The sequence below is a fragment of the Methylobacterium gregans genome (genome assembly GCF_022179245.1).
In the GTDB taxonomy this organism is placed as follows: Bacteria; Pseudomonadota; Alphaproteobacteria; order Rhizobiales; family Beijerinckiaceae; genus Methylobacterium; species Methylobacterium gregans.
In genome coordinates, this window is sequence record NZ_BPQM01000018.1 from 55788 (window position 1) to 101882 (window position 46095).

Consider the following 46095-nt stretch of genomic DNA (forward strand, 5'->3'; position numbering starts at 1 on the left):
GCATGAATTCATCAAAGATCTGATGTGTTCCCCGATCGCGCCGTATGAAGAAGCGATCGAGCAACTCGAACATCTGTTCGGGAATGAATGGGCGGGAAATCCGGGTGTCGCAGCGGTCGGGACGCTTCATGCCAATCGCGGCCTGTTCCACCACGCCGCGACGGAGCCGTTGTCGGATCCGGATCGAGAGCTGACGTCACTCCTCGTCCCCGTCGGTATCCGCTCCGCCGACAAGGCGGCGCTGTTGGGGCGTGGCGGCCACATCTTCCTGGTCGGGGGCACCAACAGATTGCTGGCGGAGTATGTGCGATCTGACGAAGATCCGGTGCCCAGAGGGATCGCGCAGGATTGGCTCGCTCTGATCGAGCGGCGCAAGACAGCCTGCGAAAGCCTGGGCGTCCGGTATGTCCAGGCGATCTTCCCGGAGAAGCTAACGATTCTGCCGCACTTCTTTCCAGAGCCGGTCCGCACGCCTGGCGTGATCCTCCGCGGTATCGAAGCAGGACTTGCTTGTCGGCCGGATCTGGCGGCGCGTTATGTATCCGCTCGACATGCCTTGAAGACCCAGCCCGACCCTGCGGCAACAGTGCTGAAGACCGATTCGCATTTCTCGCCTCTTGGATGCTGGGTGGTCTTCCGCGCCATCCTGGAGCATCTCGGCTTCGACCCGGGGCGGAGTCCGACCTTCGACACGACCCGAGCGGGTACGGGCGATCTCGCGACGCGCTTCTTCGGTATTCCGATCTTGGATACGCGAACGGAGGCTGACCTGCACGCCTTGGACGCGAACTTCCGGGCGCGGGCCGTACGCACCTTTCAACACACGCCGACGGGCCGTGTCGTGGGATCGGCGCAATCGTGGCAGAACCCCGATGCACCGATCGATGCCAGCATCCTCGTGTTCGGCAATTCGTATTGCGGAGCCGCGGAAGGGCACCAGGGACAGATGTCTTGGTGGTTTGCGCGCTGGTTTCGCACCTACCACTTCGTTTGGCGCGCGCACGTGCCGCCCGGCTTGGTGGAGAAGCTGAAGCCGGACATCGTCCTGTGTCACACCGTCGAGCGTTTCCTGATCGAGGTGCCCGAGACTTGACGATACGGCGTTTCGAATGACGACGATGATCCGACGACCGGAACACAGCCGTCTTGCGGATCGCGCTCGGGTCGGAGTGCCGCCATGGAAAAGGGCCCCGCACCTTCGCACGGAGCCCCTCGACACTCTGCCGATCGTGACCCGGTCACCCTGAGCCGAGGGCTGGAGTGAGTTCGCGGATCAGGTGTGGATGACCTTGCCGTAGGCGTCGAGCACGCTCTCGTGCATCATCTCGGAGAGCGTCGGATGCGGGAAGACCGTGTGCATCAGCTCTTCCTCGGTGCTCTCGAGCGTCATCGCCACGACGTAACCCTGGATCAGCTCGGTGACCTCGGCGCCGATCATGTGGGCGCCAAGAAGCTGGCCGGTCTTGGCGTCGAAGATCGTCTTGATCAGGCCGTCCGGCTCGCCGAGCGCGATCGCCTTGCCGTTGCCCGCGAAGGGAAAGCGGCCGACCTTGACCTGGAAGCCCTGTTCCTTGGCCTTCGCCTCGGTGAGGCCGACGCTGGCGATCTGCGGGTGGCAGTAGGTGCAGCCCGGGATCTTGCCCTTGTCCATCGGGTGCGTGTGCAGTCCCTTGATGGTCTCGACGCAGATGACGCCCTCGTGCTCGGCCTTGTGGGCGAGCATCGGAGGCCCGGCGACATCGCCGATGGCGTAGAGGCCGGGCACGTTGGTGCGGCCGAGCCCGTCCGTGACGATGGTGCCGCGGTCGGTCTTCACCCCGAGCTTCTCCAGCCCGAGATTCTCGATGTTGCCGACGACGCCGACCGCAGAGATCAGCTTCTCGGCAGAGATCTGCTGGCTCTTGCCGTCCGAACCCTCGATCGTTGCCGTGACGGCGTTGGCGCTCTTCTCGACCTTCGTCACCTTGGCGCCGGTCAGGATCTTGATCCCTTGCTTCTCGAAGCGCTTGCGGGCCATCCCGGCGATCTCGGCATCCTCGACCGGCAGGATCTGCGGCAGCAGCTCCACCACGGTCACCTCGGTGCCCATGGTGCGGTAGAACGAGGCGAACTCGATGCCGATCGCCCCGGAGCCCATCACGAGCAGGGACTTCGGCATCGCCTCGGGGACCATCGCCTCGTAGTAGGTCCAGATCTGCTTCTTGTCGGGCTCGATGCCGGGGATCGCGCGGGGCCGCGCGCCGGTCGCTAGGATGATGTGCTTGGCGCTATAGCTGCCGGCGCCCTTGGCACCCTTCGGGGCTTCCGCGCGCTTGGTCTCCTTCACGGTGACCTTGCCGGGCTCGTTGCCCTTGGCGACCGACTCGACCGTGGCCTCGCCCCAGATCACGTCGACTTTGTTCTTCTTGAGCAGCATGCCGACGCCGCCGTTGAGCCGGCCCGAGACGCCGCGCGAGCGCTTCACGATGGCCGAGGCGTCGAACGAGACCTCCTTGGCCGAGAGCCCGTAATCGGAGGCGTGCTGCATGTAGTGGTAGATCTCGGCTGAGCGCAGCAGCGCCTTGGTCGGGATGCAGCCCCAGTTCAGGCAGATGCCGCCGAGATGCTCGCGGTCGACGACCGCCGTCTTGAAGCCGAGCTGCGCCGCGCGGATCGCCGTGACGTAGCCGCCGGGTCCCGCGCCGATGACGAGGATGTCGTAGGTGTCGGACATGTCTCTCTTCCCCAGCGCGCTTTAGACCAGCATGCCCATCGGGTTCTCGATCAGGCCCTTGAAGGCCGCGACCAGCTCCGCACCGAGCGCCCCGTCGAGCACGCGGTGATCGCAGGAGAGCGTCGCGGTCATCACCTGGGCGACGGTCGGCTGGCCGTCCTTCACGACGACGCGCTTCTCGCCCGCGCCCACCGCCAGGATGCTGGATTGCGGCGGGTTGATCACCGCGGTGAACTGCTTGATCCCGAACATGCCGAGGTTCGACACCGAGGTGACGCCGCCCTGGTACTCCTCGGGCTTCAGCTTCTTGGCCCGGGCGCGGGCCGCGAAGTCCTTCATCTCGTTGGAGATGGTCGACAGCGTCTTCTCGTCCGCCCGGCGGATGACGGGCGTGAACAGGCCGCCATCGATGGCCACCGCCACGCCGACCTCGGCGTGCTTGAAGCGCAGAATCCGGTCCTCAGCCCAGACCGCGTTTGCGGCCGGCACGCGGGTGAGCGCGAGGCCCATCGCCTTGATGACGAAATCGTTCACCGAGAGCCTGAACAGCGGCTTGCCGTCCTTGTCCTTGCCTGAGGAGGCATTCAGCGTCTCGCGTAGCTTCATCAGCGCGTCGAGCTCGCAATCGACCGTGAGATAGAAGTGCGGGGCTACCTGCATCGCCTCGGTGAGGCGCTTGGCGATAGTCTTGCGCATGCCGTCGAGGGGCACTTCCTCGTAGGCGTCCTTCTGGAAGAAGCCCTTGACCTGCTCGAGGCTGAGCCCGGCCGGTGCGCCGCCGGCGGGGGCGGCCTTCGGAGCGGGCGCCGCGGCCTTCGGGGCTTCGGCGGCGGCCTGTGGGGCCGGAGCCGCCTTCGTCGCACCCGAGGCCTTCGCGTCCTGCACGTCGCGGGCGATGATGCGGCCGTGCGGGCCGGAGCCCTGCACGGCGGCGAGGTCGACGCCCTCCTGCTTGGCGATGCGGCGCGCCAGCGGCGAGGCGAAGACGCGGCCGCCCGAGGAGGCCGGAGCCGGGGCCCCACCCGCGGAGGGCTTGGCGGCGTCCGGCGCCTCGTTCACGCGGGCGTAGGACATGTGGCCGTCGCCCGCGGTGGTGTTCTGCCCGGCATCGGATTTCGGTGCCTCCGGGGCCGGCTTGGCCTCGGCCTTCGGCGCGGAGCCGCCGCCGGCCGCCGCCGCCGAGACGTCCTCGCCCTCGCCCGCGATGATGGCGATCAGGTCATTGACCGGCACGTCCGCCGTGCCCTCCGGCACCACGATCTTGGCGAGCACGCCCTCGTCGATGGCCTCGACCTCCATCGTGGCCTTGTCGGTCTCGATCTCGGCCAGCACGTCGCCGGACTTGACCGCGTCGCCCTCCTTCTTGAGCCACTTGGCGAGGTTGCCCTTCTCCATCGTAGGGGACAGGGCTGGCATCAGCACGTTGATGGGCATGGTCTCAGGTCTCGGTCGGTGACGGGGCGGCCGGGTCGTCGAAGGCGAACAGGTCGTCGAGCGGGAACGGGACGGCGTCGAAGGGCGGCAGGGCCACGGTCTCACCGCGCTGGACGGTGCCGTCGAGCCGCCACGCGCCCTCGGTCAGGGTGAAGGATTCGAGCAGACCTGCCGTCGGATCGAGCAGCCAGAGATGGCCGACGCTGGATTCCGCGTAGATGCGGCGCTTCGGCCCCCGGTCGATCCGGGTGGTCGACGGCGACAGGATCTCGCAGACCCAGTCCGGCGGGGTCTCGACGAAGGCCGTTTCGGGCTCGGTGGGCAGGCGGGACCGGCGCCAGCCGGCGATGTCCGGCACCACGACCTGTGTTCGAAGGTGGATCTCTGGCTCGACCATGAAGATCCAGCCTCCCGGGCCACCCCGTCCCCGCGAGAACGGGCGATCGAGTTCACCGGACAGCCGCACCGCGGCGGCCGCATGCCGCGGACGCGGGCGCGGATGCGTCTCCAGGACGCCGTCGATGATCTCGGCGACCAGATGCTCCGGCACCGCTTCGAGGTCGGCGTAGGTCGCGGGGCGGTGGGCGGGCGCTCCCATCGGGCGGCCGCCGCTAATTGAAGGCGCCGGGATCGAGGCTGTCCGCCTCGATCCCCGCGCGAATGCGCTCGAACGCCTCGTCTTCCGACATCTCGGTCTCCAGCGCGTAGGCGCGGGCGGCCTGCCGGGCGAGGTCGATGAGGAGGCGGCCCCAGGTCGCCGGATCGTCGAAGGAGCGCCGCAGGGCGACGCTCACCGCGCCGTCCACCACGATGGCGCGCAGGACCTCGACGCCGCCGTTCTCGGCGACGTCGGGGGGTACGGAGAGTTCCTCGAACGCTTGGCTCATGGCTGGCAGCCCTCTCGGTGTCGCCCCGCGCGGACTCGCGCGGGGGAGGAGCGGCGCGCGGGCCTACTTGTAGCAGACGCTCTTTGCGGCCTCGACGACTTCGGCCACGGAGGGGAGCGCAAGCTTCTCAAGGTTGGCCGCGTAGGGCATCGGCACGTCCTTGCCGGTGATGCGGATCACGGGCGCGTCGAGATAGTCGAAGGCGTCGACCATCAGGCGGGCCACGATCTCGGCGCCGACGCCGGATTGCGGGAAGCCCTCCTCGACCGTGATGCAGCGCCCGGTCTTCTTCACCGACTCGACCACCGTATCGGTGTCCATCGGCCGGATCGTGCGCAGGTCGATCACCTCGGCCTCGATGCCCTGCTCGGCCAGCGCCTGCGCGGCCTTCAGCGCGTAGGTCATGCCGATGGCGAAGGACACGATGGTGACGTCCGAGCCCTGGCGATGGATGCGCGCCTTGCCGATCGGCAGCACGAAGTCGTCGAGCTTCGGCACCGGGAAGGACTGGCCGTACAGGATCTCGTTCTCGAGGAAGATCACAGGGTTCGGGTCGCGGATCGCGGCCTTCAGGAGGCCCTTGGCGTCGGAGGCCGTGTAGGGCGCGATCACCTTGAGACCGGGCACGTTCGAGTACCAGGCGGAGTAATCGTGGCTGTGCTGGGCGGCCACGCGGGCGGCGGCGCCGTTGGGGCCGCGGAACACGATCGGACAGCCGAGCTGACCGCCCGACATGTAGAGGGTCTTGGCCGCCGAGTTGATGATCTGGTCGATCGCCTGCATGGCGAAGTTGAAGGTCATGAACTCGACGATCGGCTTCAGGCCAGCGAGCGCCGCGCCGACGCCGATGCCGGCGAAGCCGTGCTCGGTGATCGGCGTGTCGACCACGCGCCGCGCGCCAAACTCCTGCAGCAGGTTCTGCGTGACCTTGTAGGCGCCCTGGTACTCCGCGACCTCCTCGCCCATGATGAAGACGTCGCCGTCGCGGCGCATCTCCTCGGCCATGGCGTCACGGAGCGCCTCGCGCACCGTCATCGTCACCATCTCGGTGCCGGCCGGGAACTCCTCCATCACCGGCTCCTTGGCCTTGTTGGTGATGGTGGCGGGCGCCGCCGGCGCCCGCTGCGCGTCGTCGCCCGTCTTGGCGGCGGGGGCCGGCTTGTCGGCCTGTCCCTCGGCCTGCATGTCGGGCGTCGGCGCCGGCTGGCCGCCCTGGGCGGCGCCGTTGGGCTTGCCCTTGCCGCCGGAGGCGGCGGCCGCCGCGACGTCCTCGCCCTCGCCCGCGATGATCGCGATCGGCGTGTTCACGGCGACGTTCTCGGTGCCTTCCGCGATCAGGATCTTGGCGAGCACGCCCTCGTCGATGGCCTCGACCTCCATCGTGGCCTTGTCGGTCTCGATCTCGGCGAGGACGTCGCCGGATTTGACCGTGTCGCCCTCCTTCTTCAGCCACTTCGACAGCTTGCCCTCCTCCATCGTCGGAGAGAGGGCGGGCATCAGGATGTCGGTCGCCATGTTCTGCTCTGTCGTGGGGCGGCGGGGCGGCCAGGAAGCGGGCGGGCTATGGGTGCTGTGCGGTGGGAGCGCCCGTCAGGCGCTCGCCTCCAGCAGGATGTCGGTCCACAGCTCGGACGGATCCGGCTCGGGATCGTTGGTCGCGAACTCGGCCGCGTCGTTGACGATCTCGCGCACCTTGGCGTCGGTCGCCTTCAGCTCGGACTCGTCGACGCCGTGCAGCTCGATCAGGCGCTTGCGCACCATCTCGATCGGGTCGTGCTCGTCGCGCATCTTCGAGACCTCGTCCTTCGACCGATACTTGGCCGGGTCGGACATCGAGTGGCCGCGGTAGCGGTAGGTCTGCATCTCGAGGATGTACGGGCCCTGGCCCGAGCGGGCGTGCTCGATGGCGCGGGTCGCGGCCTCGCGCACGGTGCGCACGTCCATGCCGTCCACCTGCTCGCCCGGGATGCCGAAGGAGAGGCCGCGCTTCGAGAAGTCCGTCTGGGCCGAGGCGCGGGCGACCGAGGTGCCCATCGCGTAGCGGTTGTTCTCGATCACGTAGACGACCGGCAGCTTCCAGAGCGCCGCCATGTTGAAGCTCTCGTAGACCTGGCCCTGGTTGGCCGCGCCGTCGCCCATGTAGGTGAGGCTGACCTTGCCGTTCTCCCGGTAGGCATCCGCGAAGGCGAGGCCGGTGCCGAGAGAGACCTGGGCGCCTACGATGCCGTGGCCGCCGAAGAACTGCTTCTCGCGGCTGAACATGTGCATCGAGCCGCCCTTGCCGCGGCTATAGCCGCCGCGGCGGCCGGTGAGCTCGGCCATCACGCCGCGGCTCTCCATGCCGGTGGCCAGCATGTGGCCGTGGTCGCGGTAGCCGGTGATGACCTGATCGCCCTCGATCGAGGCCATCTGCATCCCGATGACGACGGCCTCCTGACCAATGTACAAGTGACAGAAGCCGCCGATCAGGCCCATACCGTAGAGCTGGCCGGCCTTCTCCTCGAAGCGACGGATCAGCAACATCTCGCGGTAGGCGTGGAGATCCTCGTCGCGGGTGAACTGCGGAGCATTGGGGGCGGGCCGATGCGCCGCTTCCGCGCCACCCTTGGCCGCCTCAGGCTTCGACTGCGCCGCATCCTTGGCGGCGTCCTTGCCGGCGTCCATGTTTCGCTCCCCGGAATATGACCGTTTCGGGGCTCGGTTTAGGCTAGGACGGCAGCGATTGCGAGTGGCGCTCCTCTGACAGCCATGCATGGATGTCAGGACGATACAACCTATGATTATTTACTGCGGCGTGATTACAACCACGTCGTTTGCGTGGACTCGCCCGAGTACGACGCGGGCGCGTTCCTCCAGCAGATCGCGGTCGATCTGCTCGCTGCGCAGCAGGGCGACCCGGTGCTCCCAGGTCGCGCGCTCGCTCTTAGCGGCGGCGAGGTCCTGAGCAAGCCCGTAGGCCTGGATCTTCAGGGCGCGCTTGGCTTCGAGGCCTCGGTTGCCGTTCTCCGCCTGCGTGACGAAGTAGCCCACCACGAGTGCCGACACGCTCCAGAGAGCGAGCGGGAGCACGACCATTCTGACGCGGCGACGGACGACCATGCGCCGACCATCCGCGCTCAAGGTTACGAATGCCCTAACGCCGGTCCCTTCGAACGAAGAAGCCCCCGGCGTCTGGCGACGCCGGGGGCCGGAAGCGGGGTGCGCGAACGCGCGGGACCGCGGAGCTTCAGCGGCCGAGCTGCTTGATCGCCTGGCGGCCGGCGTAGCGGCCCTGCGGACCGAGGCCTTCCTCGATGCGGATGAGCTGGTTGTACTTGGCCAGTCTGTCCGAGCGGGCCAGCGAGCCGGTCTTGATCTGCCCGCAATTCGTGGCGACCGCGAGGTCCGCGATGGTCGAATCCTCGGTCTCGCCCGAGCGGTGCGACATCACCGCGGTGTAGCCGGCGCGCTGGGCCATATCGACGGCGGCCAGCGTCTCGGTCAGCGAGCCGATCTGGTTGACCTTGATCAGGATCGAGTTGCCGGTGCCGCTCTCGATGCCCTGGGACAGGCGCTCGACGTTGGTGACGAACAGGTCGTCGCCAACGAGCTGACAACGGCCGCCGATCTTGTCGGTCAGCAGCTTCCAACCCTGCCAGTCGTCCTCGGACATGCCGTCCTCGATCGACAGGATCGGGTACTTGGCGACGAGCTCGGCAAGGTAATCCACCTGCTCCTCGATGGCGCGGGTGCGGCCCTCGCCCTCGTAATGATAGGCGCCGTCCTTGAAGAACTCGGTGGCGGCGCAGTCGAGCGCCAGCACCATGTCCTGACCGGGCTTCAGGCCGGCGGCCTGGATCGACTCCATCACGAAATCGAGGGCGGCTTCCGCCGAGGGTAGGTTCGGGGCGAAGCCGCCCTCATCGCCCACGTTGGTGTTGTGACCGGCCTTCTTCAGGGCGCTCTTGAGGGTGTGGAACACCTCGGCGCCCATGCGCACCGCCTCGGCGAGCGAGTCGGCGCCGACCGGCATGATCATGAATTCCTGGAAATCGATCGGGTTGTCGGCGTGCGCGCCGCCGTTGATGATGTTCATCATCGGCACCGGGAGCACCCGACCCTGCACGCCGCCGACATAGCGGTAGAGCGGCAGGCCGGAGGTTTCCGCCGCGGCCTTGGCCACCGCGAGCGAGACGCCTAGAATCGCGTTCGCGCCGAGCCGCGCCTTGTTCGGCGTGCCGTCGAGATGGATCATCGCCTCGTCGACGGCGACCTGATCCTCCGCGTCCATGCCGCCGATGGCGTCGAGGATCTCTGTCTGCACGGCCTGGACGGCGTTGAGCACGCCCTTGCCGCCGTAGCGGCTCTTGTCGCCGTCGCGCAGCTCCACCGCTTCGTGGGCGCCGGTCGAGGCGCCCGAAGGGACCGCGGCGCGGCCGAACGAGCCGTCCTCCAGCAGGACGTCGACCTCGACGGTCGGATTGCCCCGGCTGTCCAGGATCTCGCGGGCGGCGATATTGGTGATCGCGGTCATGGAAATCCCCTCACCTGTCTGCGCCGGCGCGTGACGGCGCCACGAATCGGCGACGGGCCCGCGGCGCGTGGTCGCCGGGCTTATTGTCCAACCTAAGCAGCCCGGCAAGCCGGACGGCGGATAACAGGTGGAGGCGCGTGCGGCGATCCGCGCGAAGCTGCCCTGACCTGGTGGCGGATGCAACCGCGCGGCCGTCGGTCTATAGCGCACTCATGACCGAAGACACGCTCCAGCTCGGGCAGGCCACGCCCCTGCCCGCCTCGCCCGAAGCGGCGCGCCTCGACCGCGTGCCGAACCCCCATCCCGACACCGACTACTGCGCGCGCTTCACGGCGCCGGAATTCACCTCGCTCTGCCCGGTGACCGGACAGCCCGACTTCGCGATCCTGGTGATCGACTACGTGCCAGACCGCTGGCTGGTCGAGTCCAAAGCGCTGAAGCTCTATCTCGGCTCGTTCCGCAATCACGGTGCCTTCCACGAGGATTGCACCGTGGCGATCGGCAAACGGCTCGCCGAGCTGCTGGAGCCCCGCTATCTGCGGATCGGTGGATTCTGGTACCCGCGCGGGGGCATCCCGATCGACGTGTTCTGGCAGACGGGCGAGCCGCCCAAGACCGTGTGGCTGCCCGATCCCGGCGTTCCGCCCTATCGCGGGCGCTGAGCGCATGAGAAAGGGCGCCCGGCTCTGCCGGGCGCCCTTCTCAATTCCGCTCGGCTGCGGATCAGTAGCCGTAACCGTAGCCGTAGCTCGGGCCGCCGTAACCGTAGGCCGGACGGCCGTAGTAACCATCCCGCGCGTAGGCATCGCGTGCAGCTCCCGCGGCGATAGCGCCGGCCGCCAGACCCGCGATCCCGAGACCCACGGCTGCGCCTGTGCCGATGCCGCGGCGGCGATGGCCGTAACCGTAGCCGGCGTGGGGGGCATAGCCGTGGCCGTAATAGCCGCGCGGGCGCGCATCGGCGGCGGTGGTCGCGAGGGTGCCGAGCGTCAGGGCGGCGGCGGAGACGATGGCGAACTTGCGCATGATATCCTTTCTCGATCAGCGATCGAATTCGGGGACTCAACGTCCGCCCGGCGCACGGGTTCCATCGGTTTCCGGGGTGGGAATACTGGCGCGTTGCTGCGATCCGACGCTGTACCGCAGCACGCAATGAAGATGAACGATTCCTGAACCGCGCAACCATCTTCTTCTGCCGCGATCGCAGGCTCTGAACGGCCGGCGCGGAATCGCTCGGTGTGCCGAATTCCGCGCGTGAACTCCGGGGATGGGCCGTCTAGGCTTCCGCCGCATTTCGGAGCCGGACGCATGGATAGCCTGTCCCTTATCCTCGAAACCTTCGCGCCGATCGACGGGCGCCGGATCCTCGACATCGGTTGCGGGTCCGGCGTCCTGGCCAAGGCGCTGTCGGCCCAGGGTGCCCGCGTGACCGGGATCGACCCGGGCGAGGCTGCGATCCGCGATGCCGGGCGATGCGCACCGACGGCCCGCTTCGAGCGGGCCTCCGCCGAGGCCCTGCCCTTCTCCGACGGCAGCTTCGACGGCGCGGTCATGCTCAACGCCCTCCACCATGTGCCCGAGCCCGGCGCGGCGCTCGCCGAGGCCGCGCGGGTCGTCGGCCCGAACCATTTGGTCGTGGTGGTGGAACCGCTGGCCGAGGGCAGCTTCTTCGCCGCGCTCCGGCCCATCGAGGACGAGACCGCGATCCGTGCGGCGGCGCAGGCGGCGATCGCGGCCGCCGTCGCGTCCGGCGCTCTCGCCTGCCTCCGCGATGTCACCTTCGAGCGCCACGAGACGTTCGCCGATCTCGGCGCCTTCCTGGGGCGCGTCACGGCCGTGGACCCGGCCCGCGAGGACGCGATCGCCGCCGACCCGGAGGGCATCCGCGCCGCCTTCGAGGCCGCCGCGGCGCGGGTCGAGGGCGGCTACAGCCTCACGCAGCCCCTGCGCGCCCACGTGCTTGTGGCGGCGCGCTGATCCGGACGTTCGTCAGGCGACTGGCCGTGCCTTCGCCAGACGGTCGAAGGCGACGAGTTCGTCGAGGAGCGCGGGCATATCCGTCAGCGCCACCATGTTGGGACCGTCCGAGGGGGCCCGGTCGGGATCGGGATGCGTCTCGATGAAGACCCCGGCGACGCCGACCGCGACCGCGGCGCGGGCCAGCACCGCGACGAACTCGCGCTGGCCGCCCGAGCTCGCCCCCTGCCCGCCCGGCTGCTGCACCGAGTGGGTGGCGTCGAACACCACGGGTGCACCGCCGGTGACGCGCGCCATGATCGGCAGGCTGCGCATGTCCGAGACGAGCGTGTTGTAGCCGAAGGAGGCTCCCCGCTCGGTGACGATGACGTTCGAATTGCCGGCCTCGGTCACCTTCGCGGCGACGTGGCGCATGTCCCAGGGGGCGAGGAACTGGCCCTTCTTGATGTTGACCGCGCGCCCCGTGCGCGCGGCCGCCAGCAGCAGGTCGGTCTGGCGGCAGAGGAAGGCCGGGATCTGCAGCACGTCCACCACCTCGGCCACCGGCGCGCATTGCTCGGCAGCGTGCACGTCGGTCAGCACCGGCAGCCCCAGCGTCTCGCGGATCTCGGCGAAGATCGGCAACGCGCCTTCGAGCCCCAGGCCCCGGGCTGCGGAGCCGGAGGTCCGGTTGGCCTTGTCGAAGGAGGCCTTGAAGACGAGGCCGAGGCCGCGCGCCTCCGCCATCGCCTTCAGCGCCGCGGCGATCTCCAGGGCGTGGTCCCGGCTCTCGAGCTGGCACGGGCCGGCGATGAGAGCGAGCGGCAGGTGGTTGCCGAAGGCGGCGCTGCCGACCTTCACGACGGCGGGAGTGTTCGTGGCTGAATCCGACATGGCGCCGGTCTAGCCGGGTGCGGGCGTCCACGGAAGGGCGGCCTTGCGCACCACTCCGCCCTTCCGCCGATGCGCATCGCGCCGCTCGACCACGCAGAGGCTGACAAAGCCGGCGAGACCGACGGCCCGCTCTCCGGTCTCGCAGCGGAGCGCCACGTTGCCGACGCGCGCCTGCATCGGCGCCTCGGCGAGCAGCGAGTCCTGGTGCAGGTTGAGCGCCGCCACCTGCGCGTCCCGGAGGCGGGCACGGCCCAGCGCCTCGGCCGCGAGGCCGACCAGCGTGAACCATCCGACCGGCGGCCGGCGCTCGACCGACCCGATCACGATGCGGGCGGGCGCCCGGCAGTCCAGGCTCATCCGGTCGGCATCGGCCGCCCGGAAGACCGCGCCGGGTTCCGCCCGGCCCGCGAGCGAGGCCCCGGTGACCCGGATCACCCGCGCCGTGAGCGCGTCGCACGAATCGGCCCGCGCCGGAACGGCGGCGAGGCAGGCGAGGGCGAAGAGGAGCGGGGCGGCGCGCATGGACGCGATCTAGCCCGCGCCCGACGTCGGTGAACAGGGGGCACGGACATGCGGAAGGCGCCGCCCGCTGCCGGACGGCGCCTTCCCACGATGACGAGGCGAGAGGAGCCTCAGCCCGCCTTGTTGAGCTGCACCGCGACGAAGCGGGTGACGCCCTTGCCGTTCTTGACCCGCATCAGCACCGCCTTGCGGCCGGAGCTCTCGGCAGAGCGGATCTGCGCGGCGACCTCGGAGGGCTTGCTGACGCTCTGGCCCCCGACATCGAGGATCAGGTCGCCCTGCTCGATGCCCTTGGCAGCAGCCGGCCCATCCGGATCGACCTCGACCACGGCGACGCCCTGGTCGGCGAGGCCGACCTCGGAGGCCGGGGCAAGGCTCAGGCCGAGCCGCGGCTGCCCGTTCGTCTCCGTATCGCCGCGGCTCGCCACCTTGCCGTCGGTCGGCAGAGAACCGAGGGTCACTGTCGCGGTGTCGGCCTTGCCGCCGCGCAGATAGGCGAGGTCGACCTTCGAGCCGGGCTTGAGGCCGGCGATCTTGCGCGAGAGCTCCTTCGCGTCGTTGATCGGATCGCCGTTGACCTTCTCGATCACGTCGCCGGACTTCAGGCCCGCCTTCGCGGCAGGAGTGCCGTCCTCGGCGTGGTCGACCAGGGCGCCCTTTGGCTTGGCGAGGCCCAACCCCTCGGCGATGTCCTGCGTCACCGGCTGGACCTGCACGCCGAGATAGCCGCGGGCGACCTTGCCGTCCGTGCGCAGCTGCTCCACCACGGCCTGCACGGTCTCGGACGGGATCGCGAAGGCGAGGCCGACGCTGCCGCCCGACGGCGAGGCGATCGCGGTGTTCACGCCCACCACCTCACCGTTGACGTTGAAGGTCGGACCGCCCGAGTTGCCCTTATTGATCGGCGCGTCGATCTGCAGGAAGTCGTCGTAGGGACCGGCGCCGATATCGCGGCCGCGGGCCGAGACGATGCCGGCCGTCACCGTGCCGCCGAGACCGAACGGATTGCCGATCGCCACCACCCAGTCGCCGACGCGGGGCGCGCCCTTGCCGAACTGGACGTAGGGGTAGCTGCCCGCTTCCTTGATCTTCAAGAGGGCGATGTCGGTCTTGGAATCCTTGCCGATGACCTTGGCGTCGAGCGTGCGACCGTCGTCGAGCGTGACCTGCACGGTCTTGCTATGGTCCACGACGTGGTTGTTGGTCACCACGTAGCCGTCGGCCGAGATGATGAAGCCCGAGCCTACGGCGCCGCGGCTGCCGCCGCGCTGCTGCTGGCCGCCCGGGGCTCCGTTCTGACCGAAGCGGCGGAAGAACTCGCGCAGCTGCGGCGGCACGTTTTGCATGTTGCGGCCGTTCTGGCCGGGGCCGTCGTCGTCGTCCGCGCTCGCCGTGTCGTCCAGCTTCACTTTCACCGAGACGACGCCGGGCTTCACCTTGTCGACGATGTTGGCGAACGAGCCGGGCGGGTGCTCGGGCGCCTCGATCGGGGTCTTGGGCAGGGCCTGTGCGTAGGCGGGCGTCGCCGCCGGCAGGTAGGCGCCGCCGATCGCGCCGCCCGTCACAAGTGCGGCTGCAGCCACCGAGGCGAGGGCGCGGCGGTGGGTACGGGTCTCGGTCATCGGGGTCTCCGGCAGGAAAGCTTTTCACCGCGCGGGCGGCGATGACGCCTTTCTAGCTCCCGGCCCCTGACCCGCCCGTGGCGGGCGCATTACGGTTTGGTCAGGTTCGGCACGGCCCGGTCGGCCCCGGGGCTTGGTTCCTGTGCCTCCGTCGCGCACACAGCGCGCGCACCATCGGGAGATGCGGAACCGTGGCCTGGATCATCCTCTTCGTCGCCGGCCTGCTGGAGACCGGCTGGGCGATCGGACTCAAGTACACGGAAGGCTTCACCAAGCTCGTGCCCTCGGTGCTGACGCTCGCCGCGATGGCGGCGAGCGTGGTCCTGCTCTCGATCGCGCTACGCACCCTGCCGGTCGGCACCGGCTACGCGGTCTGGACCGGCATCGGGGCGGTCGGCACCGCGATCCTCGGCATGGTGCTGTTCGGCGAGCCCGCGACCGCCGCCCGGATCGCCTGCATCGGGCTGATCGTGGCGGGGATCGCGGGGCTGAAGTTCGTGAGCTGACGTCTCACGCCTCCAGCCGACTCAGCGCCTCGCGGATCTTGGCCAGCCGCTCGCTCTCCGCGTCGCGGCGCTCGCGGTTCTCCTCGACGATCTCCTCCGGCGCGCGGGCGACGAAGTCGGCGTTGCCGAGCTTGGCGTCGATCTTGCGGATCTCGCCCTCGGCCTTGGCGGCCTCCTTGTGCAGGCGCGCGACCTCGGCGGCGAGGTCCACGATGCCCTCAAGCGGCAGGGCCGCGACGCTGCCGCGGACGAGGAGCTGCACGGCGTTCTTCGGGGCCCCCTCCGCGAAGCTGATCTCGGAAAGGCGGGCGAGCCGCACCAGCGTGTCGCGCCACGCCTCGATTCGGGCGCGCACCTCCGGGCTCGCACCGATGAGCACGAGCGGCACCTGGGCGGCGGCGGGCACGTTGGTCTCGGAACGGGCCGAGCGCACCTCCGTGACGAGATCGACCACGAAGCCGACCTCCGCCTCGGCCCCCGCGTCGGCGAGACCTTCGAGCGCCGGCCAGGGGGCCAGAGCGAGCAGGCCGCGCTCGGGGAGATCCGCGCCCTTGATCGCCCAGAGCTCCTCCGTGAGGAACGGCATGAACGGGTGCAGAAGCTTGGCGATCTGGTCGATCAGGAAGGCGATGCTCGCCTGCGTCTCGGCCTTCAGCGCCGGATCCACGCCCTCGCCCTGCAGCACCGGCTTGGCGAGTTCGAGATACCAGTCGCAGAAGATGTTCCAGACGAAGCGGTAGGCGGCAGTGGCCGCGTCGTTGAAGCGGTAGGCGTCGAGCGCGCCCGCCACCTCGGCGACCGCGCGGGCGGCCTCGCCGAGCGCCCAGCGGTTGACCGGCTGGCGCGCGTCCTCCGGCCGGAAGGCGGGGTCGAGCCGGCAGCCGTTGAGCTCGGCGAAGCGCGCGGCGTTCCAGAGCTTCGTCGCGAAGTTGCGGTAGCCCTCGACGCGGTTGACCGCGAGCTTGATGTCCCGGCCCTGCGCGGCCATCGCGGCGAGCGTGAAGCGCAGCGCGTCGGCCCCGTACTGGTCGATCAGCCCGAGCGGGTCGACCACGTTGCCCTTCGACTTCGACATCTTGGCGCCGGACGCGTCGCGCACCAGCGTGTGCAGGTAGACGGTCGCGAAGGGCACCCGGTCGGTGACGTGGAGCCCCAGCATCATCATGCGGGCGACCCAGAAGAACAGGATGTCCTTGCCGGTGACCAGCGTGCTGGTCGGGTAGAAGCGGGCGAGTTCGGGCGTGTTCTCCGGCCAGCCCAGCGTCGAGAACGGCCAGAGGCCGGAGGAGAACCACGTGTCGAGCACGTCCGGGTCGCGGGTGAGCGCGACCGGGCGGCCGCGCGCGGCCTCGGCCTTGGCCAGCGCCCCGGCCTCGTCCATCGCCACGTAGACGCCGCCTTCGTCGTCGTACCAGACCGGAATCTGGTGGCCCCACCAGAGCTGGCGCGAGATGCACCAGGGCTCGATGTTCTCGAGCCACTGGAAGAAGATCTTCTCGTAATTGTCAGGGACGAACTTCGTCTGCCCGTCGCGCACCGCCTGGAGCGCGCGCTCGGCCAGCGGCTTGACGTTCACGTACCACTGGTCGGTGAGATAGGGCTCGATGACGACGCCCGAGCGGTCGCCGTGCGGCACCGCGTGGGTGTTCGGCTCGATCTGCCGGAGCCGGCCGCGCTCCTCCATCAGCGCGACGACGCGCTTGCGCGCCTCGGCCCGGTCGAGGCCGTGGAGCGCCAGCGTCTCGGCCTCGGGCGCGGTGTCCGCCAGGAAGGCGGCGTTGCCGTCGATGAGGATGCGGGCCTCGGGGTCGAGCACGTTGATCAGCGCGCAGCCGTGGCGCTTGCCGACCTCGAAATCGTTGAAATCGTGCGCGGGCGTGATCTTCACCGCACCGGTGCCCTTCTCGGGATCCGAGTACTCATCGGCGACGATCGGGATCAGGCGTCCGACGAGCGGCAGGCGCACTTTCTTCCCGACGAGCGCGGTGTAGCGCGCGTCCTCCGGATGGACCGCGACCGCGGTGTCGCCGAGCATCGTCTCGGGACGGGTCGTGGCGACCGTGATGACCGCGCCGGTCTCGGCGCCGGTCTCGTCCACCACCGGGTAATCGAAATGCCAGAGGTTGCCCTTGGTCTCGACCTGCTGGACCTCGAGGTCCGAGATCGCGGTCTGGAACTTCGGGTCCCAGTTCACGAGGCGCTTGTCGCGGTAGATCAGGCCCTGCGCGTGCAGGTCGACGAAAACCTTGAGGACGGCGGCCGAGAGGCCCTCGTCCATGGTGAAGCGCTCGCGCGACCAGTCGCAGGAGGCGCCCAGCCGCTTCAACTGGTTGACGATGGCGCCGCCCGATTCCGCCTTCCAGGCCCAGACCCGCTCCAGGAAGGCCTCGCGGCCGAGGCTGCGGCGGTCCGGCTCGCCGTCGGCCGCGAGCTTGCGCTCGACGACCATCTGGGTGGCGATGCCGGCGTGATCGGTGCCCGGCTGCCAGAGCACGTCCTTGCCCCGCATCCGCTCGAAGCGGCAGAGCACGTCCTGCAGCGTGTTGTTGAGGGCATGCCCCATATGGAGCGTGCCCGTCACGTTCGGCGGCGGGATGACGATGCAGTAGGGCTCGGCCCCGGCGCGTTCGGGCCGGCCGGCGCGGAAGGCGCCCTCCGCCTCCCAGGCGCCGGAGACGCGCGCCTCGACGGCGGCGGGGTCGAAGGTCTTGTCCATCATGGGTGTACGGGCCGATCGCGGGCGTGTCTGGAAGCTGCCCGCTTTCAACCCGTCGCGAGCGTTCCGTCAACACGGCACGCCCATCCGAGGCGGGATCAGCGCCCGCGAGAGACCCGCTCGATCTCGGCGCGGACCAGCCGCTCGACCATCACCGGCAGATTGTCGTCGAGCCACGCCTTCAGCATCGGCCGGAGCATCTCGGCAACGAGGTCGTCGAGGGTCCGGGCGTTGCGCGACAGGACCGTGTGGGCGAGCGCGTTGAAGGCGCTGTTCACGCTGGCATCGGTCGCGGCCGAGATCAGCGACTCGGCGGGTGCCGGTTCGGGCGCGCGCGCCTGAGGCGGTGGGGGAAGCGGCGCGGGGGGAGGCTCGGGCTCGGGATCCGGCTCGACGCTGATCGCGTCGAAATCGAGCTCCTCGACGCCGAAATCGAGCGGGTCGGGATCGAGCGGCGCGGGCTTCGGTGCTGGGGCGGGCTCAGCGAACTCGGCGAGGTCGAGCACGTCGTCCGGCTCGGGCAACGGCACGGGCTTCGAGGCGGTCTCGGCGGGCTTGGCCGCCTGATCATCGGCGATGATCCGGCGGATCGAGGCGAGGATCTCCTCCATCGAAGGCTCGTGCGCCTTCTCCGCCGTCTTGTCCTGAATCTTGGGGCTCGCTGCACTCATCCGGACGGCGCTCGGGAGGGTGTTCTGACGCCGATCCATATCGGCCGGCGCCAGTATTTCACGCTTCGCTAACCGAACAAGCGCGTCCGGAGCACAGTCCAATGGGAAATGCGACCGTTTCCCGCGCTCAGCGCCCGTCCGGCGTGCCGACGCCGTACCAGAGATCCTTGACCTGATCGAAATGCGTCTTCGGGCTGTACAGCGCCACCGGCACCGCGGTGTAGCGCGCGGTCAGGCGGCCGATCGACTGCACGACGCCGTAGGAGAAGATCACGCGGTCGCGCTGGGCCACGATCAGGTTCACGCGGGCGTTGAGCAGTTCCTGCTGCGCGTTCAGCACGTCGAGGGTGGTGCGCTGGCCGACCCGGGCCTCCTCGCGCACGCCGTTCAGCGCCACCTCGTTGGCCTGGACCTGGGCCTGCGAGGCGATCACGCGGGCCTTGGCCGCCTCCAGGTTGCCCCAGAAGCTCACGATCTGCGCCCGGATCTGGTCCCGCACGAACTCGGCCTGAATACGCGTCTGGCCGACCGTCTCCTTGGCCTGCCGAATCTGGGCGTATTCCTGGCCGCCCTGGTAGATCGGGATGGTCAGGCGCCCGAGGATCGATGCGGCCACGCCCTGTGTGTTGGGCAACTGCTGGTCGTAGAACTGATTCACCGTCCCCTGGACGCTGAGCTGCGGGGCGAGAGCGCCCTCCAGCACCTTCACCTGCGCTTCTGAGGCGTCGACCGCGTGGAGCGCGGAGAGGATCTGCGGGTGCTCCTTCAGGCCGACCGCGATGGCCGCGTCGAGGCTCGCCGGCACGTAGCGGTCGAGCGGGCGGCCGGGCGCGAGCTGGCGCGGCTCGACGCCGATTACCTGCCGGTAGACGCCGATGCTGGTGCGCAGCTGCGACTCCGCGGCGCTCACCTCGGCGCGCGCGCCGGCGAGGCGCGCCTCGGCCTGGGCGACGTCGGTGCGGGTCACTTCGCCGACATTGAAGCGGTCGCGGGTCTGGCGGAGCTGCTCCTCCAGCACCTCGACGTTGTTGCGGCGCAGCTCCAGCGTGGCGGTGTCCGAGAGCACGTTCATGTAGGCCTGTACGGCGCTGTACAGGGTGCTGAGCTCGGTGAAGCGCAGGGTCTCGCGCTGGCTGTAGACGCCGGACTCGGCGCGCCGGGTGTTGTTGTCGGTCTGGAACCCGTTGAACAGGTTCTGGTTGATGGTGATGCCGGCCGTGGCGGGTTTGGTCAGGATGCCGATGCTCTGTCCGCCGCCGCCGGTGAGGGACTGAGCGCTGAGGTTGTTACCCTCCGTCTGCGTCACGCCGGCCTGGACGTTGATATTGACGCTCGGCCGATAGCCGGATTGGGCGATGGCGACGTCCTCGTCGCGCACCCGAGTGAGGGCACGGCTGGCATTGAGCTGCGGGTTGCCCGCATAGGCCCTGGCGAGCGCGCTCTCCAGCGACTCCGCCGAGGCCGATCCGATGCCAACCGCTCCCACCGACAAGCCGGCGGTGACGGCGAGGCCGGCCAGCCGGAACGCGGCACGCGTCTCAGGTGTACGTCTTCTCACGTCGAACAGCCCTTGCGGTTTCTCGATTGTCTCGGATGTCCGCCAACACGCGACGGCTGCGCGGTACACTGCGCACACCCGATCAAGCCCGCCCTGGCTTGACCTTAATCGATGCTTGGCCACGAGGCCCAGACTGTCGGAGGTCGCACACCTGAATCTTGTCCGGGTGGCGTATAAAGGCGACAGTCCTTCGACCTAGTCAGAAGGCGAAGCCCGCCTCTTCGGCGAAGGCGGCGAGCGCCGGCAGGGCCGCGTCGAAGATCGGACGCGAACCGAAAGCGTCACCGGCGCGGACGAACAGCGTCGCCTTCGCGGCCCGCTCGGGCCCGAAGACGCAGACGAGGCGACCTCCGTCGGCGAGCTGGTCGAGTAGGGTCTGCGGCCGGACCTCGATCCGCCCGTTGATCAGTACGGCATCGTACGGGGCACCCGCGGGGTGGCCCGCCTCGAGGGGACCCTCCACCACTTGGGCCTCACCGGCGAGGCGCTCGCGCGCGCCGGCCGCGAGCCCGGCCACCGGCTCCAGAACGGTCGCGGCGGCGCCGAGGCGGGCCATGATCGCGGCGGCATAGCCGTAGCCGCCCGCCACATCGAGCGCCCGGGCTCCGGGCTTGAGGGCGAGCGCCTGGATCATCCGGGCGAGCACCATCGGGGCCGGCAGGCAGCGGGCGTCGGCGGCCGAACCGCCGAAGCGCAGCGTCTGATCGATATAGGCGAAGCCCTCGCGTCCCTGCGGCACGAAACGCTCGCGCGGGACCAAATCGAAGGCGTCCAGCACCGCGTTGTCGTTCACGTCGAACGTCCGCAGCTGGCAGTCGACCATCAGGCGTCGCGCCTGCGCGTAATCGAGCATGGGATCGTCTTTCCTCGACCCGGGGCGATGGCGTCGCGCCGGAGCTGCACGGCGCAGCTTCCAGAGCACCGGGCTTTTCATGGATCGGAGTACGAAACGCAAGATTAACCGCCGTGGTTAAGCGGAGCCTCCACCCGATTGGCGGCGCCGTCCCGAAAAACGTGCGCGCCCTTCAACCAGGTGTTGTTGTCGCTGTGCCGGCTGGCGTTCCGACCAGGCGACGGCCTACGCTTGCCGCGACGGTCCGATTCGCGACGTGAGGCCGTCCCAGAGAAGACGACCCATCGGGAGGAACGCATGACACATACACGGCCGGGTTTCGGCCGGGCGCTGGCCGCCGCCCTCGTCGCCGCCCCGCTCGCCGCGGGCCCGGCAGCCGCGCAGGCCATCTCGGACGGGGCCGTGCGCATCGGCATCCTCAACGACCAGTCCGGTGTCTACGCCGAGTTCGGCGGCCGCTCGTCGATCGAGGCGGCCCGCATGGCGGTCGAGGATTTCGGCGGCTCCGTGAACGGCGCTCCGATCGAGCTCGTCTCGGCGGATCACCAGAACAAGGCCGACATCGCCTCCGGCATCGCCCGGCAATGGTACGACCGCGACAAGGTCGACGCCATCATGGAACTGACCACCTCGTCGGTGGCGCTCGCCGTGCAGGGCCTCTCGAAGGAGAAGAAGAAGATCACCATCACGACGGGGGCGGCCAGCAGCGACCTCACCGGCAAGCAGTGCTCTCCCTACGGCTATCACTGGGCCTACGACACGCGGGCGCTCGCGGTCGGCACCGGCGGCGCGCTGGTGCAACAGGGCGGCAATACCTGGTTCATGCTCACCGCCGACTACGCCTTCGGCCATTCGCTGGAGGCCGAGGTCACCCGCTACGTGACCTCTAAGGGCGGCAAGATCGTGGGCGGCGTGCGCCATCCGTTGGCCGCGCAGGACTACTCCTCGTTCCTGCTCCAGGCGCAGGGCTCGGGCGCGAAGGTGATCGGGCTGGCCAATGCCGGCCTCGACACTTCGAACGCCATCAAGCAGGCGGCCGAGTACGGTATCACGCAGGGCGGCCAGCGCCTCGCCGCTCTGCTGTTCACGCTCGCCGAGGTGCACGGCCTCGGACTGCAGGTCGCTCAGGGGCTGACCCTCACCGAGGGCTGGTACTGGGACCTGAACGACGAGACCCGCGCCTTCGGGAGCCGCTTCATGAAGCGCACCGGCAAGATGCCCAACATGGTCCATACCGGGACCTACTCGGCGGTGCTGCAATACCTCAAGGCCGTGAAGGCCGCGGGCACCGACGAGACCGAGGCGGTCAACGCGAAGCTGCACGCGATGCCGGTGGAGGACGTGTTCGCGAAGGGCGGCACGGTGCTGCCGAACGGCCGCATGGTGCACGACATGTACCTGTTCGAGGTGAAGAAGCCCGCTGACTCGAAGGGGCCGTGGGACCTCTACCGGCTGCTCGCCACGATCCCGGGTGCCGATGCCTACGCCAAACTGGAGGAGAGCGGCTGCCAGCTGACCGCCGCGCGCACCCCCTGATCGCCACCTGGGAGTTGTGCAAGGCTCGGTTTTTTCAACCGAGCCTTGCCGTATGTGAATGCGGCCGGGTGCGGCGCACCTAGACTTGCGGCCAGTCGGGCGAGTTATCCCCCCTCTCGTCCGGCCGGCGCCGCCGACCGAATCTTTCCTCCCGATCGCTTTCGTGTCGGCGGCGCCCCCCTTTGCCAGGCCCTGCATGGGGCGCCGCTTCGGCCGCGTCACGCCTCGGCGGTATCGCCGTCGATCCCCTCCCGCTCCGGATTGATCTGCGCCAGCGCACGCTTGGCCGCCTCCAGGGGGTGCTCCGATTCGATCCGCACCGACTTCAGGTCCGGGCTCTTGTAGACGGTCACGATCGTGTCCATCACCTCGGTGAGCGTCGTGCGCTTGTCCTCCGGAGCGGCGATCAGGAGTTGCAAGCCCCAGGCGCCGTAGAGATCGACCAGCGCCTGGCTGTTGCGCACGTCGAGCTTGGAGAAGGCCTCGTCGAGCAGGCAGAGGCCGAGGCCCGGATTCTCGTCGCCCGGCCGGTCGCCCGGGTAGTAGGCGCTGGCCAGCGAGGCGGCGATCGCCACGTAGAACGGCGCCTGCGCCTCGCCGCCGGAGCCGCGCAGAGCCCGGCTCGACATGGTGGTGCGCGAGCCGTCACGGCCCTTCATGCCGATCTCGTAGACGAAGTAGTTGCGGTAATCAGCGAGCCGGGCCGCGTCCTCGGCGCCGCCGATCAGCGCCTGGATCTCCTCGAGCGCCGCCGCCATCGCGCCGCCCTCCTCCGAGACGAGGAGCGCCTGGGCGGCGTCGGCCGAGCGCGCGACCTCGGTGGCGAGCGCGTGCACCGCGGCGTAGCGCCGGTCGACCGCCGCCTCGAAGGCGTAGGTCTGGCCGGTGAAGCTGCGCGACGACAGGCGCTCGTTCAGCGCGTCGAGCCGGGCCTGGACGCGCTCGAACTTGTCGGCAAGCCGCGTCAGCAGATCCTCGGTCATCAGGCGGCGCATCTCGCCCTCGGCCCGCTCGGCCTGGGCGCGGTAGCGGCGCAGCTCGTGGCCGGCGACCGCGTCGTGCTCGCGCTTGGCGAAGTCGTAGCCGAGGCTCGCCGGGGCCTCGCCCTGGCCGAGCGGGTTCGCGATGCGCCACTGGGCGCAGTACTCGGTGAGGTCGCGCTCGGCGGCCCGCCCCTGGGCGCGCGCGGTCTCGGCGGCCTCGCGGGCGAGGGTGCGCTCGGTCGCGGCCCGCGCGCTCATCGCCTTGCCGTCGAGCCCGGCGAGTTCCCGGCGCACCGCCGCGACCGCGGAGAAGTCCGGTGCGGTCTCGCGCAGCAGGCGCACCCGCATGGCGTCGCCCGTTCCCAGGCGGCCGATCGCGCCGCGGCGCGCGGCGAGCGCGGCGCGCGCCGCCTCGCGGGCCGAACCTTGACGCGCCTTCAGCGCCGCTTCGTCGGCGAGCAGGCGGTCGAGCTTCGGCTCCAGCTCCTCCGAGAGTTCGCGCAGATAGGCGACGCGCTCGCCGTTGAGCGCCTTGATCTCGGCCTCGATCCCGCCCGCATCCTGCTTGGAGAGGTTCTCGCGCTCGGTCGCGAGCGTCTTGCGGCGCCCCTCCAGCCCGTCGACCTCGGCACGGAGCGCGTCGACATCCTCGAGCCCGCGCTCGATCCGGGCGCGGATGGCGGCCGCCGTGCGGGCTGCCTCGCGCAGGACCACGGCCTCGTTGCGCAGGCGCCGGGCCTCGGCCACCGCGGCCTCGTGCTGGCGCCGGCTGTCGGCGGTGGGCCCGCGCTGGCCGCGGGTCATCAGGAGATCGACCGAGCGCGTCACCGTGTAGGCCATGCCGGCCGTGGTGCGGCCGGAGGGCGCCACCGCGCGGCTGAGATGCTTCAGCTCGGCGTCGTTCTTGGCGAGATCGTAGCCGCCGAGGCGCACGCCGAGGAACGCTTCCGCGTGCGGATCCTGCGTCTCGATCACCGCCATCGGCCCGTCATCGTAGCGGCGGGGGCGCTGGCGGGCGGTGTCGGTGGTCTTGACCAGGATGCAGCGGCTGAAGCGGTCGCGATTCTGCTGAAGCACGCCGAAGGCGTCGTCGAGAAGGTGCGGCTCCACCACCAGCGCCTCGCGGGCGCGGCCGAGCAGGCCTTCGAGCGCCTGTCCCCAGACCGGATCCACGATCTCGGCGAGCTCGCAGATCGGGGTCGCATCGATGCCGCGGCGGGCAAGCTCGTTGCGGAACGCCACCGTATCGGAGGACAGGCGCGCGGCGGAGCCCGAGACCGGCGTCGGGGCTGTGCGCTCGGCCTCGGCTTCCTTGGCGCGGGCGCGCAGGCCCGTATCCTCGGCGGCGCGCTCCAGCACCTCCTCGAAGGGACCGAGGCGGCCGAGGCGCTCGACCAGCGTCGCGAGTGGGCCGTCGCCGCGCAGGAGATCGGGCAGCGGCGCTTCCTTGCGCAGGCCCGAGCGGGCGCAGGCCTCGGCCAGGGAGGCGGCGTCGGGCGCCCCCGGCCGGAGAAGCGCCGCGACCGGCTGGAGCTTGCCCATCTGCAGGACGAGCCCGACGAGGTCGGTGACCCGGAGCGTGAGATCGCGCCGGTCGCGGTCCAGCATGGAGAGGCCGAGATTCGAGGCGGCCAGCCGGCCTTCTGCCGCTTGAGCGGCGACCATGGCCTTCTTCTCCGCGATCTCGGCATCGATGTCGCGCACGTAGCCGCGGCTCGACGCGACGCTCTCGCGGGCGATGCGGAGCGCGTCCGCGCCCTCCGAGAGGCGGGTGCGGATGGCCAGCAGGTCGACGCAGCGGCGGCGCAGCTCGACGCTGGCCGCGCGCGCTTCGTGGATCACCGCGGCCAGGACCGCGTCGCCCCAAGCCTCGTAGCGCCCGAGCAGGCGGCGCAGGCGGCCGAGTTTCAGCTCGAGCTCGGCGATCGTGTCGAGGAGTGCCCGCCAGTTCTCGACGGACTGGCGCACGCGGGCGACGTCGAGAGGCTCGGCGTCGAGCACGAAGGCGCGCACGAAGGCGCTGGTGTCGAAGATCGGCTTGAAGGCGACCGCGTTGGCGAAGCTGCGCAGGAAGTGGCGCGGGTCCGGCACCGGCGCGCCCTCGCGCAGTGTCGCCAGCAGCTCGGCGGTGAAGCGCTCGCCGGATGAGCGGAACTCCTCGAAGCTCTCGGAGCGGCGGCGCAGGTCCGCGGCGATCTCGCTCCACGGGGCGGTGTAGCTGCCCTCCCCGTTCTGGCGGGCGTAGTCGCCGATCTCGAAGCGGTGGCCGGTCGCGATGAAGCGCGACAGCACGCTCTCGCGGCTCTCCGAGGCGCGCGCGGCGAGCGCCAGCCCGACCGAGACGACCCGGCCCGTCTGCTCATTCTCGAAGACGAGGACCAGAACCGTCTCGCAGGCCTCGCGGGTCGGGCGACCGCCCTCGGCCGGGTCGCTGATCCAGCCGAGGCAATAGTCGCGCACAGTGCGCGCGCTGCGGCCCGAGGCCGAGGCGTTGAGCGCGAGCCGGCTCGCGTTGTTGCCGGCCAGCACCGTGCCGACCGCGTCGAAGATCGTGGATTTGCCGGCCCCCGTCGGACCGACGAGCGCGGTCGCGCCCCGCACGCGGATCTGCTCGCGGCGGATGAGGTACCAGTTCGAGATCGCGATATCGGTGAGGCGGTACACCCGGTCGTGCCATAGCGGGGGTTGCGGAAGCGTGGCGCCCTGTGCGGGCAGATCGCGGCGGATGCAAGCCGCGGGGGCGTTACTCTCCACCGTCGCCCGCGCCGTCCGCCGCGTTGGCCCAGGCCTCGATCCGCTCCAGCCAGCCGTCCGAGGCCAGCACCAAGATGCCCGGCAGCACCATGACGGGCGTCACCCGCTCGGCGCGGTCGCGCTCGCCGAGCCGCACGCCGCCGCGGCGGGCGAACAGGCGGAGGGTCTCGATCAGACGGGCCTCGTCCGGAGGATCGGAGCGGGCGGCCGTGCGGATCGACTCGACGAGGTCGTCGGTGGTGATCTCGACGATGCCGTCCGTCGAGATGCGGTGGTCGCGTACGCCCTCCTCGTAGGCGAGTCGCAGGGCCAGCAGCACCAGCGTCTCGTCCTTGCGCAGTCGCTCGGAGACGATGTCGTGGCGCGCCGCATCGATCGGCAGGGTCAGCGAGACCATCTGGTCCCGGTGCGAGACCGCCATCTGGTAGCCGAGGCAGGCGAAGTAGTCGGTGAAGAAGGGCTGGTAATGCCGCGCCAGCTCGAAGGAGCGGCCGATGCCGGGCGTGCTCGAGTAGATCACCTGAGCCTTCAGGAGTACCTGGAGCGCGCGCGACAGCTCCTCGGCATCCGGCGCGCGGCTGCCGGGCGGGGGCGGCTCGTCGCCGTCGATGATGGCGCGGAAGGGTTCGAGCATGGTCGGATCGGCCGGGGTCCTGCGGTGTCTCGGTCGGCGCGCTCCCTCTCCCACAGGCCGGGCCTCGGGGACACCCCTGCCATCGCGGGGGCGGCGCTCGTCCCCCGAACCTGCTACGCCCACGCCCATGACCGACCCGGCCGACACCCTCCAGGCGCTCCGCCGCGGCGATCTCGCGGGCGCGCGCGCCCTGCGTCTGCCACCGGGTTTGACCGGTTTTCCGCCGGAGATCTTCGGCCTCGCCGACACGCTGGAACTGCTCGACATCGGCGGCAGCGCGCTCACGGACCTGCCGCACGATCTCCCGCGCCTCAGGCACCTGCGGGTGCTGTTCTGCTCCGGCGGCCGGTTCGCGCGCCTGCCGCCGGTGCTGGGCGCCTGCCCGGCGCTCGAACAGATCGGATGCCGTGGTTCGGGCGTGCGCGAGGTGCCGGCCGAGGCGCTGCCGTCGCGCCTGCGCTGGCTCACGCTGACAGACAACGCCATCGCGACCCTGCCCGACGCGCTCGGCGAGCGGCCGATGCTCCAGAAGCTGATGCTCTCCGGGAACCGCCTCGGCGCCCTGCCCGCCAGCCTCGCGGGCGCGCCGAACCTCGAACTGCTCCGCATTGCGGCGAACCACTTCGCGGAGATCCCGGATTGGCTCCCCGCGCTGCCCCGGCTCGCCTGGCTCGCCGGCGCCGGCAACCCGTTCGAGCCGCCGCTGCCGTCTGCACCGATCCCCGACGTTCCATGGGGAGACCTCGAACCCGGCGCGCTCCTCGGCGAGGGCGCTTCAGGCCGGATCCATGCCGCACGCTGGCGCCGCGCTGACGGCCCGTGTGAGGTCGCCCTGAAGCTGTTCAAGGGCGCGATGACGAGCGATGGGCTGCCCGAGCGCGAGATGGCCGCCTGCCTCGCGGCCGGCGGCCATCCGAATCTCACCGGCGGCCTGGGCCGGCTCGTCGGCCACCCGGACGGCGCGGACGGGCTGCTGATGCCGCTCCTGCCCGCGGGATGGCGGGCGCTCGCCGGCCCGCCGAGCCTCGCGAGCTGCAGCCGGGACGTCTACGATCCGGATCTCCGCCTCGCGCCCGCGGCGGGCCTTCGCCTCGCGCGCGCCGCCGCCGCGGGGGCGGCGCACCTCCACGCGCGGGGGCTGATGCACGGCGACCTCTACGCCCACAACCTGCTCTGGGACGGGACCTCGGGCGCGGCCGTTCTCAGCGATTTCGGCGCGGCCTGCGCGCTACCGGAAGGAAAGGTCGGCGACGCCTTCCGGCGCATCGAGGTGCGGGCCTGGGGCCTGCTGCTCGGCGAGATCCTGGATCGGTGCGATCCGGTGCCGGCGGAGATGGCGACGTTGCGCGCGCTGGAACGGACCTGCGTTCAGCCGGACGTGGGCGCGAGGCCACTGATGGTGGAGGTGGTCGCTGTCCTTGACCGGATCGGGCCGCCGGATCTCGGCTGACCGACTCCCCTCAGCGCCGCGCGCAGAGGGCGAGCGCCGGGCCGTTGACGTGGTCCGACTCGTCGAAATCGATCGTCACGGTGAAGCCGCGGTCGCGGAAATAGGCGAGCAGGCTGTCGCGCTCCAGCCAGACCGCGTGGCTCTCCCCGCCCCCACTGAAGCCCTGCCAGGACTTGGCGATGTCCGGGTAGAGGCGCCGCGCCCCGCGATAGGGCGTGCCGTCGATAGGCAGGGGCGGCCAGAACAGCGCGCGGTCGCCGCGGGTCCCCACGATGTCGGCCTGATGGACATGCGTCCAGAGGAAGACCCGGTCGGTGCGGGCCGTGATCAGGTCGAGCAAGCGCAGCGGCTCGGCCATGTGGTAGAGCACGCCGCAGGCGATCACTGCGTCGTAACGCCCGCAGCTCTCCAGATAGGGCAGGAAGCTGCCGAGCTTGAACCGGGTCCGGGTGAGGCCGAACAGCTCCTTCACGCAGAGACATTTCAGGAAGGCCCGGGGGTTTGCCTCGACGGACGTGACCGAGCGCGCGCCGAGACCTTCCAACAGCGTCGCGTGCGCGCCCTCCAGGGGGCCGAGCTCCAATACGTCGAGATCCGCGAACGGGCCGATCAGCGTGTTCGCCCAGTGCAGCCGGTGGTCGGCGAAGAGCTCGGCATGGCCGGGCTCGGCCACGAGATCGCCCGGCATCCGCGAGGACCACTCGCCCTGGAACAGATCAACGATGTTCTGGTCGGACGGGCCGACATCCAGAAGCTTGGATTCGATAGCCATCATGGTTCCCGCGGACCGCCGGCACGCCGGCTGCCCGTCGTCTAGAGACGAACGCGACGGAGGGCCAGCGGGCGGCGCGGTCCGGCGGCTCAGGAGGCCGCGGGGTGCCGGCTGCCGAGATCGCAGCGCTGCGGGCCGCTGCCGTCGAGATAGGTCGGCCGCACCAGCCCGCCCCTTGCCTCGCAGTGGCGACGGAACTCGCCTTCCGGCCGGTGGAAGGTCCAGATCATCACCATCGGCAGCACCATCACGAGGCAGATGCTGCCGATCACCAGGGCCGCCGCCAGCGCGCTGCCGCGCATCGGCTCCGGCGGCACGGGCCGCTCGGGCGGCAGCGGCGCCAGGAAGGCCAGCGTCAGCCCGAACCAGTCGAGGGCGCTCATCCGCCGCTCCGCTCAGCTAGGAGGCGCCCGCGGATCGGCCCGGGCGTCTCCGCACTCTACGCCCGGTCGGGCCGCCTTGCGAGGCGCGTTCGGCGCGCGGGATGGTCGCGCCTCAGGCGCGGCCGCCGGCCTCCGCCCGGCCCTCGCCGGCCCCGTGCTCCGGGGCGCCGCCCCGGGTGCGCCAGAGGCTGTAGGCGATGCCGCCCACCAGCAGGACCAGCGTGACGACGAGCGAGACCCAGGCCGGGACGTGGACCAGCTCGAAGGTGTCGGCCACCACGATCTTAGCGCCGATGAAGATCAGGATCAGGGCGAGCGCCGCCTTGAGATAGGCGAAGCGGTCCACCATCGCGGCGAGCGCGAAGTAGAGCGCGCGGAGCCCCAGGATGGCGAAGATGTTCGAGGTGTAGACGATGTAGGTGTCGGTGGTGATGGCGAAGATCGCCGGCACGCTGTCCACGGCGAAGAGCACGTCGGCGGCGTTCACCAGAACCAGCGCGAAGGCCATCGGCGTCAGGAAGGTCGCGAGCTTGCCCGTCTTCGGATCGGTCTTGCGCACCAAGAAGCGCTGGCCGTGCAGCTCCGGCGTCACCCGCAGCCAGCGCTGGAGGAAGCGCACCATGGCGCTGTCGCGGATGTCGCCCTCCTCCTGCTCGCGGGAGAACAGCATCTTGGCGCCGGCATAGATCAGGAAGGCGGCGAAGATCGACAGAACCCAGTGGGCCTCGTTCACCAGGGCGGCGCCGAGCCCGATCATCAGGCCGCGCAGCAGGACCGCGGCGAGGATGCCCCAGACCAGCACCCGGTGCTGGGCCGCCCGGGGAATGCCGAGTGCGGTGAGGATCACCGCGATCACGAAGACGTTGTCCATCGACAGCGACTTCTCGATCACGAGACCGGTGACGTATTCCTGGGCCGCCTGGGGGCCGATGTACCACCAGATCCAGCCGCCGAAGGCGAGGCCGAGGCCGAAATAGAAAGCGGTGAGGAGAAGGCTCTCCTTCACGCCGATCTCGTGGTTCTTGTCCCGGTGCAGCAGGCCGAGGTCGAAGGCGAGGAGGCCGGCGACGAGGGCGTGGAAGCCGATCCACATCCAGATCGGCTTGCCGAGCCACGCGTAGGTGAGAACGTCCATCATGGGGGGCGCGATGCTCCTGGCGAGAGGGCATCGGCTCCGACATCACGGGAGCATGAGGACGCATCCCGCCAGAGGGGCCCGCAGCCGATCGCCGCGAGGTGGGGCGCCCAGCCGGGTGATTCAAGACACACCCGCGCTTGACAGGCGGGCGCTCGGGCGCCTCTTCCCGGGCGCATGTCCAGGCAGACGAACAGACACGATCTGGCCGTTGTCGGCGGCGGCCCGGCGGGGCTCGCCGCGGCCGAGCGGCTGGCCGAGGCCGGTCACGCGGTCACCGTCTACGAGCGCATGCCGTCGGTGGCGCGCCGCCTGCTGATCGCGGGCCGGGGCGGGCTCAACCTGACCCACAGCGAGGCGCTGCCCGATTTCCTGGCCCGCTACCACCCGGCCGGCAGCCTCGCGCCCGCCATCCGGGCCTTCCCGCCCGAGGCGCTGCGCGCGTGGTGCGAGGGGCTGGGGCAGCCGACCTTCGTGGGGTCGAGCGGGCGCGTCTTTCCGCGGGCCTTCAAGGCCTCGCCGCTGCTGAGGGCCTGGCTCGGTCGGCTCGACACGCTCGGCGTCCGCATCCGCACCCGGCACCGGCTGACCGCCATCGAGGGCCGGACGCTCATCCTCGACACGCCCGAGGGCACGCTGCGGCACACACCCGCCGCGGCGCTCGTGGCGCTCGGCGGCGCGAGTTGGCCGCGGCTTGGCTCGGACGGGTCCTGGGTCGCGGTGATGGAAGGGCTCGGTGCCGCGGTCGCACCGTTGCGCCCGGCCAATGTCGGATTCCGGGTGGGGTGGTCCGAGGTGTTCCGGACCCGCTTCGCGGGCGAGCCGGTCAAGCGCGTGGGCCTGTCCGCGGGTGGGCAGCGGGTGCTCGGCGAGATGGTTGTGACCCAGACCGGCCTGGAGGGCGGCGCGGTCTACGCGCTCGGGCGCGTCCTGCGGGAGGCGGCGGAGGCGGAAGGGGCGGCGATCCTCACCCTCGACCTGCGGCCGGACCTCGCGGAGGCGGCGCTGGCGGCGCGGCTCGGTCGCTCGCGGCCCGGCGAATCGGCGGCGAGCCGCCTGCGCAAGGCGGCCGGTCTCGCGCCCGTCTCGGCGGGGCTCCTGCGCGAATCCCTCGGCGGACCGCTGCCCACCGAGCCGGGTGCGCTGGCCGCCCGGATCAAGGCCGCGCGCCTCGCCCTCGACGGGCCGGAGGCGATCGAGCGGGCGATCTCGACGGCGGGCGGGCTGCGGGGCGTCGACGCGCGCTTCATGCTACCGGGGCGGCCCGGCCTGTTCGCGGCGGGCGAGATGCTCGACTGGGAGGCGCCGACCGGCGGCTACCTGCTGCAGGGTGCCTTCGCCACCGGCCGGGCGGCGGCGGAGGGGATGCTCGACTGGCTCGGGAATGCTCCGGAGGATAGAGACGCGGCATGATCCCCTGGGTGCACATCGACACGGGCACGATCCCGAACGGCGGCGGCACCCTGCGGCTGATGCGGCGGGGACAGGAATTCTCGATCCAGCTCGGCCAGAACGAGCTGATGAACAGCCGCCTCAGCGGCTCCGAGGAGGCGCTGGCCGAACTGGCCTGCGGGCGGATCGCGGCGCGCCCCGCGCCCCGCATCCTCATCGGCGGCCTCGGCATGGGCTTCACCCTGCGGGCCGCGCTCGGCCACCTGCCGGAGCGGGCGCTCGTGGAGGTGGCCGAGCTGGTGCCCGCCGTCGCCGCCTGGGCGCGGGGGCCGCTCGCCGAGGTGTTCGGCGGCATCCTCGACGATCCGCGGGTGCGGCTCCTCCAGGCGGACGTCGCCGCCCCGATCGCCGCCGCACGGGCGGCCTACGACGCGATCCTGCTCGACGTCGACAACGGGCCGGACGGCCTGACCCATCCGGGCAACGACCGCCTCTACGACCATGCCGGCCTGGGCCGCGCCCGCGCCGCCCTGCGGCCGGGAGGCGTTCTCGCCGTCTGGTCGGCGCATCCGGACGCGGCCTTCACCCGGCGGCTGCGGGATGCGGGCTTCGGCGTCGAGGAGGTGCCGGTGCGGGCCAACGGCCGGCGCGGCGGGGCGCGGCACCGGATCTGGCTGGCGGCGCGGCCGGGCGGGCCGCGCTGACGGACGTGCCGCCCCGGCATCGGGGTCACGGGCCTGAGGTGAAACCCGGCCGACCGGAGGGGCCGTCCGCCCCGGAAGGTGGGATTCAGAGCCGCCCGCAGATCCCCACCATGCCGGCGGCCTCGCTTGGGCAGGTCGCGCCGGGGGCGCCCTCCCCGCCCGTGAAGGCCGGAGTGCCGGTCTTCAGGCAGTAGGCGGAGACGAAGACCTCCCCGCGCTCGCACGAGACGGTGCAGCCGCCCGCGCCGCATGCATCGGCCCGCACCGCGCGTAGCGGCGCGCTCGCGGCCTGCCCCGCCGGCCCGGGTGCGCCGGCCGTGCCCGTGAGGCCCCGTGGCCCGGGCTCGCCCTTAGGACCCGGTTCACCTCTGGGACCTGCATCACCCTTCGGGCCGGGCTCTCCCTTCGGCCCTGTAAGGCCCGCCTGACCCTGAGGACCGGGCGGCCCCACGGGGCCGGCCGGGCCGGTATCGCCCTTGTCGCCCTTTGGCCCCTGTTCGCCCGGCTGCCCCTGCGATCCGGCCTGCCCGGCCGGCCCCGGATCGCCCTTCGGGCCGGCCTGGCCCTCCGGCGCGCAGTTGGCGATCACCGCCTCGCGCTCGTCCTCGTCGCTCTTCAGGCTGACCACGCAGGTACCGGGCCGGTAGGGAAGCTTGAAGACGAAGCGGCCGCGCCGATCGGCCTGGAGTGATATGTCCTCGTCCATCACCACGATCGCGTTCGGCTTGCGCACCGAGCCGGAGATGCGCAGGTCCCCGGCCTCGATGCGGGCGTCGTAGACCATGATCGGCTGGCTCGGCGGGCGCGGCGCCGGGCGGGCCGGACGTGCGGATGGTCCGGGTTGCCGGGCCGCCTCCTGCGCCTGGACCGCGCCGGTCGCGAGGAACAGCCCCGCCAGCAGGACGAGCGCGCGCGTCGGACCCAGGCCAGAACCCATCTGTCGTTTCCCCCGGCCGGTCGATCCGGCGGCGGGACATTGGCGGAGCGGTCGCGCTCCGGTCAACCCGGAATGGCGAGGCTCGCCATCCCCGCAATCCACAGCTGTCCACAGCAACCCACAGGCTAAGTCCCTGATGCCGGGAGCACGTTCCCGCGGATGCGAACGTGGTGCCGTTATGTTCTTGATTTGTTCTGAGCTCGCGGGATTCCTGAGGGTCGGTCGGAGCCGACAGGATGGAGCCCCAGTGTGACGCATCGGACGATGACCCGGACGCCTCGGCAGACCCGGTCGCGGTCCTCGAACGGATCGCCGGCCTGCGCGCCCGGATCGCCTCGCCGGACACAACGCCCGGCCCCGTCCTGCCGCTCGGCGTGCCGGGGATCGACGGGCGCCTCCCGGGCGGTCTCGGGCTGGGCCTGCCGCACGAGGTCGCCCCTGAGGCTGCCGGCGACGAGGCCGCGGCCCTCGGCTTCGTCCTGGCCCTGGTGGCCCGGCGGCTGGCAGGGGGGCCGGGCGAGGCGCTCCTCGTCCTCGCGCCGGGATATCCCCTCCCCTACGGCCACGGACTCGCCGGGCTCGGGCTCGATCCCGGGCGCCTGCTCATCCTGGAGGCCGGGAGCGAGGCGGATGTTTTCCGCGCCCTCGAGGCGGCGCTGCAATCCCGCGCCCTGCGGGCCGTCGCCGGACTGGTGAGCGAGGGCCTGCCCCTCATCGCGGGGCGGCGCCTCCAGCGCGTCGGCGGCGATGCCCTGCTGCTGGTCCTGCGGCCGCCCGGCGCCGACCGGCCGAACGGGGCCGCGACGCGCTGGCGGATCGCCGCGGCGCCCGCTCTCCGCGACCGGTTCGGGCGCGCGTTCGGGGCCTGCTGGGAGGCCCGTCTCGACCGCTGCCGCAACGGCCGCACCGGCACCTGGATCGTGGAGTGGGACCCTGCCGCGCATCGTTTCGGTCTGGCTGAGGGACTGGCCCGTCACGCGCCTGCGGCGGGCGGGCTGCATTCCTGACGACGGTCTGCCGCTCGTCCTGGCCGCCGCCGGGTCCGGAGGTCTGCGCCTTACCGCCCTCGACGGGGCCGCGCGGGCGCTGGGCCTGAGCCCGGGCGAGGCCCTCGGTCGTGTGCGGGCGCGGGTCGGCGTCCCCCTGCGGGTGATGCCCGACGATCCGGCGGCGGACGCGGCCGCCCTCGCGCGCCTCTGCGTCTGGGCGCAGCGCTACACCCCGCGGCTGGCCCCTTTCGGCCCGGCCGAGGCCTGCCACGGCCTGCATCTCGACGTGACCGGCGCCTGCCATCTGCACGGCGGCGAGGGGGGCCTCCTCGCCGACCTCGCCCGGCGCCTGGCCGAGGCCGGGATCCCGGCGCGCCTGGTCCTCGCCGACAGTCCGGGCGCGGGGTTCGCGCTCGCCCGCTACGGAGCCGAGGACATGGCCCTCGTGCCGGCGGGCGGGGCTGCGGCGGCGCTGGCGCCCCTGCCGGTCGAGGCCCTGCGCTGCGCGCCCGCCACCGCGGTCGCCCTGAAGCGGCTCGGTCTGAAGCGGGTCGGCGCGCTGATCGGGGCACCGCGGGCGCCGCTCGCCCGCCGGTTCGGCCTGGACCTGGTCCAGCGGCTCGATCAGGCGCTCGGCGACCGGCCCGAGCCGCTGGCGGCCCTCGCCGAGCCCGCCCGTTACGGCGCGGGCCGCGGCTTTCTCGATCCGATCCTGCACCAGGAAGCGGTTGTCGCGGCCGCCCGTGCCCTGATGGCGCGGATCGCCCCGGCGCTGGAGGCCGACGGCCTCGGCGCCCGCCTCCTTCGCCTGACACTGCACCGGGTCGACGGCGTGATGCGGGCGCTCGATCTCGCCCTGTCGCGCCCGAGCCGCTGCCCGGACGCCTTCGCGGCGCTGCTGCGCCTGCGGCTCGACCGGCTGGGATCCGGCCTCGATGCCGGTTTCGGCTTCGAGAGCCTGAGCCTCGACGTGGTCGCGGCCGAGCGGATGCCGGACCGGCAGGCGGATCTCGGCGCCGCCTCCCCTGTGCAGGACATCGCCGATCTCGCCGACCGCCTGCGCCAGCGCCTCGGCCGGCCTCTGATCCGCCTGACGCCTCGGGCGAGCCACCTGCCCGAGCGGGCCGACCGGATCGCGCCCTGGTCGCCCCACGCGCCGGAGATGGCCGACTGGACACCGCCCGCGCTGCCCGCGCTGCCCGCGCGCCCGCTCGTGCTGCTCACCCGCAGCGAGCCGGCCGAGGACGTGCTGGCTCTCGTGCCCGAAGGGCCGCCCCGCCGCTTCCGCTGGCGCGCCCGCCGCTACCTGGTCGCCCACGCGGAGGGACCGGAGCGGATCGGCCCGGAATGGTGGCGCACCGATCCAGCGGACATGCCGGAGCGCGACTACTACGTGGTCGAGTGCGAGACCGGGCACCGGCTCTGGCTCTACCGCAGCGGCCCGCACGCGCCCGGCCAACCGGCGGCGTGGTTCGTGCACGGGCTGTTCGCCTGAGGAGAGCCGCCGGATCGCACCTGCGAAAAGACACTTGCGCCGGGCCGAAAGCGAACATAAAGATATCTTTATGTCTCTCGAACGCGTCCCGGCGCCCGCAGCAGTCTCGTTCCCCCACGCGCTCGGCGTGCTCCGCGCCGCGGCCGAGGAGACGCGCCTGCGCATCCTGGCGCTGCTGGCGGAGGGCGAGCTCTCGGTCTCCGACCTCACCGACATCCTGGGCCAGTCGCAGCCGCGCATCTCGCGCCACCTCAAGCTGCTGGTCGAGGCGGGTCTGGTCGAGCGCCACCGCGAGGGCGCCTGGGCTTTCTTCCGGCTCTGCGAGACCCGCGCCGGCCTCGTCGATCCGCTGATCGCCGGGCTCGAGCGCGCCGGCCCGCCCCTCTCCGAGGACCGTGCCCGGCTCGACGCCGTCCGGGCGCAGCGCGCCGAGGCGGCCCAGAGCTTCTTCGCCCGGCTCGCGCCGAAGTGGGACGAGCTGCGCTCGCTCCACGTGCCCGAGGCGACCGTCGAGGCGGCGGTGCTCGACACGCTGGGCCCGCGCCCGATCCGCAACCTGATCGATCTCGGCACCGGCACCGGCCGGATGCTCGGCCTGCTCGCGCCCCGGGCCGAGCGCGCCACGGGGCTCGATTCGAGCCACGCCATGCTGTCGGTGGCCCGCGCCAACCTGGAGCGCTCGGGGCTCGCCCGGGTCGATCTGCGCCAGGGCGACATCCACGCGCCGCCCTTCGCCCGGGCCAGCTTCGACCTCGTGGTGGTGCATCAGGTGCTGCACTACCTCGACGACCCGGCGCGGGCGCTGCGCGAGGCCGCCCGCCTCGTGGCGCCGGGCGGCCGCCTTCTCGTCGTCGATTTCGCGCCGCACGATCTCGAATTCCTGCGCGAGTCGCAGGCCCACCGGCGCCTCGGCTTCGCGGCCGATCAGGTCGCCGGCTGGCTCGCAGAGGTGGGCTTGAGCGGGATCGCGACCCGCGATCTCGCCCCGGCCGAGCAGGGCCAACTCACCGTCACGCTGTGGCTCGCGCAATCCGTCCGCGAGGACGATGCGCGCGAGCCGGCCGGGACGGCGCCCGCCCTCGCCCGCGCCGTCGCCTGAACCCCTTTTCGACACACGTCCGAACCGACGACATAGAGGACGCCCTTGATGCCCACCGCCTCCCACCATCGCGCCAGCCGCGACGGCTACCGCCCGATCCGCGTCTCCATCGAATTCTTCCCGCCGAAGACCGAGGAGATGGAGAAGATCCTCTGGTCCTCGATCGAGCGGCTCGCCCCGCTCCAGCCGAAATTCGTCTCGGTGACCTACGGGGCCGGCGGCTCGACCCGAGAGCGCACCCACAACACGGTCGCCCGCATGGTGCGCGAGACCGACCTGAAGCCCGCCGCCCATCTCACCTGCGTCGATGCGACGAAAGAGGAGGTCGACGCCGTGGTGCAGTCCTACTGGGATGCGGGCGTGCGCCACATCGTGGCGCTCCGCGGCGACCCGGCCGAGGGCGTCGGCCACGCCTACCGGCCCCATCCCGGCGGCTACGCCACGACGGCCGAGCTCGTCGCCGGCATCAAGCGCATCGGCGACTTCCAGGTCTCGGTCTCGGCCTATCCGGAGAAGCACCCGGAGGCCGCGAGCCTCGACGCCGACATCGACGCCCTGAAGGCCAAGGTCGATGCCGGGGCCGACCAAGCGATCACTCAGTTCTTCTTCGAGAACGAGATCTACCTGCGCTACCGCGACAAGGTGCGGGCGGCCGGGATCGAGATCCCGCTCCTGCCGGGCATCCTGCCGGTGCAGAACTTCAAGGCGGCAGCGAACTTCGCCCGCCGCGCCGGCGCCTCGGTGCCCTACTGGCTCGCCGCCCGCTTCGAGGGGCTGGAGACCGACGTCGAGACCCGGCGCCTCGTCGCGGCGGCGGTTGCGGCCGAGCAAGTCATCGACCTCGTGGACGAGGGCGTGCAGGACTTCCACTTCTACTCGATGAACCGCTCCGACCTCGTCTACGCGATCTGCCACCTGCTGGGCCTGCGGGCGCAGGCGCCGAAGGTGGCGGCCGCGAAGGCAGCCTGACCGCGCCCGATCCCCGCTCCTGACTTCATCCTCGGTTCGGTGCATATCCGCGCCGGACGATCGAGAAAGCTGACATGACCGACTTCGCTCCCGTCGACGGCACCGAGATCGAGCGCGCGCTGCGCCAGCGTGCGTCCGAAAAAATCCTCGTCCTCGACGGGGCGATGGGGACGGTGATCCAGCGGCTCGGCCTGACCGAGGCGGATTTCCGGGCCGAGCGCTTCAAGGACCACGCGCACGACCAGAAGGGCAACAACGACCTCCTGATCCTGACGCAGCCCGACGCGATCCGGCAGATCCATCTCGATTACTTCCTCGCGGGTGCCGACGTCTGCGAGACCAACACCTTCTCGGGCACCACGATCGCCCAGGCCGATTACGGCATGGAATCGATCATCCACGAGCTGAACGCGCAGGGTGCGCGCCTCGCCCGCGAGGCCGCCAAGCTCGCGGAGGAACAGGACGGCCGCCGCCGGTTCGTGGCCGGCGCCATCGGCCCGACGAACCGCACGCTCTCGATCTCGCCGGACGTCAACAATCCCGGCTACCGGGCCGTGACCTTCGATCAGGTCAAGCAGGCCTATGTCGAGCAGGTGCGCGGCCTGATCGACGGCGGCGCCGAGCTGATCCTGATCGAGACAATCTTCGACACGCTGAACGCCAAGGCGGCGGTCGCCGCCGCGTGGCAGGTCTTCGACGAGACCGGTATCCGGCTGCCGATCCAGATCTCCGGCACCATCACGGACCTGTCCGGCCGCACCCTGTCGGGCCAGACGCCCGCCGCCTTCTGGAACTCGCTCCGCCACGCCGATCCGCTGACCTTCGGCCTGAACTGCGCGCTCGGCGCGAAGGAGATGCGCGGCCACATCGCCGAACTCAGCCGAGTCTGCGACACGCTGGTCTGCGCCTACCCGAATGCCGGCCTGCCGAACGAGTTCGGCCTCTACGACGAGAGCCCGGAGGCGATGGGTAAGCTGGTCGGCGAGTTCGCCGAGAGCGGCCTCGTCAACATGGTGGGCGGCTGCTGCGGCACGACGCCGGACCATATCCGCGCCATCGCGGAAGCCGTCGCCGGCAAGACCCCGCGAAAGATCCCCGAGATCCCGCGCCTGATGCGCCTGTCGGGCCTGGAGCCCTTCGTGCTCACGAAGGAGATTCCCTTCGTGAACGTCGGCGAGCGCACGAACGTCACGGGCTCGGCCAAGTTCCGCAAGCTCATCACCAACGGCGACTACGCGGCGGCCCTCGACGTCGCCCGCGATCAGGTCGCCGCCGGCGCCCAGGTCATCGACGTCAACATGGACGAGGGTCTGCTCGACAGCCAGAAGGCGATGGTCGAGTTCCTCAACCTCGTCGCCGCCGAGCCCGACATCGCCCGGGTGCCGGTGATGGTCGATTCCTCGAAATTCGAGGTGATCGAGGCCGGCCTGAAATGCATCCAGGGCAAGCCGATCGTGAACTCGATCTCCATGAAGGAGGGCGAGGAAAAGTTCATCGAGACCGCCAAGGTCTGCCGCTCCTACGGCGCGGCGGTGGTGGTGATGGCCTTCGACGAGCAGGGGCAGGCCGATTCCTACGAGCGCAAGGTCGAGATCTGCACCAAGGCCTACAAGATCCTGACCGAGCAGGTCGGCTTCCCGCCGGAAGACATCATCTTCGACCCGAACATCTTCGCGGTCGCCACCGGCATCGAGGAGCACAACCCCTACGGCGTCGCCTTCATCGAGGCGACCCGCACCATCCGCGAGACGCTGCCCCACGCCCACATCTCGGGCGGCGTCTCGAACCTCTCCTTCGCCTTCCGCGGCAACGAGCCGGTGCGCGAGGCGATGCACGCGGTCTTCCTCTACCACTGCATTGCCGCCGGCATGGACATGGGCATCGTCAATGCCGGCCAGCTCGCGGTCTACGACGAGATCCCGGCGGAGCTGCGCGAGCTCTGCGAGGACGTCGTGCTCAACCGGCGCGAGGATTCGACCGAGCGCTTGCTGGAGGCGGCCGAGCGGTTCAAGACCGGCGCCTCGGCCCAGGCCAAGACCGCCGACCTCTCCTGGCGCGAGGCGTCGGTCGAGAAGCGCATCGAGCACGCGCTGGTCAACGGCATCACCGAGTACATCGTCGCGGACACGGAGGAGGCGCGCAAACAGGCCGAGCGCCCGCTCCACGTCATCGAGGGCCCGCTGATGGCCGGCATGAACGTGGTCGGCGACCTGTTCGGCTCGGGCAAGATGTTCCTGCCGCAGGTGGTGAAGTCGGCCCGCGTGATGAAGCAGGCGGTGGCCTATCTCGAACCCTTCATGGAGGAGGAGAAGAAGGCCAACGGCGGCACCGGCCAGCGCCAGGCCGCCGGCAAGGTGCTGATGGCGACCGTGAAGGGCGACGTCCACGACATCGGCAAGAACATCGTCGGCGTCGTGCTGGCCTGCAACAACTACGAGATCATCGATCTCGGCGTGATGGTGCCGGCCGCCAAGATCCTGGAGACGGCCAAGCGCGAGAAGGTCGACATCGTCGGCCTCTCGGGGCTGATCACGCCGTCCCTCGACGAGATGGTCCACGTCGCTGCCGAGATGGAGCGCGAGGGGATGGAGGTGCCGCTGCTCATCGGCGGCGCCACGACGAGCCGCGTCCACACCGCCGTGAAGATCCACCCGGCCTATAACCAGGGCCAGGCGGTCTACGTCACCGATGCGAGCCGCGCGGTCGGCGTCGTCTCCAGCCTGATCTCGCGGGAGACGCGCGGCGCGACGATCGACAAGGTGCGGGCCGAGTACGCCAAGGTGGCCGACGCCCATCGCCGCTCGGAGGCCGACAAGCAGCGGCTGCCGCTGTCCAAGGCGCGGGCCAACGCCTTCAAGGTGGATTGGTCGGGCTACGCACCGAAGAAGCCGAGCTTCACCGGCACCCGCGTGTACGGCTCCTACGAGGTGGCGGATCTCGTCCCCTACATCGACTGGACGCCGTTCCTGCAGACCTACGAGTTCAAGGGCCGCTTCCCCGCGATCCTCGACGACCCCGAGCAGGGTCCGGCCGCCCGCGCCCTGTTCGAGGACGCGCAAGCGATGCTGAAGCAGATCGTCGAGGAGCGCTGGTTCAACCCGAAGGCGGTGATCGGCTTCTGGCCGGCCAACAGCGTCGGCGACGACATCGCGCTCTACACGGGCGAGAGCCGGCAGGAGAGGCTCGCCACCTTCCACGGCCTGCGCCAGCAGCTCTCCAAGCGCGACGGGCGGCCCAACACCTGCCTGTCGGACTTCGTTGCGCCGGAAGGGACCGGCATCGCCGACTATGTCGGCGGCTTCGTGGTCACGGCGGGCCTGGAAGAGGTGCGCATCGCCGAGCGTTTCGAGCGCGCGAACGACGATTACCGCTCGATCCTCGTGAAGGCGCTCGCGGACCGTATCGCGGAAGCCTTCGCCGAGCGCATGCACGAGCGGGTGCGCAAGGAGTTCTGGGGCTACGCGCCCGAGGAGAACTTCACCGCCGACGACCTCGTGCACGAGAAGTACGACGGCATCCGCCCCGCCCCGGGCTACCCGGCCCAGCCCGACCATACGGAAAAGGTCACGCTGTTCGACCTCCTCAAGGCCGAGAGCCGCATCGGCGTGAAGCTCACCGAGTCCTACGCGATGTGGCCGGGCTCGTCCGTGTCGGGCCTCTACATCGCCCATCCGGAGGCGCATTACTTCGGCGTCGCCAAGGTGGAGCGCGATCAGGTCGAGGACTACGCCGCCCGCAAGGGCATGGACGTGGCGCAAGTCGAGCGCTGGCTCGGCCCGATCCTGAACTACGACCCCACCCGCTACCTCGCGGCCGCGGAGTAGCCCTCCGTCTCGCAACCTCCGATATCTCAGCCCGCGGTATCGGAGGCTGTTCGACCTTGTGATCCACCCCCTGTGTCCTGCGGACGCTTGACCGGGCAAGCGGAGCCGTTTCAATGCGCCTATCCCTGGGCGCGTGAAGGAGTGGCGACGACGATGCGACGGTTCGCAGGCGTGCTCGCCCTGGCGCTCTCCCTCGGGGGCTGCACCGGCTTCGCCTACATCTCGAAGACCTATGTCAGCCTCACCCCGCAGGTGGTGACGATCGGCTGCAAGGATCCCTACGAGGTCTACGACCAGCGGCAGAGCCGCAGCATGCTGATCGTCTCGAACACCCTGCGCGAGGTCACCGGTTGCAGCGTCGGAGCGGCTTTCGCCGGACGCGACCCGGCCGAGACGCGGGTCGAGCGCTTCCGGCTCGCGGCCCGCACTTACCTCGACGAGACGGTGCGGGAGGATTGCAAGATCATCGGCGAGCGGGTGTTCAACGACCTACAGACCGAGTTCCGGTACAGTTGCGCCGCACCGATCGAGCCGCGCGGCACCGCCGTGCCGCGGCTGCCGGGCCGGATCAATCCGGGGCTCGGCCCGCGCTGAGGATTCACGCATCCGAGGGCGGCGAGGTGAAGGTCCGCTCGGCGGCGTCGCCCGCGGCGGCGAGCAGGGCCCGGGCGAAGGCGCGGGCCTCGGCCCGGTCGAGCGTGATGATCGCGGTGGCGGGCGCGCCCCCGAGATCGCTGAGCCCGAGTTCGAGCCGCACGCCCGCCTCGACCGGCGTGGCGGCGAGGCTCCAGCCGCCCGTCTCGCTGCCCTGACCCGGCTCGCGCATCCCGTCCGCACCTTCGTCTTTCAAATGAGGCCGCCCGCCTCAATGGCCGATCGAATCCGGCCTGACCAGGGGGCGGGCGATTGACCTGCGGCGGCGACGGTGCTTCTCCGGCGCAGGCGCGCGGCCCCGTGCGGCGCGCGCACAAGAACAACGACAGGGAAAAGAACATGTCCGAGATCTGGTTCCGCACCGGCGAGGCCACGGTGCTCGCCGCCGAGGGGCAGTACACCGACGCGATGCCCGAGGTGCTGATCGGCTCGGTCCGCGGCCCCGTCGGCCAGGCCTTCGCCTCGATGATGGGGCAGGTCCAGGGCCACACCCGCATGTTCGTGGTGCGCGACCTCAACCAGCTCGTGCGCCCGGCCACCATGATGACCACCAAGGTCACGATCCACACGGCCGAGTATGCCGAGTTGCTCGGCGGCGTCGTTCAGGCCGCCACCGGCGACGCGATCATCGACTGCGTGATCGAGGGCGTGCTGCCGAAGGACGGGCTCGACGAGCTCTGCATGATCATCATGATCTGGCTCGACGAGCGCTGCGCGGCCGATCCGAACGTCGACCGCAAGGATCTCTACCGCACCAACTACGAGGCGACGAAGCTCGCCATCGCCCGCGCGCTGAAGGGCGAGCCGACGATCGACGAGCTCATCGCCAACCGCAAGACGGTGAAGCACTACGCGCTCGAGGACGTGATCGAGTACTGATCGTGACGGCCGTGCGCGCCTTTGCGGTGCGCGCGGCTGCGGTTGCGGCCGTGTCGAGGCCGGATCACCCTGGCGGGATGCGCCCGACCGAGCAGAGGGTGCGGAAGCTGCTGCTCGCTGGGTCGGTGTAGCAGCTCGCCGACCAGCCGTTCTGCTGGATGAACGACTTGCGCCGCTCGGCCAGGGACGTCGCGTGCGCGCGGGCGATGATCGGGGCGACCGTCGCGGCCGGCTCGCCGACGAGGATCTGGGACGCGACCGCGAGGTCGTTGAAGAAGGCCGCCGAGGGCTGCGCCTCCGCGGAGCTCGCCTGCACGATCGGCTCGGCCCGGCAGGTCACGTCGACCTTGATCGCGCCCGGCACCCGGATGTCGATGCTGGGCCCCGAGCGCCGCCCCACCTTGCCGCCGATCGACTCGGCGATCTGGCGGGCGAGCCCGTCGCAGGTGTCGGCCTGCGCCGATCCGACGGAGAGGAGCAGACAGACGAGGGCGCGGCGCAGCATGCCGCAGGGATGCCGCAGGGTGGTTCCCGTGTCGAGCCCCGCAAAAGGCTTTCCGGTGCGCGCGCCGGTTCGATATGCCCAACGTCAACACTCGGTCGACCCGCGCATGCCCCCTGCCCCCGCCAACCTGCTCGCCGACCTGCCCGTCGCCTCGCCGGACGAGGACGTCTCGGAGATCCTGACCCGGCCGGACCTGCGGGTCGAGCGGATCGTCTCGACCGGACAGGCGAGTCCGCCGGGCTTCTGGTACGACCAACCCTGGGACGAGTGGGTGCTCGTGCTGGCCGGCGCCGCCCGCCTGCAAATCGCGGACGCGGCGGTCGAGCGGTCGCTCGGTCCGGGAGACCACCTGCTGCTGCCGGCCGGGACCCGTCACCGGGTCGCGTGGACGAGCCCCGACGCCCCGACCGTCTGGCTGGCGGTGCATTGCCCGCCGCGGGACGGATCCTCCTGACGCGCGCCTCAGCGCGCCTGCAGCGCGGCCTTCACCTTGGCGGGCTTGAATGGATCGGAGCGCAGGCGGGCGCCCGTCGCCTCGAAGATCGCGGTGTTCGGGAAGCCGCAGCCTCGTCGGATCAGTGGAAGTCGCGGCTGCGGAACGCGCGCCGGTCGACCGGCGCGCCGAAATCGTTCGTCTCCGGGCCGAGGCGCACGCCGCCCTCCCGCAGATGCCGGAGCTCGCCCGTGAGATCGCGGAAACGCTCGGCGATCAGGTGGACCACCGCGCCGGACCGCTGGACACGGCCCTGCACGGCCAGGAAGCGGGCCGTCATCGCGACGTGGCGGTTCGCCTCGAACACGCTCTTCCAGACGATGACGTTGGCGATGCCGGTCTCGTCCTCCAGCGTCAGGAACACCACGCCCTTGGCGGTGCCCGGCCGCTGCCGGGTCAGGACCAGACCCGCGACGCTGAGGCGGGCATCCCGGGCGAGGGTCGGGTCGAGATGGTCGCGGGTGGGCACGACGCCGATCCGGGCGAGCCGCGTCCGGAAGAAGGCGACCGGATGTCCGGTGAGCGAGAGGCCGGTCGCGGTGTAGTCCTCGGCGACGGCCTCGGATGGCGGCATCGTCGGCAGATCGACGCTCGGCTCGTGGCGGAACAGCCCGTCATCGGCATGGAGCGCGAAGAGGGGCAGCGGCGCCTCCAGGAGCTGCGCCCGCCGGCCCTCGGCCGTGGCCGCACCGCCGGCCCGTCCCCGGTCGAGCGTGCGCACGGCCCAGAGCGCGGCGCGCCGGTCGAGGCCGAGCGAGCGGAACGCGTTCGCTTCGGCGAGCCGTTCGAGCGCGGCGCGGGGCAAGCCGAGCGCCGCCTGAAGACCCTCGATACTGGCGTAGCCGTTGGCGCGCAGCGTCACGAGGCGGTGCATCGGGGCTTCCGGCAGGCCGCTGACGAGGCGCAGGCCGAGCCGGACGGCGAGGCGCCGCGGCGCTCCCGGCGGAGCCTCGCTGGCCGGTTCCAGCGTGCAGTCCCAGGCGCTGGCATTGACGTCCACGCCCCGGACCTCGACGCCGTGGGCGCGGGCGTCGCGCACGAGCTGCGCGGGCTGGTAGAAGCCCATCGGCTGTGCGTTGAGGATCGCGGCCAGGAAGACGTCGGGGTGGCGGCATTTCAGCCAGGCCGAGGCGTAGACGAGGAGGGCGAAGCTCGCCGCGTGGCTCTCCGGAAAGCCGTAGGTCGAAAAGCCCCGGATCTGCGCGAAACAGCGCTCGGCGAAGGCGCGGTCGTAGCCGCGGGCCGTCATGCCGCCGACGAACTTCGCCTCGTAGCTCCCGATCGTGCCGACATGCCGGAAGGTCGCCATGGCGCGGCGCAGGCCGTCGGCCTCGGCCGGCGAGAATCCCGCTGCCGTGATGGCGATCTGCATGGCGTGCTCCTGGAAGAGTGGGACACCGTAGGTTCGGTGCAGGAGCGCGAAGAGCTCGTCCTTCGGCCCGTGGTCGGGGTGCGGCTCCGGGTAGGTGACGGGCTCCTCGTTGTTGCGGCGGCGCAGATAGGGATGGACCATGTCGCCATCGTTCGGCCGGGGCCGAACGATGGCGACCTGCACCACGAGGTCGTAGAACTCCCGCGGCCGCAGGCGCGGCAGCATCGCCATCTGGGCCCGGCTCTCGACCTGGAACACGCCGACGGAATCGGCGCGCGCCAGCATCGCGTA

41 protein-coding genes (1 of these 41 cut by a window edge) are annotated in these 46095 nt (G+C 70.8%); 16 read left to right on the forward strand and 25 right to left on the reverse strand.

Going from position 1 to position 46095, the window contains the following annotated elements:
- Nucleotides 1-1093: the 3' portion of an alginate O-acetyltransferase AlgX-related protein gene (locus MFF54_RS04225; protein ID WP_238301385.1), read on the forward strand. The gene continues 485 nt to the left of window position 1, outside the view; the window shows 1093 of its 1578 coding nt (coding positions 486-1578); the start codon falls outside the window, past its left edge; the stop codon is at nucleotides 1091-1093.
- 180 nt (nucleotides 1094-1273) lie between these two features.
- Here MFF54_RS04225 and lpdA read toward each other — a convergent pair whose 3' ends face one another.
- The 8 genes from lpdA to eno all read right to left on the reverse strand — a co-directional run bounded on the left by lpdA (nucleotide 1274) and on the right by eno (nucleotide 9547).
- Nucleotides 1274-2713: a dihydrolipoyl dehydrogenase gene (lpdA, locus tag MFF54_RS04230; protein WP_238301386.1), complete on the reverse strand. Its 1440-nt coding sequence runs from the start codon at nucleotides 2711-2713 to the stop codon at nucleotides 1274-1276.
- Between the two features lie 21 nt (nucleotides 2714-2734).
- Nucleotides 2735-4147: a pyruvate dehydrogenase complex dihydrolipoamide acetyltransferase gene (locus MFF54_RS04235; protein ID WP_238301387.1), complete on the reverse strand. Its 1413-nt coding sequence runs from the start codon at nucleotides 4145-4147 to the stop codon at nucleotides 2735-2737.
- Between the two features lie 4 nt (nucleotides 4148-4151).
- Entirely contained in the window at nucleotides 4152-4745 is a 594-nt protein-coding gene (locus MFF54_RS04240) for a Uma2 family endonuclease (protein ID WP_238301388.1), read from the reverse strand.
- 13 nt (nucleotides 4746-4758) lie between these two features.
- Nucleotides 4759-5034 carry a DUF5076 domain-containing protein gene (locus tag MFF54_RS04245; protein ID WP_238301389.1) on the reverse strand — a complete coding sequence of 92 codons (276 nt, stop codon included), beginning with the start codon at nucleotides 5032-5034 and terminating at the stop codon, nucleotides 4759-4761.
- A 63-nt stretch (nucleotides 5035-5097) separates the two neighbouring features.
- Nucleotides 5098-6549, reverse strand: coding sequence for a pyruvate dehydrogenase complex E1 component subunit beta (locus tag MFF54_RS04250; protein WP_238301390.1), 1452 nt, complete (start codon nucleotides 6547-6549; stop codon nucleotides 5098-5100).
- A 75-nt stretch (nucleotides 6550-6624) separates the two neighbouring features.
- Nucleotides 6625-7698 carry a pyruvate dehydrogenase (acetyl-transferring) E1 component subunit alpha gene (gene pdhA, locus MFF54_RS04255; RefSeq protein ID WP_238301391.1) on the reverse strand — a complete coding sequence of 358 codons (1074 nt, stop codon included), beginning with the start codon at nucleotides 7696-7698 and terminating at the stop codon, nucleotides 6625-6627.
- Between the two features lie 120 nt (nucleotides 7699-7818).
- Entirely contained in the window at nucleotides 7819-8133 is a 315-nt protein-coding gene (locus MFF54_RS04260; protein WP_238301392.1) for an FtsB family cell division protein, read from the reverse strand.
- A gap of 127 nt (nucleotides 8134-8260) precedes the next feature.
- On the reverse strand, nucleotides 8261-9547 hold the full coding sequence (gene eno, locus MFF54_RS04265; protein WP_238301393.1) for a phosphopyruvate hydratase: 1287 nt from the start codon (nucleotides 9545-9547) through the stop codon (nucleotides 8261-8263).
- 212 nt (nucleotides 9548-9759) lie between these two features.
- Between eno and queF the strand changes: the two genes are divergently transcribed.
- Nucleotides 9760-10209: a preQ(1) synthase gene (gene queF / locus MFF54_RS04270; RefSeq protein WP_238301394.1), complete on the forward strand. Its 450-nt coding sequence runs from the start codon at nucleotides 9760-9762 to the stop codon at nucleotides 10207-10209.
- Between the two features lie 61 nt (nucleotides 10210-10270).
- Here the strand turns inward: queF and MFF54_RS04275 are convergent, their stop codons facing one another.
- Nucleotides 10271-10573 carry a hypothetical protein gene (locus MFF54_RS04275; RefSeq protein WP_238301395.1) on the reverse strand — a complete coding sequence of 101 codons (303 nt, stop codon included), beginning with the start codon at nucleotides 10571-10573 and terminating at the stop codon, nucleotides 10271-10273.
- 228 nt (nucleotides 10574-10801) lie between these two features.
- On the opposite strand from MFF54_RS04275, the gene MFF54_RS04280 reads away from it, so the two are divergent.
- Nucleotides 10802-11524 (forward strand): class I SAM-dependent methyltransferase, encoded by a 723-nt coding sequence (locus MFF54_RS04280; protein WP_283206250.1) that lies wholly within the window; start codon nucleotides 10802-10804, stop codon nucleotides 11522-11524.
- 12 nt (nucleotides 11525-11536) lie between these two features.
- Here the strand turns inward: MFF54_RS04280 and kdsA are convergent, their stop codons facing one another.
- The 3 genes from kdsA to MFF54_RS04295 form a co-directional block, all read right to left on the reverse strand.
- On the reverse strand, nucleotides 11537-12397 hold the full coding sequence (gene kdsA / locus MFF54_RS04285; protein WP_238301397.1) for a 3-deoxy-8-phosphooctulonate synthase: 861 nt from the start codon (nucleotides 12395-12397) through the stop codon (nucleotides 11537-11539).
- Between the two features lie 9 nt (nucleotides 12398-12406).
- Entirely contained in the window at nucleotides 12407-12919 is a 513-nt protein-coding gene (locus MFF54_RS04290) for a hypothetical protein (protein ID WP_238301398.1), read from the reverse strand.
- 110 nt (nucleotides 12920-13029) lie between these two features.
- Nucleotides 13030-14541, reverse strand: a complete 1512-nt coding sequence (locus MFF54_RS04295) for a Do family serine endopeptidase (RefSeq protein ID WP_238301399.1) — start codon at nucleotides 14539-14541, stop codon at nucleotides 13030-13032.
- Between the two features lie 191 nt (nucleotides 14542-14732).
- Between MFF54_RS04295 and sugE the strand changes: the two genes are divergently transcribed.
- Complete coding sequence (sugE, locus tag MFF54_RS04300; protein WP_238301400.1) at nucleotides 14733-15047, forward strand: quaternary ammonium compound efflux SMR transporter SugE; 315 nt, start codon at nucleotides 14733-14735, stop codon at nucleotides 15045-15047.
- Between the two features lie 4 nt (nucleotides 15048-15051).
- Here sugE and MFF54_RS04305 read toward each other — a convergent pair whose 3' ends face one another.
- The 4 genes from MFF54_RS04305 to MFF54_RS04320 form a co-directional block, all read right to left on the reverse strand.
- Entirely contained in the window at nucleotides 15052-17766 is a 2715-nt protein-coding gene (locus tag MFF54_RS04305; protein WP_238301401.1) for a valine--tRNA ligase, read from the reverse strand.
- 95 nt (nucleotides 17767-17861) lie between these two features.
- Nucleotides 17862-18473 carry a PopZ family protein gene (locus tag MFF54_RS04310; protein WP_370880172.1) on the reverse strand — a complete coding sequence of 204 codons (612 nt, stop codon included), beginning with the start codon at nucleotides 18471-18473 and terminating at the stop codon, nucleotides 17862-17864.
- An 88-nt stretch (nucleotides 18474-18561) separates the two neighbouring features.
- On the reverse strand, nucleotides 18562-19992 hold the full coding sequence (locus MFF54_RS04315) for a TolC family outer membrane protein (RefSeq protein WP_238301403.1): 1431 nt from the start codon (nucleotides 19990-19992) through the stop codon (nucleotides 18562-18564).
- 199 nt (nucleotides 19993-20191) lie between these two features.
- Complete coding sequence (locus MFF54_RS04320; RefSeq protein ID WP_238301404.1) at nucleotides 20192-20845, reverse strand: protein-L-isoaspartate O-methyltransferase family protein; 654 nt, start codon at nucleotides 20843-20845, stop codon at nucleotides 20192-20194.
- 297 nt (nucleotides 20846-21142) lie between these two features.
- Here MFF54_RS04320 and MFF54_RS04325 point away from each other — a divergent pair, with 297 nt between their 5' ends.
- Nucleotides 21143-22381, forward strand: coding sequence for an ABC transporter substrate-binding protein (locus MFF54_RS04325; protein WP_238301405.1), 1239 nt, complete (start codon nucleotides 21143-21145; stop codon nucleotides 22379-22381).
- A gap of 218 nt (nucleotides 22382-22599) precedes the next feature.
- Here the strand turns inward: MFF54_RS04325 and MFF54_RS04330 are convergent, their stop codons facing one another.
- Together MFF54_RS04330 and MFF54_RS04335 are read right to left on the reverse strand one after the other, a co-directional pair.
- Nucleotides 22600-26028: an SbcC/MukB-like Walker B domain-containing protein gene (locus tag MFF54_RS04330; RefSeq protein ID WP_238301406.1), complete on the reverse strand. Its 3429-nt coding sequence runs from the start codon at nucleotides 26026-26028 to the stop codon at nucleotides 22600-22602.
- Nucleotides 26029-26107: 79 nt separating this feature from the next.
- Entirely contained in the window at nucleotides 26108-26752 is a 645-nt protein-coding gene (locus MFF54_RS04335) for a DUF4194 domain-containing protein (RefSeq protein WP_238301407.1), read from the reverse strand.
- Nucleotides 26753-26879: 127 nt separating this feature from the next.
- Between MFF54_RS04335 and MFF54_RS04340 the strand changes: the two genes are divergently transcribed.
- Complete coding sequence (locus tag MFF54_RS04340; RefSeq protein ID WP_238301408.1) at nucleotides 26880-28202, forward strand: leucine-rich repeat-containing protein kinase family protein; 1323 nt, start codon at nucleotides 26880-26882, stop codon at nucleotides 28200-28202.
- Between the two features lie 10 nt (nucleotides 28203-28212).
- Here the strand turns inward: MFF54_RS04340 and MFF54_RS04345 are convergent, their stop codons facing one another.
- The 3 genes from MFF54_RS04345 to MFF54_RS04355 all read right to left on the reverse strand — a co-directional run bounded on the left by MFF54_RS04345 (nucleotide 28213) and on the right by MFF54_RS04355 (nucleotide 30495).
- Nucleotides 28213-28974 (reverse strand): class I SAM-dependent methyltransferase, encoded by a 762-nt coding sequence (locus tag MFF54_RS04345; RefSeq protein ID WP_238301409.1) that lies wholly within the window; start codon nucleotides 28972-28974, stop codon nucleotides 28213-28215.
- Between the two features lie 89 nt (nucleotides 28975-29063).
- The gene (locus MFF54_RS04350) at nucleotides 29064-29357 is read right to left on the reverse strand and encodes a hypothetical protein (protein WP_238301410.1); all 294 of its coding nucleotides are present in this window, start codon (nucleotides 29355-29357) and stop codon (nucleotides 29064-29066) included.
- A gap of 112 nt (nucleotides 29358-29469) precedes the next feature.
- The gene (locus MFF54_RS04355; RefSeq protein WP_238301411.1) at nucleotides 29470-30495 is read right to left on the reverse strand and encodes a TerC family protein; all 1026 of its coding nucleotides are present in this window, start codon (nucleotides 30493-30495) and stop codon (nucleotides 29470-29472) included.
- Between the two features lie 174 nt (nucleotides 30496-30669).
- On the opposite strand from MFF54_RS04355, the gene MFF54_RS04360 reads away from it, so the two are divergent.
- Complete coding sequence (locus MFF54_RS04360) at nucleotides 30670-31905, forward strand: TIGR03862 family flavoprotein (RefSeq protein ID WP_238301412.1); 1236 nt, start codon at nucleotides 30670-30672, stop codon at nucleotides 31903-31905.
- On the forward strand, nucleotides 31902-32588 hold the full coding sequence (locus tag MFF54_RS04365; protein WP_238301413.1) for a polyamine aminopropyltransferase: 687 nt from the start codon (nucleotides 31902-31904) through the stop codon (nucleotides 32586-32588). Before MFF54_RS04360 ends, MFF54_RS04365 begins: the two co-directional genes overlap by 4 nt.
- A gap of 85 nt (nucleotides 32589-32673) precedes the next feature.
- Here MFF54_RS04365 and MFF54_RS04370 read toward each other — a convergent pair whose 3' ends face one another.
- Complete coding sequence (locus MFF54_RS04370) at nucleotides 32674-33525, reverse strand: collagen-like domain-containing protein (RefSeq protein WP_238301414.1); 852 nt, start codon at nucleotides 33523-33525, stop codon at nucleotides 32674-32676.
- Between the two features lie 236 nt (nucleotides 33526-33761).
- On the opposite strand from MFF54_RS04370, the gene MFF54_RS04375 reads away from it, so the two are divergent.
- The 6 genes from MFF54_RS04375 (at nucleotide 33762) to MFF54_RS04400 (ending at nucleotide 42495) form a co-directional block, all read left to right on the forward strand.
- A complete protein-coding gene (locus tag MFF54_RS04375) occupies nucleotides 33762-34532 on the forward strand; it encodes an ImuA family protein (protein WP_238301415.1) in 771 nt (256 codons plus the stop codon).
- A 112-nt stretch (nucleotides 34533-34644) separates the two neighbouring features.
- Complete coding sequence (locus MFF54_RS04380; protein ID WP_238301416.1) at nucleotides 34645-36009, forward strand: Y-family DNA polymerase; 1365 nt, start codon at nucleotides 34645-34647, stop codon at nucleotides 36007-36009.
- A 70-nt stretch (nucleotides 36010-36079) separates the two neighbouring features.
- Nucleotides 36080-37108 carry an ArsR/SmtB family transcription factor gene (locus tag MFF54_RS04385; RefSeq protein ID WP_238301417.1) on the forward strand — a complete coding sequence of 343 codons (1029 nt, stop codon included), beginning with the start codon at nucleotides 36080-36082 and terminating at the stop codon, nucleotides 37106-37108.
- A 48-nt stretch (nucleotides 37109-37156) separates the two neighbouring features.
- On the forward strand, nucleotides 37157-38077 hold the full coding sequence (gene metF / locus MFF54_RS04390) for a methylenetetrahydrofolate reductase [NAD(P)H] (protein ID WP_238301418.1): 921 nt from the start codon (nucleotides 37157-37159) through the stop codon (nucleotides 38075-38077).
- Nucleotides 38078-38151: 74 nt separating this feature from the next.
- Nucleotides 38152-41901, forward strand: a complete 3750-nt coding sequence (gene metH / locus MFF54_RS04395) for a methionine synthase (RefSeq protein ID WP_238301419.1) — start codon at nucleotides 38152-38154, stop codon at nucleotides 41899-41901.
- A 153-nt stretch (nucleotides 41902-42054) separates the two neighbouring features.
- A complete protein-coding gene (locus MFF54_RS04400) occupies nucleotides 42055-42495 on the forward strand; it encodes a hypothetical protein (RefSeq protein WP_238301420.1) in 441 nt (146 codons plus the stop codon).
- A 4-nt stretch (nucleotides 42496-42499) separates the two neighbouring features.
- Here the strand turns inward: MFF54_RS04400 and MFF54_RS04405 are convergent, their stop codons facing one another.
- Nucleotides 42500-42727: a hypothetical protein gene (locus MFF54_RS04405; RefSeq protein ID WP_238301421.1), complete on the reverse strand. Its 228-nt coding sequence runs from the start codon at nucleotides 42725-42727 to the stop codon at nucleotides 42500-42502.
- A gap of 167 nt (nucleotides 42728-42894) precedes the next feature.
- Here MFF54_RS04405 and fae point away from each other — a divergent pair, with 167 nt between their 5' ends.
- Nucleotides 42895-43434 carry a formaldehyde-activating enzyme gene (gene fae, locus MFF54_RS04410; protein WP_238301422.1) on the forward strand — a complete coding sequence of 180 codons (540 nt, stop codon included), beginning with the start codon at nucleotides 42895-42897 and terminating at the stop codon, nucleotides 43432-43434.
- Between the two features lie 64 nt (nucleotides 43435-43498).
- On the opposite strand, the gene MFF54_RS04415 is transcribed toward fae, so the two are convergent.
- Nucleotides 43499-43939, reverse strand: coding sequence for a hypothetical protein (locus tag MFF54_RS04415; protein WP_238301423.1), 441 nt, complete (start codon nucleotides 43937-43939; stop codon nucleotides 43499-43501).
- A 106-nt stretch (nucleotides 43940-44045) separates the two neighbouring features.
- On the opposite strand from MFF54_RS04415, the gene MFF54_RS04420 reads away from it, so the two are divergent.
- Nucleotides 44046-44393: a cupin domain-containing protein gene (locus MFF54_RS04420; protein ID WP_238301424.1), complete on the forward strand. Its 348-nt coding sequence runs from the start codon at nucleotides 44046-44048 to the stop codon at nucleotides 44391-44393.
- Between the two features lie 121 nt (nucleotides 44394-44514).
- Here the strand turns inward: MFF54_RS04420 and MFF54_RS04425 are convergent.
- Nucleotides 44515-46095, reverse strand: a 1581-nt coding sequence (locus tag MFF54_RS04425) for a helix-hairpin-helix domain-containing protein (protein ID WP_238301425.1), incomplete at its 5' end; no start/stop codon positions are given.

What these genes read in the sequence shown, in the direction of transcription:
- lpdA (WP_238301386.1), bottom strand. Translation starts at nt 2,713, where the DNA reads ATGTCCGACACCTACGACATCCTCGTCATCGGCGCGGGACCCGGCGGC.
- MFF54_RS04235 (WP_238301387.1), bottom strand. Translation starts at nt 4,147, where the DNA reads ATGCCCATCAACGTGCTGATGCCAGCCCTGTCCCCTACGATGGAGAAG.
- MFF54_RS04240 (WP_238301388.1), bottom strand. Translation starts at nt 4,745, where the DNA reads ATGGGAGCGCCCGCCCACCGCCCCGCGACCTACGCCGACCTCGAAGCG.
- MFF54_RS04245 (WP_238301389.1), bottom strand. Translation starts at nt 5,034, where the DNA reads ATGAGCCAAGCGTTCGAGGAACTCTCCGTACCCCCCGACGTCGCCGAG.
- MFF54_RS04250 (WP_238301390.1), bottom strand. Translation starts at nt 6,549, where the DNA reads ATGGCGACCGACATCCTGATGCCCGCCCTCTCTCCGACGATGGAGGAG.
- pdhA (WP_238301391.1), bottom strand. Translation starts at nt 7,698, where the DNA reads ATGGACGCCGGCAAGGACGCCGCCAAGGATGCGGCGCAGTCGAAGCCT.
- MFF54_RS04260 (WP_238301392.1), bottom strand. Translation starts at nt 8,133, where the DNA reads ATGGTCGTCCGTCGCCGCGTCAGAATGGTCGTGCTCCCGCTCGCTCTC.
- eno (WP_238301393.1), bottom strand. Translation starts at nt 9,547, where the DNA reads ATGACCGCGATCACCAATATCGCCGCCCGCGAGATCCTGGACAGCCGG.
- queF (WP_238301394.1), top strand. Translation starts at nt 9,760, where the DNA reads ATGACCGAAGACACGCTCCAGCTCGGGCAGGCCACGCCCCTGCCCGCC.
- MFF54_RS04275 (WP_238301395.1), bottom strand. Translation starts at nt 10,573, where the DNA reads ATGCGCAAGTTCGCCATCGTCTCCGCCGCCGCCCTGACGCTCGGCACC.
- kdsA (WP_238301397.1), bottom strand. Translation starts at nt 12,397, where the DNA reads ATGTCGGATTCAGCCACGAACACTCCCGCCGTCGTGAAGGTCGGCAGC.
- MFF54_RS04290 (WP_238301398.1), bottom strand. Translation starts at nt 12,919, where the DNA reads ATGCGCGCCGCCCCGCTCCTCTTCGCCCTCGCCTGCCTCGCCGCCGTT.
- MFF54_RS04295 (WP_238301399.1), bottom strand. Translation starts at nt 14,541, where the DNA reads ATGACCGAGACCCGTACCCACCGCCGCGCCCTCGCCTCGGTGGCTGCA.
- MFF54_RS04305 (WP_238301401.1), bottom strand. Translation starts at nt 17,766, where the DNA reads ATGATGGACAAGACCTTCGACCCCGCCGCCGTCGAGGCGCGCGTCTCC.
- MFF54_RS04310 (WP_370880172.1), bottom strand. Translation starts at nt 18,473, where the DNA reads ATGGATCGGCGTCAGAACACCCTCCCGAGCGCCGTCCGGATGAGTGCA.
- MFF54_RS04320 (WP_238301404.1), bottom strand. Translation starts at nt 20,845, where the DNA reads ATGCTCGATTACGCGCAGGCGCGACGCCTGATGGTCGACTGCCAGCTG.
- MFF54_RS04325 (WP_238301405.1), top strand. Translation starts at nt 21,143, where the DNA reads ATGACACATACACGGCCGGGTTTCGGCCGGGCGCTGGCCGCCGCCCTC.
- MFF54_RS04335 (WP_238301407.1), bottom strand. Translation starts at nt 26,752, where the DNA reads ATGCTCGAACCCTTCCGCGCCATCATCGACGGCGACGAGCCGCCCCCG.
- MFF54_RS04340 (WP_238301408.1), top strand. Translation starts at nt 26,880, where the DNA reads ATGACCGACCCGGCCGACACCCTCCAGGCGCTCCGCCGCGGCGATCTC.
- MFF54_RS04345 (WP_238301409.1), bottom strand. Translation starts at nt 28,974, where the DNA reads ATGGCTATCGAATCCAAGCTTCTGGATGTCGGCCCGTCCGACCAGAAC.
- MFF54_RS04350 (WP_238301410.1), bottom strand. Translation starts at nt 29,357, where the DNA reads ATGAGCGCCCTCGACTGGTTCGGGCTGACGCTGGCCTTCCTGGCGCCG.
- MFF54_RS04355 (WP_238301411.1), bottom strand. Translation starts at nt 30,495, where the DNA reads ATGATGGACGTTCTCACCTACGCGTGGCTCGGCAAGCCGATCTGGATG.
- MFF54_RS04360 (WP_238301412.1), top strand. Translation starts at nt 30,670, where the DNA reads ATGTCCAGGCAGACGAACAGACACGATCTGGCCGTTGTCGGCGGCGGC.
- MFF54_RS04365 (WP_238301413.1), top strand. Translation starts at nt 31,902, where the DNA reads ATGATCCCCTGGGTGCACATCGACACGGGCACGATCCCGAACGGCGGC.
- MFF54_RS04370 (WP_238301414.1), bottom strand. Translation starts at nt 33,525, where the DNA reads ATGGGTTCTGGCCTGGGTCCGACGCGCGCGCTCGTCCTGCTGGCGGGG.
- MFF54_RS04375 (WP_238301415.1), top strand. Translation starts at nt 33,762, where the DNA reads ATGGAGCCCCAGTGTGACGCATCGGACGATGACCCGGACGCCTCGGCA.
- MFF54_RS04385 (WP_238301417.1), top strand. Translation starts at nt 36,080, where the DNA reads ATGTCTCTCGAACGCGTCCCGGCGCCCGCAGCAGTCTCGTTCCCCCAC.
- metF (WP_238301418.1), top strand. Translation starts at nt 37,157, where the DNA reads ATGCCCACCGCCTCCCACCATCGCGCCAGCCGCGACGGCTACCGCCCG.
- metH (WP_238301419.1), top strand. Translation starts at nt 38,152, where the DNA reads ATGACCGACTTCGCTCCCGTCGACGGCACCGAGATCGAGCGCGCGCTG.
- MFF54_RS04400 (WP_238301420.1), top strand. Translation starts at nt 42,055, where the DNA reads ATGCGACGGTTCGCAGGCGTGCTCGCCCTGGCGCTCTCCCTCGGGGGC.
- MFF54_RS04405 (WP_238301421.1), bottom strand. Translation starts at nt 42,727, where the DNA reads ATGCGCGAGCCGGGTCAGGGCAGCGAGACGGGCGGCTGGAGCCTCGCC.
- fae (WP_238301422.1), top strand. Translation starts at nt 42,895, where the DNA reads ATGTCCGAGATCTGGTTCCGCACCGGCGAGGCCACGGTGCTCGCCGCC.
- MFF54_RS04415 (WP_238301423.1), bottom strand. Translation starts at nt 43,939, where the DNA reads ATGCTGCGCCGCGCCCTCGTCTGTCTGCTCCTCTCCGTCGGATCGGCG.
- MFF54_RS04420 (WP_238301424.1), top strand. Translation starts at nt 44,046, where the DNA reads ATGCCCCCTGCCCCCGCCAACCTGCTCGCCGACCTGCCCGTCGCCTCG.